The organism is Paenibacillus sp. M-152, from assembly GCF_003856555.1.
GTDB classification, from domain to species: domain Bacteria; phylum Bacillota; class Bacilli; order Paenibacillales; family Paenibacillaceae; genus Paenibacillus; species Paenibacillus polymyxa_C.
In genome coordinates, this window is record NZ_CP034141.1 from 5,145,858 (window position 1) to 5,202,441 (window position 56,584).

Here is a 56,584-nt window from a genome sequence, read left to right on the forward strand (position 1 = left end):
CTCTACCTGACGAATCATCTTTTGGATATACGTGTCTGCCACATAATCAGCAAAATGATGGCGCAAGCTGTTGTCAATAACATTCAGGTCTGCAATAAGTTCTTCCGCGGAGCTGTAGCGCTCCTTGGTACCCTGTTTGCTTTCATCCAAAACGTTATTCACCTTAGCAATCATATATGCCAGTTTGATGCGATAAGGCTCTTTTTCGTTATGCCATACTTCCATTTTTTTAAGTGTAATGTGGGCGCGATCTTCTTCAATAGAAGCCAACAAATCATCAGAAACTCGCACAATGCTGGTACTGAAGCTCAAGTAACCCATGAGTTCTTTCAGCGTGTGCTGATATTCTCTCAAAGCCAACTTGCGCTGCATACGTAATGTTTCCCAAGTCACATGAGATGTAACAGATGGATTCCCGTCTCGATCTCCACCGATCCAAGAACCAAATCTCAAATAAGTTGGAATGTGCCATTTTTGCTCAGGATAATATTTGACCAAACATCGTTCCAGTTCTTGGTATACATCCGGCAATACATGAAACAAGGTCTCATGAAAATAATACATTCCATTTCTTACTTCATCTAATACAGTTGGCTTTCGATCACGTAGCTCATCGGTCTGCCACAATGTAATTACTTCATTAAGCAGATTTTCCCGTACCTGTTCTCGCTCACGCAAGGTAAGCATCGGATTATCCAGCAGCATGACGTCTTCGGAAATACGTTTGTGGATATCCAGGATTACTCGTCGTGTTGCTTCTGTAGGATGTGCAGTCATGACCAGCTCCAAAGAGAGTTCATTCAGCATGTTGCTAACGTCCTCTGCGGAGAAGCCTCCTTGTTTAAGCTCCTGAACGGAACTTTCGATAGAACCGGGTTGAACCTCTTCACCAGCGGAATGCTCATAATCCCGCTTACGACGAATACGATGGTTCTGCTCAGCGATATTCACCAACTGAAAGTAAATCGCAAACGCGCGAATAACCTGGTGACGAATATCCGTATCCAGTCCACTGACCATTTGTTTGAAATTCTCGTATAACTCCGGCTGATACCCGGCACGTAACGATTTACTTGCCTCACGTATTTTCTCCACGATATCCAAAAGTTCGTTGCCACCCTGATGAACCAAAACCTCACCAAGAATATTTCCTAGAAAACGAACGTCCCGCCGTAGCAGATTGTTGGATTGGTTTTTGTTAGCGGTTAACGTAAGCTCAGTCATGCTTTTCCCCCCATCTGATCTGTTCCACACCTATTCAGTTGTAGCAAAGGTACGTATACACACGAAATTTGACACTTTCTTAACATCATACAATAAAAACGTATGAAAAGCTGCAAAATTTACAGGAAAAAATCATGCTTTTGAAATACTTTTTTGGAGAATATATTGGTTATATATACATAATAATGAAATTTAAAAATTAAACCTGATTTTATAACTATTGATGTGCGAAACTTTATGCACAGTCTCTTTTAAAAGGTGCGTTTTCAAAGGTACAAATTCTTGTGTCATGGTGTGTATATGTTTATTATTTGTTGACAAAGTGAAATTTATTGCGCTCTATCCACAAAGATATACACAAAAAAGCCATAATCTCAGTATTCTAAATCTGTTTATTCATTAATTTCTACGTGTTACCCACATAAATAAAGAAGAGTGTGCACAACAAAAGGAGCAGATGTAAAGTTATCACCATGAATTTCGCAACATAATAATTATAGGATTCCTATTTTCAATGGATTTGATCACGAATTTAGCCTTACTACAGGAAAAAGGGGGCCATAAGAGGGGAAATCCGGGTCTAGGTGATAAAAGCCTATATAGGATATGCACAAGTCATCCCCAACCGTGCATGACAAGAGGCATCATTTAATGCTCTATATACATAGAAGTTAATGTATTGTGGACAAAATAAAAAGAAGCCTTTCGGCTTCTAGGTAATCGGTAAGCGGGTGATGGGAATCGAACCCACGCTATCAGCTTGGAAGGCTGAAGTTCTACCATTGAACTACACCCGCAAATCAGTATCGGGATGACACGATTTGAACATGCGACCCCCTGGTCCCAAACCAGGTGCTCTACCAAGCTGAGCTACATCCCGATATTATATTATTTTAGAAAGATGGCGCGCCCTGAGAGATTCGAACTCCCGGCCTTTTGATTCGTAGTCAAACGCTCTATCCAGCTGAGCTAAGGGCGCAAATATGGAGCGGACGACGGGAATCGAACCCGCGACCCTCGCCTTGGCAAGGCGATGCTCTACCGCTGAGCCACGTCCGCAAAAACAGGATGCGCGTGGAGGGACTTGAACCCCCACGTCAAAGACGCTAGATCCTAAGTCTAGTGCGTCTGCCAATTCCGCCACACGCGCATGTAATACAATGGTGAGCCATGAAGGACTCGAACCTTCGACACCCTGATTAAAAGTCAGGTGCTCTACCAACTGAGCTAATGGCTCTTAATGGCTGGGGATATAGGATTTGAACCTATGCATGACGGAGTCAAAGTCCGTTGCCTTACCGCTTGGCTAATCCCCAATATGCATATGATTCACAATTCCCCTATATTTCATCCATGTAAGAGAATAAAATATGGTGGAGGCTGAGGGGATCGAACCCCCGACCCTCTGCTTGTAAGGCAGATGCTCTCCCAGCTGAGCTAAGCCTCCATACTATCCTATGACCCGTAGGGGATTCGAACCCCTGTTACCTCCGTGAAAGGGAGGTGTCTTAACCCCTTGACCAACGGGCCATCCTGTAACAAGCTCTCAACCGGGATCGAACCGGTGACCTCATCCTTACCATGGATGCACTCTACCTACTGAGCTATGAGAGCAAATGGCTCCCCGAACAGGACTCGAACCTGTGACAACTCGATTAACAGTCGAGTGCTCTACCAACTGAGCTATCAGGGAATAATAATTATAAAACTCGCTTGGCGGCGTCCTACTCTCCCAGGACCCTGCGGTCCAAGTACCATCGGCGCTGGAGGGCTTAACGGTCGTGTTCGGGATGGGTACGTGTGGAACCCCTCCGCTATCGCCACCAAACATGAATTTGCCTCGCAAATTCTACATTCAAGGTTACACCCTGAAAACTGAATCCGAAACTTATTGCGCCTTATCTTTAGGATAAGCCCTCGACCGATTAGTATTGGTCAGCTCCATGCATTACTGCACTTCCACCCCCAACCTATCTACCTCGTCGTCTTCAAGGGGTCTTACATACTGGGAAATCTCATCTTGAGGGGGGCTTCACGCTTAGATGCTTTCAGCGCTTATCCCTTCCGTACATAGCTACCCAGCGGTGCTCCTGGCGGAACAACTGGTACACCAGCGGTACGTCCATCCCGGTCCTCTCGTACTAAGGACAGCTCCTCTCAAATTTCCTACGCCCACGACAGATAGGGACCGAACTGTCTCACGACGTTCTGAACCCAGCTCGCGTACCGCTTTAATGGGCGAACAGCCCAACCCTTGGGACCTACTTCAGCCCCAGGATGCGATGAGCCGACATCGAGGTGCCAAACCTCCCCGTCGATGTGGACTCTTGGGGGAGATAAGCCTGTTATCCCCAGGGTAGCTTTTATCCGTTGAGCGATGGCCCTTCCATGCGGTACCACCGGATCACTAAGCCCGACTTTCGTCCCTGCTCGACTTGTAGGTCTCGCAGTCAAGCTCCCTTCTGCCTTTGCACTCTTCGAATGATTTCCAACCATTCTGAGGGAACCTTGGGGCGCCTCCGTTACTCTTTAGGAGGCGACCGCCCCAGTCAAACTGCCCACCTGACACTGTCCTCGCACCGGATCACGGTACCAAGTTAGAACCTAGATACGATCAGGGTGGTATCCCAAGGATGCCTCCCTTCAAGCTGGCGCTCAAAGTTCTACGGCTCCCACCTATCCTGTACAGATCGTACCCAAATTCAATATCAAGCTGCAGTAAAGCTCCATGGGGTCTTTCCGTCTTGTCGCGGGTAACCTGCATCTTCACAGGTATTAAAATTTCACCGGATCTCTCGTTGAGACAGCGCCCAAGTCGTTACGCCATTCGTGCGGGTCAGAATTTACCTGACAAGGAATTTCGCTACCTTAGGACCGTTATAGTTACGGCCGCCGTTTACTGGGGCTTCGGTTCATAGCTTCGCTCTTGCGAGCTTACCACTCCCCTTAACCTTCCAGCACCGGGCAGGCGTCAGCCCGTATACTTCGCCTTGCGGCTTCGCACAGACCTGTGTTTTTGCTAAACAGTCGCTTGGGCCTTTTCACTGCGGCCCCCTCGGGCTATTCACCCTACCGAGGCACCCCTTCTCCCGAAGTTACGGGGTCATTTTGCCGAGTTCCTTAACGAGAGTTCTTCCGCGCGCCTTAGAATTCTCTTCTCGCCTACCTGTGTCGGTTTGCGGTACGGGCACCTTCTCCTGGCTAGAGGCTTTTCTTGGCAGTCTGAGATCATGACCTTCGCTACTATAATTTTCGCTCCCCATCACAGCCCAGCCTTAACGATGTGCGGATTTGCCTACACATCAGCCTCACTGCTTAGACGGACATCCATCAGTCCGCGTCACTACCCTACTGCGTCACCCCATCGCTCATCACGGATTACGGTGGTACAGGAATTTCTACCTGTTGTCCTTCGACTACGCCTATCGGCCTCGCCTTAGGTCCCGACTTACCCTGAGCGGACGAACCTTCCTCAGGAACCCTTAGGCTTTCGGCGGATCTGATTCTCACAGATCTTTTCGTTACTCATACCGGCATTCTCACTTGAATGCAGTCCAGCGCTCCTTCCGGTACACCTTCAACCCGCATTCAACGCTCCCCTACCCCTGATGCAAGCATCAAGCCATAGCTTCGGTGGTGTGTTTAGCCCCGTTACATTTTCGGCGCAGAGTCACTCGACCAGTGAGCTATTACGCACTCTTTCAATGGTGGCTGCTTCTAAGCCAACATCCTGGTTGTCTGTGCAACTCCACATCCTTTCCCACTTAACACACACTTGGGGACCTTAGCTGATGGTCTGGGCTGTTTCCCTTTCGACAATGGATCTTAGCACTCACTGTCTGACTCCCGGAACTAAATCTATGGCATTCGGAGTTTGACTGAGCTTGGTAACCCTTGCGGGCCCCGCACCCAATCAGTGCTCTACCTCCACGATTCTTTTTTCCGAGGCTAGCCCTAAAGCTATTTCGGGGAGAACCAGCTATCTCCGGGTTCGATTGGAATTTCTCCGCTACCCCCACCTCATCCCCGCATTTTTCAACATGCGTGGGTTCGGGCCTCCAGTGCGTGTTACCGCACCTTCACCCTGGACAGGGGTAGATCACCCGGTTTCGGGTCTACGTCCACGTACTCAAGTCGCCCTATTCAGACTCGCTTTCGCTGCGGCTTCAGCTCTTCACCTTAACCTTGCACGGGAACGTAACTCGCCGGTTCATTCTACAAAAGGCACGCCATCACCCATAGATCGGGCTCTGACTTCTTGTAAGCACACGGTTTCAGGATCTATTTCACTCCCCTTCCGGGGTGCTTTTCACCTTTCCCTCACGGTACTGCTTCACTATCGGTCGCCAGGGAGTATTTAGCCTTGGCAGATGGTCCTGCCGGATTCATACGGGGTTTCACGTGCCCCGCACTACTCGGGATCCGTCTCGGAGGGAACAAGTTTTGAACTACAGGGCTTTTACCTTCTCTGGCGGGCCTTTCCAGACCTCTTCATCTAACCGGTTCCTTTGTAACTCCATATGAGACGTCCCACAACCCCAAGGAGCAAGCTCCTTGGTTTGGGCTAATCCGCGTTCGCTCGCCGCTACTGACGGAATCACTATTGTTTTCTCTTCCTCAGGGTACTTAGATGTTTCAGTTCCCCTGGTCTGCCTCTCACTCACCTATGAATTCAGTGAGTAGTGACTGTCGATGAAGACAGCCGGGTTTCCCCATTCGGACATCCCCGGATCAAAGCTTGCTTACAGCTCCCCGAGGCTTTATCGTTGTTCGCCACGTCCTTCGTCGGCTCCTGGCGCCTAGGCATCCTCCGTGTGCTCTTTGTAGCTTAACCTAGTATCTACAATGTAAATACGATTTGCTACCTTTATTTCACTTGTTTACACAAGATCAGCTTAAAGGAATATTCTAAAACGCAATTTCGTTTCGGTATCCAGTTTTCAAGGTGCAATAATAAATCTTTTTGGTGGAGCCAAGCGGGATCGAACCGCTGACCTCCTGCGTGCAAGGCAGGCGCTCTCCCAGCTGAGCTATGGCCCCAAAAGAAAATATAAAGTTTATGGTGGGCCCTAGTGGACTCGAACCACCGACCTCACCCTTATCAGGGGTGCGCTCTAACCAGCTGAGCTAAGGGCCCATAATAAACCACCAAAATTTTTTTTCTTTAGTGGTTGCGCTTGGCGGCGTCCTACTCTCCCAGGACCCTGCGGTCCAAGTACCATCGGCGCTGGAGGGCTTAACGGTCGTGTTCGGGATGGGTACGTGTGGAACCCCTCCGCTATCGCCACCAAACGCTTGAGAGTTTGAGCTCTCAAAACTGAGCAACGAGTGAGTAACAGGCCTAAACCTGAGCTTGAAACTTACGCTTCATATTTGAATGTTTCCATTGCAGGAAACGATTCTCCATAGAAAGGAGGTGATCCAGCCGCACCTTCCGATACGGCTACCTTGTTACGACTTCACCCCAATCATCTACCCCACCTTCGGCGGCTGGCTCCTTGCGGTTACCTCACCGACTTCGGGTGTTGTAAACTCTCGTGGTGTGACGGGCGGTGTGTACAAGACCCGGGAACGTATTCACCGCGGCATGCTGATCCGCGATTACTAGCAATTCCGACTTCATGTAGGCGAGTTGCAGCCTACAATCCGAACTGAGACCGGCTTTTCTAGGATTGGCTCCACCTCGCGGCTTCGCTTCCCGTTGTACCGGCCATTGTAGTACGTGTGTAGCCCAGGTCATAAGGGGCATGATGATTTGACGTCATCCCCACCTTCCTCCGGTTTGTCACCGGCAGTCTGCTTAGAGTGCCCAGCTTGACCTGCTGGCAACTAAGCATAAGGGTTGCGCTCGTTGCGGGACTTAACCCAACATCTCACGACACGAGCTGACGACAACCATGCACCACCTGTCTCCTCTGTCCCGAAGGAAAGGCCTATCTCTAGACCGGTCAGAGGGATGTCAAGACCTGGTAAGGTTCTTCGCGTTGCTTCGAATTAAACCACATACTCCACTGCTTGTGCGGGTCCCCGTCAATTCCTTTGAGTTTCAGTCTTGCGACCGTACTCCCCAGGCGGAATGCTTAATGTGTTAACTTCGGCACCAAGGGTATCGAAACCCCTAACACCTAGCATTCATCGTTTACGGCGTGGACTACCAGGGTATCTAATCCTGTTTGCTCCCCACGCTTTCGCGCCTCAGCGTCAGTTACAGCCCAGAGAGTCGCCTTCGCCACTGGTGTTCCTCCACATCTCTACGCATTTCACCGCTACACGTGGAATTCCACTCTCCTCTTCTGCACTCAAGCTCCCCAGTTTCCAGTGCGACCCGAAGTTGAGCCTCGGGATTAAACACCAGACTTAAAGAGCCGCCTGCGCGCGCTTTACGCCCAATAATTCCGGACAACGCTTGCCCCCTACGTATTACCGCGGCTGCTGGCACGTAGTTAGCCGGGGCTTTCTTCTCAGGTACCGTCACTCTTGTAGCAGTTACTCTACAAGACGTTCTTCCCTGGCAACAGAGCTTTACGATCCGAAAACCTTCATCACTCACGCGGCGTTGCTCCGTCAGGCTTTCGCCCATTGCGGAAGATTCCCTACTGCTGCCTCCCGTAGGAGTCTGGGCCGTGTCTCAGTCCCAGTGTGGCCGATCACCCTCTCAGGTCGGCTACGCATCGTCACCTTGGTAGGCCTTTACCCCACCAACTAGCTAATGCGCCGCAGGCCCATCCACAAGTGACAGATTGCTCCGCCTTTCCTCCTTCTCCCATGCAGGAAAAGGATGTATCGGGTATTAGCTACCGTTTCCGGTAGTTATCCCTGTCTTGTGGGCAGGTTGCCTACGTGTTACTCACCCGTCCGCCGCTAGGTTATGTAGAAGCAAGCTTCTACATAACCCCGCTCGACTTGCATGTATTAGGCACGCCGCCAGCGTTCGTCCTGAGCCAGGATCAAACTCTCCATTAAAGACCAACCGAAGTTAGTTATAGAAAGAGCGATTAGCTCATTTTGAAACTGACGAGATAAAATATCTCTTGTTTGATTTTGCGAACAAAATCAATTTACTCACTCGTTGTTCAGTTTTCAAAGATCAAACCTTCGTTATATCTCACTTTGTTTCACCACCGCATCTCAGCGGCGACTTTTATAATATATCATCTCTTTTTGAATTTTGCAAGAGTTTTTTTAATTCTTTTTTCGAGCAAATCCTTCAAAAAGGAACGAAAATTAATTTAACATGAATATTGAATAGAGTCAATACTTTTTTTGATATCAGAAAGTATATTTACTTCCTGATATCTCGGTCTGATATAGTTCTTCTTTATCTTATCATTGTTTGGTTTGCGGGACACGGCCTCTCCGTGCATATTTGGATAGTTCCTTAGCGGGTGCAAAACGGGCATACATGCGGAAAACTGTTTTATATCGAAGTGCTATAGCATAACGGATATCCTGGTCCAATCGGGTATCGCTCATATCAAGCAGCATTTCATCTAGTTCCTTACGAAGAACATAGTCAAGTTCCTTGCATTCTTTTTCGTTAAACAGCATTCCCAACATATGACCATACTCCCTTATCAGCAGATTATATAGTACTTATATTTGCCCAATTAATCGTTCCAAACTTTACCTGTTTTTAAACTCAACTGCTAAGGTTTCAAACTTACTCCAAGTAATCTTTAATGTTTTTCTTTACGCTCTCCCCTTTGTTATGTTCAATTTTCGGGAAATATATAAATAATTGGCCATATTATTTTAATGCGACAATAAACGATAAGTTATGCCGCTCTCAATCGCAGCTGCTATAAACAGAAAGATGACAGACCATATTGACACGGTCAACGTTTGTTTCAAAAAAACCTCCCACGATGGGCCAGTACCTTTGCGTTTTAGTCCTATGCTTGTACCTAGGGTAGATATTATATTGACTCCAAACTTCAATCCGAAGGCACAGGCGATAATTAAAACAGGCAATTCAATCACACCATGAGGCAATAATCCTTTTACGACAATTTCATACATACTTCTTCCCATATCTGTCTGCAGGTGTACTACGAAACCTAAAACCATTCCGTTCACAATCAAAAATATAAACGGAACGATTCCAAAAAGAGCCCCGGTATATATAACCAGCACGCATTTAATTGCATTATTGAAAAAGATAAACACAAAAAAACTCCATTGTGGATGCTCAGAGTTCTGCAATCGTTGCGCCACTCCCCCCAGTCCCTCCATTTGTTGTGCCAACATAGCCTGAATAACACCTGTACTTAACCATCCCACTACAATACTTGCGCAGAAAAAAAGTGCAGCGATCAAAATTAGCCGTCTTGTCGTGCGTAAATCATAAAAAAATACTTTTAGTCCCATTTGTTGATGCCTCCTATTGGTCCAATGGAATAATTGACAACCCCTGGCATAGCTTTAAGTAAACAAGCACTTCTAGGATGAAAGGGGCATTAACCATGAATTCTTTTTTCTATGTATTGAACGGCAAAAAAATCAAACGATTCTTGATCGTAATGGCAGCGGCCATCTTTACTGCTGGAGTCATTTATGTAGAAACCGATAATGTTACGGTCTTTTCCGAGGAAGCGCCAACTGCCATTTACAGTGTACCAACGGATAAAAAGCTGATCGCTCTCACCTTCGACATTAGCTGGGGGGATAAGCGTACTGCTCCCATTTTAAAAGTTCTCGAAGATAAAAAAGTGACCAAGTCCACCTTTTTTCTTTCTGCCCCTTGGAGCAAAACACATCCAGAACTCGTGAATCAAATTAAAGAAAGCGGATTTGAGATTGGCAGTCATGGCCATAAACACGAAAATTATAGCAGCTTAAGCGATGAAGAGATTCGTAAACAGATTTCAACGGCTCATACCACATTAACCGAGCTGACTGGACAATCCCCGAAGTTAATCCGCATGCCTAATGGTGACTTTGACAAAAGGGTACTTCAAGTTGCCAGCACTTTAGGCTACAAAACCATTCAATGGGATACTGACTCCCTGGACTGGAAAAACCCTGGTACGCAGGTCATCATCGACCGTGTTATAAATAAAGCTCATCCCGGTGATATCGTCCTTCTTCATGCCAGTGATTCTTGCAAACAAACTCATGAAGCGTTGCCCATCATTATCGACAAGTTGCGGGCACAAGGCTATGAATTCGTGACTGTATCCGAACTGCTTCAACAGGGTACAGTAAAAGGTAAAGAGGTTCGCGATCAAGCTCTGGGTCTTTAAGGAGTTATTTTACATCGTTCTCAGCTAAAAACCAAAAACAACTCGACATATTTCTCCCCAATCATCCGCATACTATCCACATTCATGATAAAGGAGGAATACGGCCATGAATTGGACTCGTTTGCGATTTGTTAGCATGGTATGCGTGCTGGGCGTTGCACTGAGCGGCTGCGGCTCGGATCAGGGTTCTGCACCTCCCCAGACCAGTTATAAAGAGATGAAAACGATGGTTGTCGATATCTTGAAAAGTGATGATGGAAAAAAAGCCGTAGAAGAAGCTTTAACCGGGGAAAAAGAGGGGCAATCCGGTCAAAGTGGTGGAGGAGGTGGAGCTGGGGGCAGCATGGGAATGAAAATGCTTATGCCCACGCAATCCGCTGAACAGATGAAAATCGCAGTAAAAGATACTTTAATCTCACCCGAATATAAAAAAGAAATCGAAAAAATTATGACTGATCCGCGTTTTGCCGGAGAATTTGCCAAAGCCATCAACAGTCAAAGCAAACAGCTTCATATGCAGCTTATAAAAGACCCTTCTTACCAAAAATCAATTGAAGCGATGCTAAAATCGCCTGAACTAACCAAGATGTACATGGACTTAACTAAAACTCCCGAATATCGCAAACAATCTATGACAGTCATGCATGATGCTATGCAGAATCCGATTTTTCGGCTTGAGGTCATGAATTTACTCAAAACTGTCGTTCAAGAAGAACTTCAACCTAAGGTTGAGAAAAAAGGCGGAGAGCAAGGTGGATCTGGGGATCAAAAACAAGATGGTGGTGGAGGTGAAGGAGAACAAGGCGGTAGTGAAGGAGGGCAAGGAGGAGGTCAGTAAAAAAAAGGCTGGTTCAACAACCAGCCTTTTTTATTATTTAGATTCCATGTGCAACCTCGTAATTTGGGCGGCTATATCATCATAAATAGCTCCTGTCGCCGACTCCGATTTATATACTGATGGAGAAAAATCAGCTTCTGACGGATGATTATCTGGGATACCCAGCGGAATTTGCGCCAAAAGTTTCGTATGAAGTGTATCTGCCAACATCGCCCCGCCTCCCCGTCCAAAAACATAGTCTTTTTCTCCCGTGGAGGACACATAATAGGACATGTTCTCCACCACGCCTATGACCTTATGATCCGTTTGAAGGGCCATTGCCCCTGCACGTGCAGCTACAAAAGCTGCCGTCGCATGCGGAGTAGTGACAATGATTTCTTCACTCTGCGGGATCATTTGATGTACGTCAAGCGCTACATCACCAGTACCTGGCGGTAAATCAAGTATCATATAATCCAGCTTGCCCCATTCGACATCACTAAAAAACTGTCTAAGCATTCTTCCCAGCATGGGACCTCTCCAAATAACCGGATTGTTTTCTCTAACAAAGAAGCCCATGGACATGATCTTGATACCAAATCGTTCCACTGGCTGAATGATACCATCTTCGACAGAAGGTACATCCTCTACCCCGATCATATCCGGCACACTGAATCCATAGATATCAGCATCAATTAATCCCACTCGCTTACCCTGTCTGGCTAGAGCTGCAGCCAAATTCACAGCTACTGTCGATTTCCCGACACCACCTTTTCCGCTTGCAATGGCAATAAATCGTACACCAGATGCTGGGTTAAGTAGCTCATGTTCTTCCATACCGACAGCATGTCCTTTGGTCAATACCGGATCAGCTACCTCCTCGGTATCCTCTCCATTTTGAATAGCTGACTTTTCAGACTCAGATGCCTCACGAATACGAATATGGACGTGACTTAATCCTGCCTTTTCTAACGTCTGCCGGATTTCCCGATCCAGTTCTGTCCGCGTCTCTTCCTGGCTATCCAGGGCAATAGCAGTCAATGATACCCGATCCTCTTTAACAACCACATCCCGAATAAAATGGAGATCAACCAAACGGCGTCCCGTTTGAGGCTCTCGCACTTGCTGAAGTAGCTCTATAACTTGCTCTCTCGATTGCATGAATAATCAGCACCTCTGCTTTATTGATTTACGTAGTGGTAAACACTTACAGTATACCACTATCTGACTTCAGGTGCTGATGAGGTTCCCTTTTCCCCGGCACTGTAACGCAAAATCCCTTTATATATGGATGCAGCCACTTGTCTTTGATAGTTCTCGTCACTCAGTCGTCTGGCTTCCTCTGGATGGGACAAAAATCCGACTTCTACAAGAGCTGCCGGCATTTTGAGTGCTTTTAATAAATAGACCGTGTTTACGGTCTTAGCCACTCTGTCCGTATTTTCCAAGTTGCGCTTGATTTCTTCCTGAATTAAGGACGCCAAATTCTCGTTATCTGCATGATTAGGTACGAAAAAGGTCTGGGCTCCACTCCAACGGCTCGACGGGATACTGTTCATATGAATACTTAAAAAGAGGTCCGCTTTCTTCTCCTCAATCATACGTACCCGTTGCTTTAAATCCTCCGTTTTTCTTCTGGAGTAGCCTTTTGTTTCTTGCTGCGCCAGATCACGATCATCCTCACGTGTCATGACGACAACAGCTCCTGCTTGCTGCAAATAATCCCGCAAATAAAAAGCGATCGCCAAATTAATATCCTTTTCAATGACCCCCTCTTTGCTAACCGCTCCTCCATCAGGCCCTCCGTGTCCGGCATCTATAGCAATTACCTTACCAGTAAGCGGTAGACTCCAATGAATCCACGCTCTCGAAGCAGGTATCTCATACAATGTCAGCATGATAAATAGAACAGCGAGACAACAGCCTACCAGCACTTTTTGCAGCGTCCGATAGCGAATCCACAGTGTGACCTCTTTTTTACGATTGTTTTTTTGCATAACAAAACGCCTCCGTCCTATACAGATACTAATAATCTATATGGGACGAGGCGTGTAGTTAGTACAACTCAGGCATGAACATATTCTTTCATACCTTCAATCAGCACTTGAGCGACCTCAGGTCGTGTAAATTCAGGTGGCGGACAAACCCCGGAGCGCAACAATTCCCTCACTTTGGTGCCGGAGAGCGTCAAATGGTGCTCCTTAGGATGTGGGCATGTTTTGCTTGAGGCCATATTTCCACATTGGGTGCAGTAAAAGCTGTGTTCAAAAAACAACGGGGTAATCCCCAGCTCTTCAGGTGTAAAGTGCTTGAAAATTTCCTGCGCTTCATAGGTACCGTAATAATCCCCTACACCGGCATGATCTCTTCCGACAATAAAATGGGTGCAACCAAAGTTCTTTCGCACAATAGCATGGAAAATGGCCTCTCTAGGACCAGCGTATCGCATGGCGGCAGGAAAGACCCCCAGTAAGGCTCGATCAGCCGGATAATAGTTGTCCAGCAACACCAGATAGCTCTTCATACGCACATTTGCTGGAACGTCATCTGACTTGGTCTCTCCAACGAGCGGATTTAGAAATAAAGCATCCACAATTTCCATCGCGCTTTTTTGGATGTACTCATGTGCCCGGTGTACCGGATTTCGTGTTTGAAAACCGACCACTGTCTTCCATCCCTTTTCAGCAAAAAGGCTACGTGTCTGTGCTGGCGTGTAATAAAATTCGCTAAATTGTGTAGGTTCTGGTCGATTCAGCACTTGCACCGTTCCACCTACATAGGTAGCAGGTCGATCTAACAATTTGTTTACGCCAGGATGGGCCGGGTCATCCGTCTTGAATACACATCTGGCTTCCTCTGCCTGGTCAACCTGATAAATACTCTCAATATCAAGTACAGCATAGATGATACCATCTGTTTCCCCCACCAAAGCCACCTGTTGACCTAGTTTCAGTTCACTGGTTATGGTTTCTACTACTGCAAGAGTAATGGGAATACTCCAGACTGTACCATCAGCAAGACGCATATCCGTTACCACCGAACGATAATCCGACTCATTCATAAATCCCGTCAATGGAGAGAAGGCACCTATTCCAATCAAATCCAGATCAGAAATCGTCCATGGGTTTACAGGGATAGGAAACAATTCACCTGCAGCCTGCAAGAGTGCTTCTTGCTCCGGTCCTGTAATATTTCTGTCAACGAGCGTTCCGCCATGCGGAAGAATTGCAGTCATAATGCACTTCCTTTCTATATCATAAATAAAGTCTCAGCGCTACCTATATACCATTTTATTGATGGAGCCCACACTCCGTTTTCTCATTCCCTGACCAACGACCAGCACGTGGATCTTCACCTGGCAGGACTTCACGTGTGCATTGCTCACAGCCAATACTGGGGAAATTACGGTCATGCAATGGATTATACAATACTTCATGAGTGCGAATATAGTTCCATACGTCCTCGGAAGTCCAGCTCGCCAAGGGGTTAAATTTAACGAGGCCAAACTTTTCATCATACTCTACCTTTTTTGCATTCGCACGCGTAGGAGCCTGATCGCGACGGATACCGGTAATCCATGCATCGTATTGAGACAGAATGCGTGTCAGCGGCTCAACCTTGCGGATACCACAGCATGCATTAGGATTTGATTTCCACAGCTCCTCTCCATGCTCCGCTGCTTGCTCTTCTGGAGTCATTAAGGGAGAAACTCTAACAAAATCCAAATTGTATCTAGCTTTCATCTGATCTCGCGTATCGTAAGTTTCTTGAAAATGAAAGTCGGTATCTAAATAAAAAATATCGGTAGAAGGGCTAATTCTTTGAAGCATATCTACTAGTACTACATCTTCTGCTCCGAAGCTACAAGCAAAGGTAAGGTTGGGAAATGTATGAACTGCATACTTGATAATTTCTTCCGGCGTAGCCTCTTCCAGTTCACTTGCCTTGACTCTAATCAACGCTTCTTTCTCCAATAAATTCATTATCAATGCGCCTCCATATGAAGATTCATAAATAAGTGATGCTCCAAAGCCGACTAAACTAATAAGATTAAGTACAGTATAAAACTTTCATATCCATTGTCAATCCAAGCAAAATCGTCATACTGTAAACATTTATTCTCTCGCATGATGCAGGAACGTTGTTCTGTCAGCATTCTTTAACGCTCTCCTGCATATCCAATCAAGTTCATTGGCTTTATATAAAATATTCTTATATCATACGTTTGAAAATTGTCCTTAGGTTGCTTCATAACTAAAAGTAACTATTTATAGCAGAGGGTATGCCTGAACGTAAATATTTTAGGTCAATGAAGATGCTTTCTCTACTCCACCAGTGCCAAAGATATATCCGCTACGCGGTTGCCATCGTATTCCTGACTAGATTTGATTATTATGATCAGATGAAAATAGCTGAGGATAAAAGCGTCGTTCCATAGATCCATGATTATCCTTGAATTTGTACAAGGAGATATATTTAGGGATCGAACATCTTATTTTCATTTTCATTCAAAGATGAAGCGTACGTGGCCGGCATCAACTCAAGGTAAACCAGCTCTGACACTAATCGTACTTTTATTAAGGAATATTAAAAAGAAATGGCACCCAAATCGCTAATAAGCCTCTATCCACTCCTATAGCGCTCACAGCAGCCCTTCAAGAGGAATTAATACATTGGGGCACAAATAAGCCCTTAACGTAACTGGAGCCCTATTATAGGCTCGTTCTCAATGGTTATAAAAACTCCTCATCATCGCTGCAATACGGTAGCCGAGGAGATGGGCAGTAGTAGGCTAGAGATTGCTCTACAGCTAGTACGCATAAGCTAAACGATGTATCCCTTGCTGTATCCTGGACGTCACCAAAACAGCTACACAGGATAGAATAGCCATTGCTCAACCAGAAGATATATAAGCTTTTATCAAATTGGGAAAACAAAAAAATTCTCTGATCTTTTTAATTAGTCACAGGTTGTGAACATTACAGGATAAACCGTGTTAAAATAGCAAACTATATTTGTGCATAACTATACCTACTTTAGTAACATCGTGGATAACTTACGTATTCCAGACAGTATATGCGCTTATTTATGTATCGCAGAGCAGATGAAGCAATAAAACTCTAGTGCAGATCCATTTATCCACATGTGGTTAATGAGCAGCAAATAATCTAAATAAAAAAGAACCCTTTCCATAAGGAAAAGGTTCTTCTGTATTCGAAATATTAACGTTTCGAGAACTGTGGTGCACGACGAGCGGCTTTGAGACCGTACTTTTTACGTTCTTTCATACGTGGGTCACGAGTCAAGAATCCTGCTTTTTTCAAAGCTGGACGGAATTCTGGGTCTGCTTTCAACAGAGCACGGGAAATACCGTGACGGATTGCGCCTGCTTGACCAGAGATACCACCACCATGAGCGATAACGAGTACGTCATAGCTGCCAAGTGTTTCTGTCAGATTCAGTGGTTGTTTTACGATCAGTTTGAGAGTTTCCAAACCGAAATATTCATTAATATCACGCTTATTGATGACAATGCGTCCTTCACCCGGTACGAGACGAACACGAGCTACCGAATGTTTACGACGACCTGTCCCATAGTATTGTACTTGTGCCATGAAACTGTCCTCCCTTTTAATTATCCGCGAAGTTCGTAAACTTCAGGTTTTTGTGCTGCATGTGGATGTTCTGTACCTCTGTAAGCTTTAAGTCTCAGCTTCATTTTGTCGCCTTGACGAGTTTTAGGAAGCATACCGTGAACAGCCAATTCCAACATACGTTCAGGTTTGTTCTTAACCATATCTTGTGCAACTGTTACTTTCAGACCACCTGGGTGCAGGGAGTGACGATAGTATTTCTTGTTCTCCATTTTTTTACCGGTCAATACGATTTTCTCCGCATTGATTACAACAACAAAATCACCTGTGTCCACATGTGGTGTAAACTGTGGCTTGTGTTTGCCGCGAATCAACGCAGCCGCTTCGCTTGCCAGACGGCCGAGCGTTTTGCCTTCGGCATCAATGATGTGCCAGTTGCGCTCAACTTCATTTGGCTTCGCCATATACGTAGTACGCATGAAAAGTATCCTCCTTAAGTTCGTTAACAGAAATCATCATTTATCTTCGTTCGTTAAGTTGCTGCATTATTGATGGATTAGATGTTGCTATAAAGTGATTATCTTAATTGGGGCTGTGGGAAAGCCATTAAGAAAACACAACTTTTATATTACAGGATAACCATCAATTCTGCAAGGGAAAAATCAATGTTTTTTGATGTTTTCTTCGTACTCTACATTCCAGAGCGTTAAAGCATGTCCAACGGCAGTAGGTCCGGCCTTTGAACGGTTTTTTGCTTCCAAAATGGAAGGAATATCATCCGGCGATTTTTTGCCTTCTCCCACTTCCAGCAAAGTCCCCATTATAATCCGGACCATGTGCTGCAAAAATCCGCTACCTGTAATATACGTATGAATAATTCCCTGATCATCCGACCCTGGACGCGAAAAGGAATGGTCTACCGTTATATAGGCTTCGTAAATAGTGCGAACATGGTTCGTCTTTTGGGAACGTCGAGATGCGAACGAAGTATAGTCAAAGGTGCCCACTAAATGAGCCAACCCCTTTTCCATCGCTCTTACATCCAGACTCGTTGGATGATGGGCCTGTGTACGACGGTGAAAGATGTCTGGAAACCGGTTCGCATTAATACTGTACCGATACGTCTTCCGCTTCGCCATGCGGCGTGCATGAAAGGACAGTGGCACCTCTCTCGCATCCGTAACGATGATATCACGAGGCAGCCAGGCATTAAGTGCCAGACACCAGCGATGTATCGGAATCGGCGATTCAGTATGAAAATTGAATACCTGCCCGTATGCATGCACACCTGCATCTGTCCGTCCTGAGCCCGTAATTTTCAGACGTTCGCCCGTCAATGAGTATATAGCATTTTCAAGGCAGTCCTGAATAGTGTTGCCACTAGGCTGCGTCTGAAAGCCATCATAGTGGGTTCCATCATAGTTCACCTTCATGCACAAGTTCCGCATGCTTCTCACACCTTTGTAGGGGTATTCTCTGGCCTTACAGGAAATAACCGAACATAACAAAGGAGAAGCCCCTCAAGGACTCCTCCAAGAGAAAAAAAGGGTTGTTCAGAATCAAGCCGATTCTGTCCACCCTTCCCTCATCTTCGCCTGTTTACGCGCGGTCAACCAATTCCAGATATACCATTGGAGCGGCGTCGCCACGACGAGGTCCCAGTTTCAGGATACGAGTGTATCCACCTGGACGCTCATTGTAACGTGTAGCCAATTCGCTAAACAGCTTTTGGATTGCATCCTGCTCACCATCCAAAGTTTCACGGCGAACGAACGCAGCCACTTGACGACGTGCGTGCAGATCTCCTTTTTTCGCTTTGGTGATCAGTTTTTCAGCAATAGAACGAACTTCTTTCGCTTTAGCCTCAGTAGTTTGGATACGCTCATACAAGAACAGATCGGTTACCAAATCACGAAACAAAGCTTTACGGGCACTAGAATTACGGCCCAATTTTTGGTATGCCATGTAGTTTCCCCTCCTTCACAAAAACGTTGCTGTGCTATTCTTCCGTACGAAGTCCTAAACCAAGTTCCTCGAGCTTCTCTTGTACTTCTTCCAAAGATTTGCGACCCAAGTTACGGACCTTCATCATATCTTCTTCAGATTTAGTCGTGAGTTCTTGTACCGTATTGATACCAGCGCGCTTAAGGCAGTTATAGGAACGGACGGAGAGATCCAGCTCTTCGATCGTCATTTCAAGAACTTTTTCTTTTTTGTCTTCTTCTTTTTCGACCATAATTTCTGCATCTTTTGCTTCATCCGTGAGACCCACGAATAGCATCACATGCTCGGTCAAAATTTTGGCTCCAAGGCTCACAGCTTCTTCAGGACGAATAGTTCCGTCAGTCCAAACCTCAAGTGTCAGCTTGTCATAATTCGTAACCTGGCCGACACGCGTATTTTCTACGCCGTAGTTCACGCGTGCAATCGGAGTGTAGATGGAGTCGACGGGAATGACGCCGATCGGCTGGTCATCACGTTTATTCCGATCCTGCTTAACGTAACCGCGACCGCGATTGGCAAAAATACGCATGTGAAGTCTCGAACCCGGTCCGAGCGTTGCAATGTGAAGATCCGGATTAAGAATTTCCACATCACTATCCGCACGGATATCACCTGCCGTTACAACTCCTTCGCCTTCCGCATCGATTTCGAGTACTTTCTCTTCATCTGAGTGGATTTTAAGCGATAAAGCTTTCAAGTTCAGAATGATCTCCGTTACGTCTTCCTTCACACCGGGAACCGTTGCAAACTCGTGCAGAACCCCATCGATCTGAACCGATGTGACTGCTGCCCCCGGTAACGAGGATAACAGAATACGGCGAAGCGAGTTCCCAAGCGTCGTACCGTATCCGCGTTCCAGCGGTTCTACTACGAATTTTCCATAGGTGCCATCATCATTGACGTCAACCGTCTCAATTTTCGGCTTTTCGATTTCTATCACTGCAATATCCCTCCTTCAAAACGTCGCTCCTATATGAAACATTCACCTTATCCATAGTCTATCATGCAGTATACCTAAACATCCATTCTTGGCAGTTTGTGCCGGATCTATACTACACTCAGAGGAGAAATCTCATTAGACGCGACGACGTTTTGGAGGACGGCATCCGTTATGAGGTACCGGAGTTACGTCTTTGATCAGGTTAACTTCCAGACCAGCAGCTTGCAAAGAGCGGATTGCTGCTTCGCGACCTGCACCAGGTCCTTTAACCATGACTTCGACTGTCTTCATGCCGTGTTCCATAGCAGCTTTAGCAGCAGTTTCTGCGGCCATTTGCGCTGCGAATGGAGTAGATTTACGGGAACCACGGAATCCCATGCCGCCTGAGCTGGCCCAAGAGATTGCGTTACCGTGTGGATCTGTGATCGTAACGATCGTGTTGTTGAACGTGGAACGGATGTGTGCCACACCACTCTCGATATTTTTACGGTCACGGCGTTTTGTGCGTACAACTTTTTTCGGTTTAGCCATTGAATGTTATCCTCCCTTCTTATTTCTTCTTGTTCGCTACAGTCCGACGAGGACCTTTACGGGTACGAGCATTAGTTTTAGTACGTTGTCCGCGAACAGGCAATCCACGACGGTGACGAACACCACGGTAGCAGCCAATCTCAGTCAGACGTTTAATATTCAAGGAAATTTCACGACGCAGATCGCCTTCTACTTTAACTTCTTTGTCGATCGTTTCACGTAATTTGCTCACTTCATCTTCAGTCAAATCACGAACACGCGTGTTTGCACTGATGCCTGTTTCCTTCAAAATTTTCTGAGAAGTCGTCTTACCGATTCCGAAAATGTAAGTCAAGGCGATCTCAACGCGTTTGTCACGTGGCAAATCCACACCAGCTATACGAGCCATTTTACGCTACACCCCCTTCTATTAACCTTGTTTTTGTTTGTGTTTCGGATTTTCGCAAATAACCATTACATTCCCTTTGCGGCGAATGACTTTGCATTTCTCGCAAATAGGTTTTACAGAAGGTCTTACCTTCATGTTGATTACCTCCTCCAAGCTTTACCCTGGTAAAACTCGCTTCGTGAACATTCACATCGTTTTGCCGAGCAAAACAAGTTTTTTTAAATGACATACGTTTAATAAAAACCTGCATGAATTACTTGCGGTACGTTATACGGCCTTTGGTTAAATCGTAAGGCGATAACTGTACAACCACCTTGTCGCCTGTCAAAATACGGATAAAGTGCATCCGCAGCTTTCCGGAAACATGAGCAAGAATTTGATGACCGTTCTCCAGCTCTACCTTGAACGTAGCGTTCGGCAGTGGCTCGATTACCGTACCTTCAACCTCAATGACATCTTCTTTGGCCAAAGTCAGTCTCCTTTCTCTTCAGCTTGGTATTCGGACGAGTCCAGGAAAGTTTTCACTGCATGCCGCAGTTTTCCGTTCGTCACCCGACCGCTTTCGTTTAAACTATTTACAATCTCGCTACTAATCTTTGGCTGAGGCACCAAATGAAGAACATTTTTCTTCTTCGCTTGATCAAACTTTCGTTTATCCCCATCCGCAATATACACAAACCTGCTATCTGCTATTGAAACGACAACCGCAATCTGTCCGGCACCTCTGCCTTTCAGAATCTTCACCAGCTGACCGATTTGCAGGTTTCCTTGCTGATTCATTCCAATCACCTACGCACTCAGTTTCGTGAAAATGTCCATGTCGTCCGCTTCGTCCGTCACCAATTGCTCATAAGGAGCACAAGAGATTACGTTCATCGTAACGACCGTCCAGTTGTCTTCTAGCGTCCCTACAAGGTGAGTACCTATTGGAATCATTGATTCAATAGCCAGCACAATGCCGGTTTTCAGTCTCGGTCCCTGCTCGGAAATACCACGGTTTGGATTCTCAATATATTGCCGAATGGCATGCGACATTGTAAACTGGCGAGTTTTTGTAAGGACATCGCCTTTGTTTAACTTGCGTTTGCCGGGAAATCCGTGCACCAGTTGTTCGTTGACTGAAGCGCAAATGCTAGCAGGAAAACCGTTATAACCTTTAAAAGACGGCACAGCTCCCTGACTGCGAATATACCGATCAGCTAAATGATCAAGTTCACCGGTCGTAATACCGGGCTCGATGTGTCCTGCTAAGAAATGACTCGTTGCCGAATTCATTTTCCTAGCTTTCCTCATAAAGCTTGATTCCGTCCCCGACTTGCAAATGATCATTACAGCTAACCCCGCAACAAGGACACGATATTTTGGGAAACCACATCAATATCCTGTTCTCCGTCAATATGACGCAGAAGATTCTGGTTCTCATAAAACGTGAGGAGTGGTGCTGTTTTATTACTATATTCGTCAAGTCGTGTTCTTACGCTATCTTCGTTATCGTCAGGACGCTGATAGAGTTCACCACCGTCTTTATCGCAAATGCCTTCAACCTTAGGAGGATTAAAGACAATATGATAGCTAGCTCCGCAGCTTTTACAAACTCGCCGTCCTGTGATTCGTGCCAACAAGTTGTCACGATCCACTTTCAGGTTGATGACATCATCCAGCTTCGTGTTCAAACGACCCAAAATTTGATCCAAGGCTTCAGCTTGAGCTAAAGTTCTTGGAAAACCGTCTAGCAAGAAACCTTTCTTGCAATCCGGCTGCTGTAGTCGTTCTTCAACGATACCGATTGTTACATCATCCGGAACAAGTTCACCCTTGTCAATATACTCTTTGGCTTTAATGCCAATAGGTGTTCCCTGTTTCATCGCTAGGCGAAACGCATCACCTGTCGAGATATGAGGAATGCCGAACTCCTTCACAATGACATCTGCTTGTGTACCTTTACCAGCCCCCGGAGGGCCCATGATCAAAATATTCACAATCTGTCACTCCTCAAGACGACCCCTACACAAGAAACAGCACAAAAGGTGCCGGTAAGCATGCGAACATCCTATGCCGGTACCTATTGCCTATTTGTTGATGAAGCCTTTGTAATGGCGTTTGATCAGTTGGCTTTCGATTTGCTTCATCGTATCCAATGCTACACCAATAATGATGAGCAATGAAGTACCGCCAATTTGCACGGAACGAGGCAAGCCCGAAAGCGAACCGAAGAATACCGGCAAAACGGATATGACTGCCAGGAACAAAGCTCCTGTCATTGTCAAACGTGACATTACTCGTGTCAAGTATTTCTCAGTAGCTTTACCTGGGCGAATACCCGGGATATAACCGCCGTTTTTCTTCATGTTGTCGGCCATTTGCTGCGGATTCATCTGTACAAAGGTATAGAAGAATGTGAAACCGATAATCATTACGACATACAAAACCATGCCCAGCGGCTTGTCATAATACAAGTAAGTGGTAATCCACTTAGCCCAAGCATGATCTGCCCAGAAACTCGCAATAATTGTCGGGAATTGCAGCAATGATACCGCAAAGATTACCGGAATAACGCCTGCCGCATTTATTTTCATCGGAATATGCGTATTCTGGCCACCGTACATCTTGTTGCCAACTACACGTTTAGCGTATTGTACTGGAATTTTCCGAATACCTTGTTGGATGTAGATAACACCCACAATAATCAGAACAACCACCAAGGCAATGATAATTGCCTTCAGGATATTCATAAACAGCTGATCTGCTTGAATAAACTGAGATTCTACAATCGTCCGAATATGTCTTGGAATACCTGCCGCGATCCCTGCAAAGATTACAATAGAGATACCATTACCGATTCCCTTTTCGGTAATTTGCTCACCGAGCCACATAAGGAACGTAGTCCCTGCTGTAAGCACAATGGCAATAACCAGATAATCGGCAAAAGTAGCACCTGGAATCATTGCTGCACCGTACAGTCGATTGAAACCAATCGACGTTCCGAATGCTTGGATTAAGCCCAGTATTACAGTACCATACCGTGTAATTTGAGCCAATTTCTTTTTACCATGCTCTCCTTGTTTAGCCCATTCCGCAAGTTTCGGAATCACGTCCATTGACAGCAACTGTACAATGATGGACGCTGTAATATATGGCATAATCCCGAGGGCGAAGATCGAAAACTGATACAATGCGCCCCCTGAGAAGGTGTTAAGGAGTCCAAACAACTCGCTTCCTGCCTGATCCTGAGAAGTAAAGACTTGCTTATTCACACCGGGAACCGGCACGAAGGAGCCAATACGATATACAAAGAGTATAAACAGGGTAAACAGGATTCGGGTTCTAAGATCCTCAACCCGCCATATATTTTTCAGGGTCTTGAACATTAGATCACCTCGGTTTTACCGCCGGCAGCTTCAATTTTCTCTACCGCAGATTGAGAGAACTTGTTCGCTTTAACTGTCAATTTCACAGTGATTTCACCGTTACCCAGAATTTTAATTCCGGATTTCGCGTTCTTCACAATACCATTGTTCAGCAAAAACTCAGGGCTTACTTCTGTACCCGCTGCAAAACTGTTCAAATCTTCGATATTCAAAACCGCATACTCTTTACGAGTAGGATTTACGAAACCGCGTTTAGGCAAGCGACGATACAGTGGGTTTTGACCACCCTCGAAGCCCGGACGTACACCACCGCCGGAACGAGCGTTTTGACCCTTATGACCACGACCAGAAGTTTTACCCGTACCGCTACTAGGACCACGACCCAAACGCTTACGTTCTTTGCGGGAGCCTGGAGCTGGGGAAAGCTCATGTAACTTCATCGTTCGTTGCACCTCCTTGATTATTGTTAAAATACTTTATTTCTTAAGCCTCGATTTCTTTAACAGAAACCAAATGGCTAACTTGATTAATCATCCCGCGAATCGCTGCATTGTCGGGTTGAACTACTTTATGGTTGATTTTACGCAAGCCGAGCGTTTTAACAGTCGTTCTCTGAGTACCAGGACGGCCGATCAACGAACGAACGAGGGTAATTTCTAATTTCGCCATGATATTCCCTCCTTAGCCCAGCAGCTCTTCGATGGATTTGCCGCGCAATTTAGCAACATCTTCAGCGCGTTTCAAGCGGGACAAACCTTCCAAAGTCGCATTGACCATATTCATGGAATTCGAAGAACCCAAAGATTTTGTCAAGATATCACCTACACCAGCAAGTTCCAGAACAGCACGAACTGGACCACCAGCGATAACCCCAGTACCTTCCGATGCCGGTTTCAACAGAACCCGGCCAGCACCGAACTTACCTGTAACAAGGTGAGGAATTGTTGTGCCTACGAGTGGAACGTGAACCAGGTTTTTCTTAGCATCTTCAATACCTTTGCGAATCGCATCAGGTACTTCGCCCGCTTTACCGATTCCAGCGCCTACCCAGCCGTTGCCGTCGCCCACTACTACCAGAGCACTGAAGCTAAAACGGCGTCCGCCTTTGACAACTTTAGCTACACGATTAATATTTACTACTCTTTCAGTCAGTTCCAAAGTATTCGGATCTACACGCAAGTCGTTAACCTCCTTTTGAGAAATGTCTTAGAATTCAAGGCCTGCTTCGCGAGCTGCATCAGCCAAAGCTTGAATCCGTCCATGATACAAGTATCCACCACGATCAAATACGATGTTAGCATGGCCTTTTTCTTTCGCACGTTTAGCAACGAGTTCGCCAACCTTACGAGCTGCTTCTACACTACCACCGTTTTTGATTTCGCTGCTCAGCTCTTTATCCATAGTGGATGCAGAAACCAATGTTACACCAGCAACATCATCAATCAGTTGTGCGTAGATATGCTTGGAAGAGCGGAATACGTTCAAACGAGGACGTACAGCCGTACCTTCGATTTTCTTACGTACACGCAGATGTCTTCTGACACGCGCTTTATTTTTATCTTGTTTTGTAATCATCTCAAGTTTTCACTCCCTTCAGTTTGCCTTTTAAAACTTTATACTAAGACGCACTGGGTAAAAAAGAAGTACAAGTCTTTCCAGTAGAAAGACCGCACAAAAGTCGGTAAGAAACTTATTTCTTCTTACCGGCTTTACCTTCTTTACGGATGATGCGCTCGCCTTCGTATTTAATCCCTTTACCTTTGTACGGTTCAGGTTCACGAACGGAACGGATTTTAGCAGCATAGGCACCTACGCGCTCTTTATCAATTCCGCGAACGATGATTTTAGTGTTCGAAGGAACTTCGAATTCGATGCCCGCTTCCGGTGAAATTTCAACCGGATGAGAGTATCCAACGTTCAGAACGATTTTATCTCCGGATTTGCTTGCACGATATCCGACCCCAACCAGCTCCAGAGATTTTGAAAAGCCTTCAGTTACACCACTTACCATGTTATTAACAACGCTGCGGGTTGTTCCATGCAAAGAGCGGTGAAGCTTGTTGTCCGAAGGACGAACTACATTAATTTCATTATTTTCCACAGTAACGGACATGTCTTTATGAAGCTCACGAGTCAATGTTCCTTTAGGACCTTTAACTGTGATCACTGTGTTGTTCAAAGTCACGTCAACACCACTTGGTACTGTGATTGGTTTACGACCAATACGGGACATATCTGTTGCACCTCCTATCTTTTAAACGTTAAATTACCAAACGTAGCAAACCACTTCTCCGCCGGCTTTGGACTGACGTGCTTCTTTGTCGGTCATGATACCTTTGGATGTTGAAATGATTGCGATCCCGAGTCCACCCAGTACGCGTGGAATCTCATTGCTCTTCGTGTAAACGCGAAGACCTGGTTTACTGATTCTTTTCAAACCTGTGATAACACGCTCGTTGTTCGCACCGTATTTCAAGAAAATACGGATGATCCCTTGTTTGCTATCTTCAACAAATTCCGCATCACGAATGAATCCTTCACGTTTCAGGATGTCGGCGATTTGTTTTTTCATTGTAGATGCAGGCATTTCTACTGTTTCGTGGCGAACAGTGTTCGCGTTACGAATACGAGTAAGCATATCTGCAATTGGATCAGACATAGTCATTGTGTATAAACCTCCTTCCCAAACAGGACTTTTTACCAGCTTGCTTTTTTCACGCCAGGAATCTGGCCTTTATAAGCTAATTCACGGAAGCAAATTCTGCAGATCTTAAACTTTTGCAGCACCGAATGTGGACGACCACAACGTTCGCAACGAGTATAAGCACGAACTTTAAACTTTGGTGCGCGTTGTTGTTTGACTTTCATTGAAGTTTTTGCCACTTAGCCTGACACCTCCTAAATAGTTTCGGAGAACAGGGTGTCTTTAAATCAGACGCCCGAAACGTTATGCCAACATTATTTCGCGAAAGGCATGCCCAGCTGAGTCAGAAGCTCACGGGACTCTTCGTCAGTCTTGGCAGTCGTTACGATAACGATATCCATACCACGAACTTTATCAACTTGATCGTACTCGATTTCCGGGAAGATCAACTGTTCTTTCAAACCAAGCGTGTAGTTACCACGTCCGTCGAAAGCTTTTGTTGATACGCCATGGAAGTCACGTACGCGAGGGAGAGTGATGTTGAACAATTTGTCCAAGAAATAATACATACGCTCGCCACGAAGTGTTACCTTTACACCGATCGGCATGTTTTCACGCAATTTAAAACCTGCAATAGATTTTTTTGCGCGAGTGATAACTGGTTTTTGACCAGCGATCAGCTGCATGTCGTTGAGAGCCGAATCAAGTACTTTGGAGTTTTGGACTGCGTCGCCAACACCCATGTTGATTACAACTTTCTCGATTTTAGGCACTTGCATCACTGTTGTATAGTTGAACTTCTGCATCAAAGCAGGAGTGATTTCTTTCAAGAAACGTTCTTTCATTCTTGTTGTTGCCATGAATCATAGTCCTCCTTTCTTCAAAAAATAATTAGTCGATCACTTCGCCTGAACGTTTTGCAATACGCACTTTTTTTCCGTTGTCCAAAACCTTGTAACCCACACGAGTTACTTTTCCGCTCTTCGGATCAATGTGCATAACGTTGGAAACGTGAATCGGAGCTTCTTTCTCGATGATGCCGCCTTGTGGATTCAACTGATTAGGCTTTTGGTGTTTCTTAATCATGTTAACACCTTCCACAAGCACACGGTTTTGACGAGGGTAAGCAGCGATAACGCGACCTTTTTTACCTTTATCTTTACCTGTAATCACCAGAACAGTGTCGTCTTTTTTGACGTGCAGCTTGTTGTTATGGGATTCCAGAACTTTTTTCACTTTTGGCATTTCGTACACCTCCTACGGGCACATTTTAAGGTGAATTTAGATCACTTCCGGAGCCAAGGAAACGATTTTCATGAAGTCTTTATCACGAAGTTCGCGAGCAACTGGTCCGAAAATACGAGTACCGCGTGGGCTCTTGTCTTCTTTAACGACCACTGCTGCGTTCTCATCAAATCCGATGTAGGAACCGTCTTTACGGCGGATAGAACGTTTAGTACGAACGACAACCGCTCTTACTACATCACCCTTTTTGACAACGCCGCCTGGTGTTGCTTGTTTTACGGAACAAACGATCAGGTCACCAATTTGAGCTGTACGACGTCCCGTACCACCGAGCACACGGATACACATCAGTTCCTTCGCGCCGGAATTGTCAGCCACAGTCAAACGTGTAAATGGTTGAATCATTTATTTATCCTCCTTTCGGAAAAACTACACTACATTAGATTATAACAGCTTTTTCAACGATTTCGACCAGTCTCCAGTTTTTGTCTTTGGACAAAGGACGAGTTTCCATGATTTTAACAGTATCACCGATTTGTGCAGTGTTGTTTTCATCATGAGCTTTGAATTTTTTAGTCACTTTAATGCGTTTATGGTAGAGATCATGTTTTTTGTAAGTTTCTACAGCAATCACAATCGTTTTATCCATTTTGTCGCTGACTACTTTACCGACTAATACTTTACGGGCATTACGTTCGCTCATTGTTGGCCTCCTTCCTAATTACAGGCGGAATTTCCACCCGGTCTAATATCTTAGCTAATCCCAAGTTCTCTTTCACGGATCACAGTTTTAGCACGAGCAATTTCCTTACGCACAGCACCGATCCGAGTCGGGTTATCAAGCTGACCGGTAGCGAGTTGAAAACGAAGGTTGAAAAGTTCTTCTTTAAAACCAGAGATCTTTTGTTCGATTTCAGCAGTGGTAAGGTTGCGGAATTCACTAGCCTTCATTTGCTTCACCACCCAATTCTTCACGTTTCACAAACTTAGTTTTGATTGGCAGTTTGTGAGCGGCAAGACGCATTGCTTCACGAGCAATCTCTTCCGGTACACCAGCAAGTTCAAACATGATCTTACCTGGTTTCACTACTGCAACCCATTTTTCTACGTTACCTTTACCACTACCCATACGAACCTCAAGAGGCTTTTGAGTAATTGGTTTGTCAGGGAAAATTTTAATCCAAACCTTACCACCACGTTTGATGTAACGAGTCATCGCAATACGAGCAGCTTCGATTTGACGGTTAGTGATCCATGCTGGTTCAGTAGCTTGCAAACCGTACTCACCAAAGTTCAGTGTAGTACCGCCTTTTGCACGACCCTTCATGTGACCACGTTGTTGTTTACGATGTTTTACGCGTTTAGGTACCAACATGATTAGTTGCCTCCTTCCTGAGGAGCTTGTTTCTTAGCTGGAGGAAGAACCTCTCCACGATAGATCCATACTTTTACGCCAAGACGGCCATAAGTAGTATGAGCTTCTGCTGTACCGTAGTCGATGTCAGCACGAAGTGTATGCAGTGGAACAGTTCCTTCGCTGTATCCTTCGGAACGAGCGATTTCGGCACCGCCAAGACGTCCGCCTACTTGAGTTTTAATTCCTTTTGCACCGGAACGCATAGTTCTTTGAATTGCTTGTTTCAACGCACGACGGAAAGAAACACGACGTTCCAATTGTTGTGCAATGCTTTCAGCAACAAGAATTGCATCCAGTTCAGGATTTTTAATTTCAGAGATATTGATGTGTACCTTTTTACCGCCTGCGATTTTAGTGATTTCATTACGCAGATTTTCAACTTCGGAACCACCCTTACCGATAACCATACCTGGTTTCGCAGTGTGAATCGTTACGTTGACACGGTTAGCTGCTCTCTCGATTTCAACACGGGATACAGCGGAGTCTTTCAATCTTTTCTTCAGATGCTCACGAATCTTAACGTCTTCCAGCAAAAGATCACCGAAATCTTTGCCTGCATACCATTTGGATTCCCAATCACGGATAATACCGATTCGGAGTCCGACGGGATTTACCTTTTGGCCCACACGTTTTCCCTCCTTATTTTTCAGATACCACCAGAGTAATATGACTGGTGCGTTTATTGATGCGGCTTGCACGACCCATTGCACGCGGGCGGAATCGTTTCATTGTAGGACCTTGGTTTACAAAAACCTCAGACACTACCAATTTATTTACGTCCATAGAGTAGTTGTGATCTGCGTTCGCGATAGCAGAATTCAACAATTTCTCAACGACTGGAGAAGCGGATTTCGGAGTGTGACGAAGAATTGCAATCGCCTCACCTACCTGCTTGCCACGAATCAAATCGATAACAAGTTTCACTTTGCGAGCGGAAATCCGCACGGATTTAGCATGTGCTTTTGCTTCCATTGAGTTACCTCCTCTCAAACACTACGCTGTGTTGATTATCTTCTTGTTTTCTTATCGTCATCCGTATGGCCTTTGTACGTACGCGTTGGAGCGAATTCGCCCAATTTGTGTCCAACCATATCTTCCGTTACGTATACAGGCACGTGTTTACGACCATCATATACACCAAACGTGTGTCCGATAAATTGCGGGAAAATCGTAGAGCGACGGGACCAAGTTTTGATCACGACTTTTTTGTCAGACTCGTTCAAAACCTCTACTTTTTTCAACAGGTAACCATCAATAAATGGTCCTTTTTTGAGACTGCGACCCATTTGTGAATCCTCCCTTCGTTAAAACGTAGTCGTTCTTTAATATGTTAACGTGCGACTTAAGCGCACGTTTTATTACTTAGTACGACGACGAACGATGTACTTATCAGATGCTTTGCCTTTTTTACGTGTCTTGTAACCAAGGGTTGGTTTACCCCATGGAGACATTGGAGATTTACGTCCGATTGGAGCGCGACCTTCACCACCACCGTGTGGGTGATCGTTAGGGTTCATAACAACACCGCGAACTTCAGGACGTTGTCCCAACCAACGACTACGACCAGCTTTACCGATTTTAACAAGTTCGTGGTCTTCGTTACCAACAGATCCAATTGTAGCACGGCAAACTTTCAGAATGCGACGCACTTCACCAGAGGTCAAACGAATTGTAACATACTTCTCTTCTTTACCAAGAAGTTGGGCTTCCGTACCAGCAGCACGAACAAGTTGGCCACCTTTACCCGGTTTCAATTCGATATTGTGGATAACCGTACCTACTGGAATATTTTCCAATGGCAAGGAGTTACCGATTTTAATATCGGAGTCCGGACCGGATACCACTATATCTCCTACTTTCAGACCTTTAGGAGCGATGATGTAACGTTTTTCACCATCCACATAGTGGATAAGTGCGATGTTGGACGTACGGTTTGGATCATATTCGATCGTAGCAACGCGGCCCGGTATTCCATCTTTGTTACGTTTGAAGTCAATAATACGGTATTTACGTTTGTGTCCGCCGCCATGATGACGAACTGTAATTTTACCTTGGTTATTACGTCCAGCTTGCTTGCTCAGAGGTGCCAGCAACGATTTCTCGGGCTGATTTGTTGTGATCTCCTCGAAAGTAGATACAGACATTGCACGTCTGGCCGGGGACGTCGGTTTATACTTTTTAATTGGCACTGAGTTTCCCTCCTTACTTTACAGATTCAATTATACTGTTTCAAAAAACTCAAGCGGCTTACTGTCTTTGCTCAGCGTTACGAACGCTTTCTTCCACTCGCTCGTATAGCCGGAATGACGACCGTAGCGTTTTGGTTTCGCAGGCACACGAAGTGTATTAACGTTACTTACTTTCACGTTAAAAATCGCTTCGATTGCTTTTTTAACTTCGACTTTATTGGAACGAATGTCAACTTCGAAAACATATTTCAAGTCATTCATCATACCAGCCGTACGTTCGGTGATAATCGGACGTTTGATAATATCACGAGGATCCTTCATTACGCGAGCACCTCCTCTACCTTCTGAACTGCTTCCTTCGTAATGATCAGTTTGTCGTGTCCGAGCACATCAAGAACATTAATGCCGTCTGCGGCTACAAACTTCACACCAGGAATATTACGAGCGGACAGTGCTACATTGTCATCATAGCTAGGAGCTACAATCAATGCTTTACGATCAGCTTTAAGGTTATTCAAAATGGCTGCGAATTCTTTCGTTTTAGGTCCGTTCAGTGTAAGAGCGTCCAATACGATGATTTCATTCTCAATCACTTTGGATGACAGTGCCGATTTGATCGCCAGACGACGAACTTTTTTAGGCAATTTGTAAGCATAGCTGCGTGGAGTCGGACCGAATACAGTACCGCCACCAACCCATTGTGGTGCACGAATTGAACCTTGACGAGCGCGACCAGTACCTTTTTGTTTCCAAGGTTTACGTCCGCCGCCACGTACTTCAGAACGTCCTTTTACTTTGTGAGTACCTTGACGCAGGGAAGCCAATTGCATAACAACAGCGTCATGAAGAACGTGTTTATTCGGTTCGATACCGAACACTGCATCGTTCAATTCAATTTCGCCAACTTGGCTGCCACTAATATTAAATAGTGCTACTTTTGGCATTTTGTGTTCCTCCTTTCCTCAGTTGATTATTTTTTCACCGTTTCTAATACTTTAACGAAGCTGTTTTTAGGTCCTGGAATGGAACCTTTCACGAGCAATACATTACGTTCTGTATCGATCTTAACAACTTCAAGGCGTTGAATCGTTACCGTTTCATGCCCCATGTGTCCTGGCAAGTGTTTACCTTTAGGAACGCGGTTAGCTTGAATGGAACCCATAGAACCTGGACCTCTGTGGTAACGCGAGCCGTGTGCCATTGGTCCGCGGCTTTGTCCCCAACGTTTGATAACGCCGGCAAAACCTTTACCTTTAGAAATACCTGTTACGTCAACGAATTCGCCTTCTGTGAAGACATCAGCCTTCAGTTCTTGGCCAACCTCGTACGCAGCAAGGTCGATGCCACGAAGTTCACGAACGTAGCGCTTAGGTGCAGTATTTGCTTTTTTAGCATGCCCTGCTTCAGGTTTGTTGGATCTTTTTTCTTTTTTATCAGAGAATCCGAGTTGGATAGCTTCGTATCCATCGTTTTCCAGATCTTTCTTTTGCAGAACAACACAAGGACCAGCTTCGATAACCGTAACAGCAAGTACGTTACCTTCAGGGGTAAACACTTGAGTCATTCCGAGTTTTTTTCCTAAGATACCTTTCATGTTGACACCTCTTTTCTTTTCCTGATTACATATTACAATTTAATTTCGATATCTACACCGGACGGCAGGTCCAAGCGCATCAAGGCATCCACAGTTTGTGGAGTCGGATTAACAATGTCGATCAAACGCTTGTGTGTGCGCATTTCGAATTGTTCCCGAGAATCCTTGTACTTGTGTACCGCACGGAGAATAGTAATGATTTGTTTTTCAGTTGGCAGCGGGATTGGTCCGGAAACACCTGCACCCGAACGTTTAGCTGTTTCAACAATTTTCTCAGCGGATTGATCAAGAATTCTGTGATCGTAAGCTTTCAAACGAATACGAATTTTTTGCTTTGCCATTTTAGTCCCTCCTTCTATCGCCCAATTTGGTATCGGACATACTCCGTGAAAATTTTCCGACAGCCCTCCCATGGCAAAGGGGCCGGGTGTGTCAGTAACCTCTCACATCATCGCACAGTCACAAACAACATTAGTTATTATATCGAATACTTCTGCCTATTGCAAGCAAAAACGTAAAAAAACAATGCATCTTATTTTCAAAGATAACAATTGTGCTCGTAGCTTGCAATTTTCCTCAAGAGAAAAGCCCCCGCACCATGGCAGGGGCTCGTTTTACTTCGTTCCAATACGATGTTACTCGTTCCAGTACAATGTTGCTATATTCAAGGCCCGTAGCCTTATTATTTGGAGATTGTTGCTACAGCGCCTGCACCAACTGTACGTCCACCTTCACGAATGGAGAACTTAGTTCCTTCTTCAATCGCGATTGGGCTGATCAGTTGAACAGTAACCGTAATGTTATCACCAGGCATTACCATTTCGGAACCTTCTGGCAGAGTAATGATACCAGTTACGTCAGTTGTACGGAAGTAGAACTGTGGACGGTAACCAGTGAAGAAAGGTTTGTGACGTCCGCCTTCTTCTTTAGTCAAAACGTAGATTTGAGCAGAGAATTCTGTATGTGGGTTAACAGAACCTGGTTTAGCCAATACTTGGCCACGCTCGATTTGTGCACGATCTACACCGCGAAGCAGTGCGCCGATGTTGTCACCAGCTTGAGCGGAGTCAAGCAATTTACGGAACATTTCTACGCCTGTTACTACGGATTTACGGGATTCTTCTTGAATACCGATGATTTCGATTTCGTCGCCCACTTTAACAGTACCACGCTCTACACGGCCTGTAGCAACTGTACCACGACCAGTGATGGAGAATACGTCCTCGACAGGCATAAGGAAAGGCTTGTCAGTGTCGCGTTCTGGAGTTGGGATGTAAGTGTCGATTGTTTCGAACATTTCAACGATTTTCTTAGCCCAGTCGCCATCTGGGTTTTGCAGTGCTTCACGAGCGGAACCACGAGTGATTGGAGTGTCGTCGCCTGGGAAGTCATACTCGCTCAGCAAGTCGCGAACTTCCATTTCAACCAATTCCAGCAACTCTTCGTCTTCAACCATGTCGCATTTGTTCAGGAATACAACGATGTATGGAACACCTACTTGACGGGACAAGAGGATGTGTTCGCGAGTTTGCGGCATAGGACCGTCAGCTGCGGATACAACCAGAATCGCTCCGTCCATTTGTGCAGCGCCAGTGATCATGTTTTTAACATAGTCGGCGTGACCTGGGCAGTCAACGTGTGCATAGTGACGGTTAGGTGTTTCGTATTCCACGTGTGCAGTGGAGATTGTGATACCGCGTTCGCGCTCTTCTGGAGCTTTATCGATTTGATCGAATGCTACAGCAGCACCACCGTAAGTTTTGGAAAGTACAGTTGTGATTGCAGCAGTCAAAGTTGTTTTACCATGATCGACGTGACCAATTGTACCGATATTAACGTGCGGTTTGTTACGTTCAAACTTAGCCTTTGCCATTTGAACAATTCCTCCTCAATAACATGTTTTATTTTTAGGCTGTCGGAAACCTTTTGGAATAACCTAGAGTATCCGATCAGCTAATACACTGTATTACTCGCCGCCTTTGGTTTTGGCAACGATCTCTTCAGCAATGCTCTTCGGAACTTCTTCATAGTGATGAAGCTCCATGGAGAACACACCGCGTCCTTGTGTACCGGAGCGAAGTGTAGTGGAATATCCAAACATTTCGGACAATGGAACCATTGCACGAATAATTTGGGCACCACCACGGGAATCCATACCTTCAATCCGACCACGACGGGAGTTCAGCATACCCATTACGTCACCCATGTATTCCTCTGGAACCGTTACTTCAACTTTCATAATCGGCTCAAGCAATACAGGTTTACATTTGTCTTTCGCTGCTTTCAGCGCCATTGAACCGGCAATTTTAAATGCCATTTCATTGGAATCGACATCATGGTATGATCCATCCACAATTGTAGCTTTAACGTCCACAAGCGGGAAGCCTGCAAGGACACCGTTTTTCATTTGCTCTTCAATACCAGCAAGTGCAGGTCCGATGTATTCTCTTGGAACAGAGCCACCGACAACCTTGCTTTCAAACTGGCTACCAGTACCTGCTTCGAGTGGTTCGAACTCAACCCATACGTGACCATATTGACCACGACCACCGGATTGACGAACAAACTTACCTTCAACACGTGCTGGAGCACGGAATGTTTCACGGTATGCTACCTGTGGTTTACCAACATTGGTTTCCACTTTGAACTCACGACGCATACGGTCAATGATAATGTCCAAGTGAAGCTCACCCATACCTGCCAAGATAGTTTGGCCAGTTTCTTCGTTAGTAGAAGCACGAAGAGTTGGATCTTCTTCGGTCAACTTACCGAGTGCAACTGCCATCTTGTCTTGGTCAGCTTTGGTTTTAGGCTCAACCGCGATTTCGATAACCGGATCAGGAAAGTTCATAGATTCGAGAATAACAGGATTCTTCTCATCACACAGTGTATCACCTGTACCTGTATCTTTCAAACCTACGGCTGCCGCAATGTCACCGGAGTAAACTTCAGTGATTTCTTGACGGCTATTCGCGTGCATTTGAAGAATACGCCCGATACGTTCACGTTTGCCTTTTGTTGCATTCAATACGTAAGAACCGGATTGAAGAACACCGGAATATACGCGGAAGAATGTCAATTTACCAACGTAAGGGTCCGTCATAATTTTGAAGGCCAATGCGGAGAAAGGCTCTTCATCAGAAGAATGACGTTCAACTTCCGTTCCATCTTCCAGATGACCTTGAATACTTGGTACATCAATAGGAGCTGGCAGGTAATCAACAACAGCGTCCAGCATCAACTGAACACCTTTGTTACGGTAAGAAGATCCACAGATAACTGGGAAGATCTTAACTTCTACAACACCTTTGCGGAGAGCGGCTTTAATTTCTTCAACCGTGATCTCTTCGCCTTCAAGGTATTTCATAGTCAAATCTTCATCCAGTTCAGCAACCTTCTCAATCAATTCGTTGCGGAGTTCTTCGACTTTGTCTTTGTATTCCGCAGGAATTTCGGTTTCTTCGATATTTTGGCCAAGGTCATCTTTGTACATATAAGCCTTTTGTCCAACGATATCGATGATACCTAAAAAGTCATTTTCTGCACCGATTGGAAGTTGAATAGCAACTGCGTTCGCTTGAAGGCGATCACGCATATCTGCTACAACGTTCAAGAAGTCGGCACCAATAATGTCCATCTTGTTTACATATGCGATCCGTGGAACGCCATAGCGATCAGCCTGTCTCCATACAGTTTCAGACTGAGGCTCAACGCCTTCTTTCGCACTGAAAACACCAACTGCTCCGTCCAATACACGAAGGGAACGTTCAACTTCAACAGTGAAGTCAACGTGCCCCGGGGTGTCGATGATATTGACGCGGTGACCTTTCCAGGCAGCGGTCGTCGCAGCGGAAGTAATCGTGATTCCGCGCTCTTGTTCTTGTTCCATCCAGTCCATTGTCGCAGCACCTTCGTGAACTTCACCGATTTTGTGCGTACGGCCTGTGTAGAACAAGATCCGCTCTGTTGTTGTGGTTTTACCCGCGTCAATATGAGCCATGATCCCGATATTACGTGTATTTTTCAAGGAGAACTCTCTTGCCATGAAATGGGTCTCCCTTCAAAATTGAAGTTATTTTTTTGAGCTGAATCCTACCAACGATAGTGAGCAAACGCTTTGTTTGCTTCAGCCATTTTGTGCGTATCTTCACGTTTCTTCACGGAAGCGCCTGTGTTGTTGGAAGCATCGATAATCTCAGCCGCCAAACGCTCTTCCATAGTTTTCTCGCCGCGGTTGCGGGAGTAGTTTACGAGCCAACGTAATCCCAGGGACGTACGTCTTTCTGGTTTTACCTCGATTGGTACTTGGTAGTTGGCACCGCCGACACGGCGTGCTTTAACTTCCAGGACTGGCATGATATTCTTGATAGCTGCTTCAAATACTTCCATCGGGTCATTACCCGTACGTTCTTGGATAAGCTTGAACGCATTATACAGAATGCTTTGAGCAACGCCTCGTTTTCCGTCGAGCATGATGCGGTTGATCAAGCGAGTAACCAACTTGCTGTTGTATACCGGATCTGGCAACACGTCTCTTTTGGTAACTGGACCTTTGCGTGGCATGGATATCCCCCTTTCTTACATGTTAAACCTGCATATGCGGTTTATATTCATTAGGATTTTTTAGCTTTAGGGCGTTTTGCGCCGTATTTGGAACGAGCTTGCATGCGGTTGTTTACGCCTGCAGTATCCAAGGCACCGCGAACGATGTGGTAACGTACACCCGGAAGGTCTTTTACACGACCACCGCGAATCAGCACTACGCTGTGTTCTTGAAGGTTATGTCCAATACCTGGAATGTAAGCAGTCACCTCTACACGGTTCGTCAAGCGAACACGGGCATATTTACGAAGTGCGGAGTTCGGTTTTTTCGGAGTCATAGTACCTACACGAGTGCACACTCCGCGTTTTTGCGGGGCACTGATGTCGGTAGCTTCACGTTTCAAGGCATTAAAACCTTTTTGCAAAGCCGGTGATTTCGATTTCTCGATTTTGGCTTGACGTCCTTTACGAACCAGTTGGTTAATAGTTGGCATGTTGGTTGCCACCCCCTTCCTCAATTTTTGCTGTTACTTTATAAACCTTATCTAAGCCCACAGACCCAGGCGGTTCATAAAAGAACAAATGAAAAGTCTTTGCCGCCAAGAATAACGATTCCCTAGACAAAAACGTTCCTTACCCTATTGTTTTACGATAGCAGCCATCGCGGCTCCCACTTCAATCCCGCATGCAGCTCCGAGATTTTTCATTGTATCTACGAGAGTCACTTTGACCCCGTGCTTATTGCACAAATCAATGATGTTGGAAGTGAAACGCTGATCTGCATCTTCTGCCACATATACTTCCGAGGCGAAGCCCAATTCTACCATACGAATGGTTTGTTTGGTACCGATTTTGACATGAGCATCTTGCAGTCCCTGTTCTTTAGACATATCTCATTCCTCCGAAAAGACCCAATAGCATATAGGCTGCTCACGCACCTTTGCTATATTAGCATTGACTATGAACAATGTCAAGACAATTATCAACTATAATCTATTTAAACAAAGTAATACGTTACATTTTTATAAGAAGCACCGGAGCACCGTTGCTACAACCTTTACCAAAGCTTATATCTACGGTGTTCCGGGCTTATCATACTTTTTTTATATTACTACTCAGCTGAAATGGGTTCGAGCTCCTCAGATGAGGATTGCCCCTCTTCAGGCTGGGCAAATTTCACGCTACGGTAACGGTTCATACCTGTTCCCGCAGGGATCAATTTACCGATAATTACATTCTCTTTCAATCCAAGCAACTGATCGACTTTTCCTTTGATAGCTGCATCTGTCAGGACACGAGTAGTTTCCTGGAAGGAAGCTGCTGACAAGAAGGAGTCAGTTTCCAAAGACGCCTTGGTGATACCAAGAAGAACTGGTTTGGCCACCGCTGGTTCTTGACCGCTGAGAATCGCTATCTTGTTTGCATTTTCATACTCATGCACATCAACAAATGAACCAGGAAGCAGTGTCGTGTCGCCCGCATCAATGATACGAATTTTACGCAACATTTGACGAATCATAACTTCTACGTGCTTGTCGTTGATTTCTACACCCTGGTTCCGGTATACACGTTGAACTTCCTGAAGGATATAGTTCTGCACCCCGCGAATACCTTTTATACGCAGCATTTCTTTAGGGTCAATCGAACCATCCGTCAGTTCGTCCCCGGCTTCCACAGTCATGCCTTCGCTTACGCGTAGACGTGAACCATAAGTGACCGAATAGGTTTTTGTTTCAGCTTCACCCTGAATGTCGATTTCGCGACGGTCTTTCCCTTCACGAACCTCTTTAACTACACCATCAATTTCACTGATGGTTGCCTGACCTTTAGGATTACGCGCTTCAAAAAGCTCCTGGATACGAGGCAAACCTTGGGTGATATCGTCGCCCGCTACACCACCTGTGTGGAACGTACGCATAGTGAGCTGTGTCCCTGGTTCACCGATGGATTGAGCCGCGATAATACCAACCGCTTCACCAATCTCAACGTGCTTGCCAGTAGCCAGATTACGGCCGTAACATTTTTTGCAGACGCCATGTTTAGCACGGCAGCTTAGTACGGAACGAATTTGAACTTTATCCACACCAGCTTTAACGATCGCTTCAGCTTTGTTGGAGTCAATCAGTTCGTTGCGTCTAGCCAAGATTTCACCCGTTTCAGGATGACGTACGGTTTCGAAGCAATAGCGACCTTCCAGACGATCGTACAGGTCCTCAATGACTTCTTTACCGTCCTGGATGCGACTTACTGTAAAGCCTTTATCCGTTCCGCAGTCATCTTCGCGCACGATAACATCCTGCGCCACATCAACGAGACGACGAGTTAGGTAACCAGAGTCAGCCGTACGTAAGGCTGTATCCGCCAAACCTTTACGCGCTCCGTGAGTGGAGATAAAGTACTCAAGTACTGTCAGACCTTCACGGAAGTTCGATTTGATTGGGAGCTCGATAATACGACCAGATGGATTCGCCATCAGTCCACGCATACCGCCAAGCTGGGTAATCTGTGATTTGTTACCACGCGCTTTAGAGTCAACCATCATCATGATAGAGTTGTAGCGATCCATGGATTTCATCAAAATGTCTGTAATATCGTCTTTAGCCTTAGACCAAATATCAATAATCCGGTCATAGCGTTCCTCGTTCGTAATCAGACCACGACGGTACTGATTGGTCACGACTTGTGCTTTATCATCAGATGCCTTAAGAATATCCTGTTTCTCTTGAGGTACAACTACGTCTGCCACAGCAACCGTCACACCTGCACGAGTAGAATACGTAAAGCCAAGCTGTTTGATCTTATCCAAAATCACGGCGGTTTCTGTCGTATGGTAAATCTCAAAGCAACGGGCGATGATATTACCAAGGTAATCCTTGCCCACTCCACCAGCTTGCGGAGCGTTCTGGATGGCTTCAGTAAGATTTACACCTTTCTCGTAAACAAAGAACTCTTCAGCAGTACCATAGAGCAGGTTGGCACGAGTAGCGTCATTGATATACGGGAAGCTTGCTGGGAAAATCTCATTAAAGATAATTTTACCCACGGTTGTAATCAACATCGCATCCTGCTGCTTCTCTGTAAAGCTCGTTTTATTCAAAGCTTTAACCGGAATAGCTACACGAGCATGAAGACCCGCTGTTCCGCGTTGGTAAGCTGAGATAGCCTCATTCGGGTTGCGAAGGATCATGTTACTTCCTTCTTCTTCCTTGTTGTCCATTGTCAAATAGAATGAGCCAAGGACCATATCCTGGGAAGGAGTAACAACAGGCTTGCCGTCTTTCGGATTCAAAATGTTGCCGGATGCCAGCATGAGCAAACGAGCTTCCGCTTGAGCCTCTGCAGACAGCGGAACGTGAACCGCCATTTGGTCACCGTCAAAGTCAGCATTGTATGCCGTACATACGAGCGGATGCAAACGAATCGCACGACCTTCAACCAAGATCGGTTCAAACGCTTGAATACCTAGTCTATGCAGCGTAGGGGCACGGTTTAGAAGAACCGGATGCTCCTTGATTACTTCTTCGAGTACATCCCACACTTCAGCACTCACACGCTCTACTTTACGCTTCGCGCTCTTAATGTTGTGTGCCAAACCTTTGTTAACAAGCTCTTTCATAACAAAAGGCTTGAACAGCTCCAGCGCCATTTCTTTCGGCAGACCACATTGGTACATCTTCAAGTACGGGCCTACTACGATAACGGAACGACCGGAATAGTCAACACGTTTCCCGAGCAAGTTTTGACGGAAACGTCCTTGTTTACCTTTCAGCATATGGCTGAGGGATTTCAAAGGACGATTACCCGGACCTGTAACAGGACGACCACGACGACCATTATCAATCAGAGCATCAACAGCTTCCTGCAGCATCCGTTTTTCATTTTGCACGATAATATCTGGCGCACCCAAATCTAACAAGCGTTTCAGACGGTTATTACGGTTAATAACACGACGATACAGATCATTAAGGTCAGAAGTAGCAAAACGTCCACCGTCCAGCTGTACCATTGGACGAAGCTCAGGAGGAATAACAGGCAGTACGTCCATGATCATCCAATCCGGTTGGTTACCAGAGTTACGGAATGCCTCAATAACTTCAAGGCGTTTGATCGCACGGTTTCGACGTTGCCCTTGAGCTGTACGTAGCTCTTCTTTCAAGAATTCTAATTCTTTGTCTATATCTAAATCTTGAAGAAGCTTTTTAACCGCTTCAGCACCCATTCCCGCCTGGAATCCGTAGCCATATTTCTCACGATAGCTGCGGTATTCTTTCTCGGACAGGAGTTGCTTTTTCTCCAAAGGCGTATCTCCTGGATCGGTTACAACATAAGATGCGAAGTAAATGATCTCTTCCAAAGATCTTGGAGACATATCAAGAGCAAGACCCATACGACTCGGAATGCCTTTGAAGTACCAAATGTGCGATACAGGAGCAGCCAACTCAATGTGGCCCATACGCTCACGGCGAACCTTAGCGCGAGTAACTTCTACTCCACAGCGGTCACAGACAACACCTTTATAGCGTACACGTTTGTACTTACCACAGTGACATTCCCAATCTTTCGTAGGTCCGAAAATTTTCTCGCAAAATAGTCCTTCTTTTTCCGGTTTAAGCGTACGATAGTTAATCGTCTCCGGTTTTTTGACTTCTCCGCGGGACCAAGAACGAATCTTTTCGGGGGAAGCAAGCCCGATTTTCATATATTCGAAATTGTTAACGTCCAACAAGGAGCAACCCTCCTTAACCAAATCCTGAGTTTTTAGGTTTGATACCGCCCGGCAGCACCGGGCGGTATCAAGAAGCCTGATCCATCCAAAAATGGATCAAAGCATATAACAAAGCTGATATGAGTCAGTCAGCAGTCAATCTACTCTACGCCAACCTCAGAGCCTTCCAGATTCAAACTCAGCTTATCGCCAGTTGTGTCATCTTCATCATCAAGCTCTCTCATTTCGATCTCTTGTTCGTCTTCAGACAGAATCTTCACGTCCATACCCAAGCTTTGCAGCTCTTTGATCAAGACCTTGAATGATTCAGGAACACCTGGTTCAGGGACATTTTCACCTTTGACGATGGATTCGTAAGTTTTAACACGTCCAACCACATCATCGGATTTCACAGTCAAAATTTCCTGAAGCGTGTACGCTGCACCGTAAGCTTCCAGTGCCCATACTTCCATCTCCCCGAAGCGCTGACCACCGAATTGGGCTTTACCACCCAATGGCTGTTGCGTAACGAGAGAGTAAGGACCTGTAGAACGGGCATGGATCTTATCGTCTACCATGTGCGCCAGTTTGATCATGTGCATGACACCGACAGTAACTTCACGTTCAAAACGATCACCTGTACGTCCATCATACAACACCGTTTTACCATTGCGTTGCATACCCGCTTCTTCCATCGTATCAAATACGTCATATTCCTTGGCACCATCGAATACTGGAGTTGCCACATGGATACCAAGACGCATTGCAGCCATACCCAGATGCACTTCAAGCACCTGTCCGATGTTCATCCGGGAAGGTACGCCCAGCGGGTTCAGTACGACTTGTACTGGGGTGCCATCCGGCAAGAATGGCATATCTTCTTCAGGCAGAATACGGGCAACGACACCCTTGTTACCGTGACGTCCAGCCATTTTATCGCCTTCGGAAATTTTACGTTTTTGAGCAATGTATACGCGCACCAGCTGGTTTACACCCGGTGGCAGCTCATCGCCATTTTCACGTGTAAATACTTTAACATCTACAACGATCCCGTCAGTTCCGTGAGGAACTCTCAAGGAAGTATCACGAACCTCGCGCGCCTTCTCACCGAAGATCGCATGCAATAGACGTTCTTCAGCTGTCAACTCAGTCACACCCTTAGGTGTTACTTTACCAACAAGAATGTCACCTGCGGCGATTTCCGCACCGATGCGAATGATGCCGCGTTCATCTAAATTGCGAAGCGCTTCTTCACCAACATTCGGAATATCACGAGTGATTTCTTCTGGTCCAAGCTTCGTATCACGAGCTTCAGATTCGTATTCCTCGATATGGATCGAGGTATATACATCCTCTTTAACCAGCTTCTCGCTCAGCAAGATCGCATCCTCGTAGTTATAACCTTCCCAAGTCATGAACGCTACGACAACGTTACGTCCCAGTGCCAACTCACCCATCTCGGTGGAAGGACCATCGGCAAGAATATCGCCAACCTTGACAATATCGCCTCTGTTCACAATCGGACGCTGATTAATGCATGTTCCTTGGTTAGAACGCATAAATTTGTGTAATTTATACTTAACAATATCGCCTTTTACTTCAGTACCGTCTACCTTTTCAATACGACGCAGCCAAATTTCGTTAGCCGAAGAACGTTCAATTACCCCGTTGTACTTGGAGACAACGCAAACACCAGAATCTTTTGCAGACTTATGTTCCATCCCTGTTCCTACCAAAGGCGCTTTCGGAATCAGCAGTGGCACAGCCTGCCGCTGCATGTTGGAACCCATCAGTGCGCGGTTCGAGTCATCATTCTCCAGGAACGGAATCAGTGCAGTTGCGACCGATACGACCTGTTTAGGCGATACGTCCATGTAATCAACACGGCTACTTGCCATTGGAATAATGTTATCAGACTGCTTGTTATAGCGGACAATAACGATTTCATCCTTAAAGGTGTTTTCTTCTGTTAGTTCCGCATTTGCCTGAGCAACGATGTAGTTATCTTCCTCATCAGCAGTCAGGTAATCAATCTGGTCTGTAACTTTTCCGGTTTTCGGATCTACCCAACGATAAGGAGCTTCGATAAATCCATACTCATTAATACGTGCGAAAGTGGACAAAGAGTTGATCAAACCAATGTTCGGTCCCTCTGGTGTCTCAATAGGACACATACGGCCGTAGTGACTTGGATGGACGTCACGTACTTCCATGCCCGCGCGTTCGCGCGTCAAACCGCCGGGTCCGAGTGCAGACAGACGACGTTTGTGCGTTAATTCAGCAAGCGGGTTTGTCTGATCCATAAACTGAGACAGCTGGGAGCTACCAAAGAACTCTTTAATCGACGCAATGACCGGACGTATGTTAATCAGCGCCTGTGGCGTGATTACATTAGCATCCTGAATCGACATTCTTTCGCGCACCACGCGTTCCATACGGGACAAACCGATCCGGAACTGATTTTGAAGCAACTCACCTACAGAACGCAAACGACGGTTACCCAAATGGTCAATGTCGTCCGTACTTCCGATTCCGTGAAGCAAGTTAATAAAATAACTGATGGAGGAAATAATATCGGCAGGCGTAATGTTCTTAACCGATTTATCGATATTCCCATTGGCAATCAGTTTTACCACTTTACCGTCTTCAATTGGCGAGAATACATCAATCGTTTGAAGCGGAATATCGTTGCTTTCTAAAACACCACTAGCAACATGATACGTACGGTGTCCAACCGACTCTTCCAGTTGAGCCAAAATCTCGTCCAACAGGCGGCGGTCTACCATTTGCCCTGCTTCAGCAATGATTTCACCAGTTGTCGTATCAATCAGGGTCTCAGCAAGCCGTTGGTTGAACAGACGGTTTTTGATGTGAAGCTTTTTATTGATTTTGTAACGGCCTACGTTGGCCAGATCATAACGTTTTGGATCAAAGAAACGTGCAACAAGCAAGCTCTTTGCGTTATCCAATGTAGGCGGCTCACCCGGACGAAGACGCTCATAAATTTCGATCAGCGCTTTCTCCGTGGAATCCGTGTTGTCTTTATCAAGTGTGTTGCGGATATATTCGTCATTGCCGAGCAAATCCAGAATCTCAGCATCAGTGCCAAAGCCAAGCGCACGCAGCAACACCGTAACCGGAATTTTACGGGTACGGTCAATCCGGACATAGATAATATCCTTCGCATCCATCTCCAGTTCGAGCCAAGCCCCCCGGTTAGGAATTACCGTTGCGGTGTATGTTGTTTTCGCATTCTTGTCGACTTTTGTGCTGAAATAGACGCTGGGAGAGCGAACCAACTGGCTGACAATAACCCGTTCCGCACCGTTAATAATAAACGTACCCGTTTCAGTCATCAGCGGGAAGTCTCCCATGAATACTTCCTGCTCTTTCACTTCCCCGGTTTCTTTATTAATAAGCCGGACTTTTACCCGAAGCGGTGCTGCATACGTAACGTCGCGTTCCTTTGCGTCGTCAACGGTATATTTGGGTTCTCCGAGAGAGTAATCGATAAACTCCAGAATCAGATTTCCTGTGAAATCTTGAATTGGAGAAATATCCCGAAACATTTCCCGTAATCCTTCCTCCAAAAACCAATCATAGGATTTTTGTTGGATCTCAATCAGGTTGGGAACCTCGAGTACCTCATTAATACGTGCATAACTGCGCCGAGTGCGTCGACCATATTGAACAAGATGTCCTGCCAACTTAAACTCACCCCTCATGTCTACTCACTTTAAAAATACATTGCGAACCTCTGTTTGTGACCTTATAATAAGACACATACAGAAGATTCGATCTTACAAATACAGAAAAGCCCTTACTCGAATGCATTCGAAAAAAGAGCGACGTATCTGCGGAATCCTCTTGCCGGAAGATCTTCATCACTTGTAGATTTGCCCAAAATGGTTATATTATACGTAATAGGTATAAATACTATACCCTGCTACGCATAAATCTATTGACATTTCAACAAACTAAAGCCATGGAGGGCATCCTAATACTGACATTTTATAATGATATCACAGACCAGGATTCAAGTCAATGGTCCTATTGCATTTTTCTAAAAGTTTTTTCTGCCTTCAGAATCCGATAACCTTTATCCTTCGTAACTTCCTCCACATAACCGAAAAGGCTCTCTATTTTAGCGCTCGCCGAAGGAGCACCCTGTTTTTTCTGGATGACGACCCACAAAGCTCCACCCTCGTTTAAATGCTCATATGCAAGTTCAAAAATGGTGTGCACCGTTTCCTTCCCTGCACGTATAGGAGGATTCGTCAAGATCACGTCAAAACGTTCGTGTTGCACTTCTGCAAACAAATCACTTTGCTTAATGGTGACATTTTTAATCCCATTACGCTCCGCATTCTCTACCGCTAATTGAACGGCTCGCTCGTTAATATCAACCATTGTAACGTGTCCGTCTGGGACAAGCGTTGCCGCCGTCAAACCAATCGGTCCGTAACCACATCCTACATCCAATACCGAGGCATTTGTAGGAAGTTGCATAGCTTCGATCAGCACTCGACTCCCATAATCAATTCCCTGCTTTGAAAAAACGCCTGAATCGCTGGCAAATCGATAGGAACGTCCACGTAGCACTGTTTCTAAACTTCGTCGTTCATGCGCCGTCTCTGGCCGTTTGGAGTAATAATGATCAGCCATTCACGCCCACCTCTTTCGGTTATACGGTCGTACTAACATCATAGCCTTTAGAATAATATCTCAGACCTGTTCATAATACCGTTTTACAGCAACAAACCCCTTGAAGATCACCTCAAGGGGTTTGTTTTAATTCATTGTCTGCTAGAGAGCAGTCAATTATTTTACTTCTACAGAAGCGCCTGCTTCTTCCAATTTTGCTTTAACGGATTCAGCTTCTTCTTTTGCAACTTTTTCTTTCAGTGGTTTTGGAGCGTTGTCAACCAGTTCTTTTGCTTCTTTCAGGCCAAGACCTGTGATTTCGCGAACTGCTTTGATAACGTTGATTTTGGAAGCGCCAGCGCTTGTCAAGATTACGTCGAACTCGGATTGCTCAGCTTCTGCTGCGCCACCTGCTGCGCCACCTGCTACAGCTACTGGAGCTGCTGCAGTTACGCCGAATTCTTCTTCGATTGCTTTCACGAGATCGTTCAGTTCCAATACGGACATACCTTTAATCGCTTCCAAGATTTGCTCTTTACTCATGGTTGAACCTCCATTTAAATTCGTATTTTTTTTGTTCTTAACTGCTATACAGCAGGTTTAAATCCCAACTTATGCACTTTGCTCTTCTTTTTCTGCAACAGCTTTAACTGCAAGCGCGAAGTTGCGCATAGGAGCTTGAAGCACGCTGAGGAGCATGGAAAGGAGACCTTCGCGAGATGGCAGTTCTGCCAGCGCTTTGATTTCCTCAACACCGATCACACGACCTTCTACAACTGCACCTTTCAGTTCCAATGCATTGTTTTTCTTAGCGAAATCGTTCAAGATTTTAGCTGCAGACACTGCATCATCTTTACCGAACGCGATTGCAGTAGGACCTGTCAATACTGCGTCCAGTTCAGTCAATCCTGCTTCCGCAGTTGCACGGCGGAGCAGTGTGTTTTTCAGCACTTGAAATTCGATTCCGGCTTCGCGAAGCTGCTTACGCAGCTCAGTTACTTGGGCAACATTCAGACCGCGATAGTCTGCAACTACAGTTGTTACGCTCTCGCGCAATTTTGCAGCTACAACTTCAACAGCTTCTTGTTTTGCTTGAATCACCTTTGCATTTGCCAAACTGTACACCTCCTGATCAATTTATCTACTTTGTTCGAAACACCCATTCTGGTGATCTACCAAAGTCGTTTTCATGAGCATGAAAAAAGCCTCCGTAGAGTACGAAGGCTTGATAAATCTACATGGACGGGACAAGCCCGTCACATGAAACGTTCTATCATAACACCTCGGTAGGAAATTAAGCCCGAAGGCACCTACTGTCTACGGTAAGCATATTCAACTTTAACGGTCAGTCACAATGACTCACAACTTTTACAGAATAACAAATTCAATTGAACCTGTCAATAAAAATATTATCTGTAAACAGATGCGTTCACACGTGCACTTGGTCCCATAGTCGAAGAAATAGCGATGTTTTTCAGGTATACACCTTTAGCAGCCGCTGGCTTCGCACGGTTCAAGGCTTCAATCAAGGCTTTAAGGTTTTCGTTCAGTTGTTCAGCACTGAAAGAAGCTTTGCCGATTGGTGCGTGAATTTGACCTGCTTTGTCGAGACGGTATTCGATTTTACCGGCTTTAATTTCTTGAACAGCCTTGGCAACATCGAAAGTAACTGTGCCTGCTTTAGGGTTAGGCATCAAACCTTTACCACCGAGCAAACGACCCAGTTTACCAACCTCACTCATCATATCAGGTGTCGCAACGCAGACGTCGAATTCGAACCAGCCTTGTTGGATTTTGTTGATCATATCTTGATCGCCAACAAAATCAGCGCCAGCCGCTTCCGCTTCTTTCACTTTGTCACCTTTTGCAAATACCAGAACACGTTGTGTTTTACCCGTACCATGTGGCAGGACAACAACACCACGAACAGCCTGGTCTTGTTTACGGGAATCTACGCCCAGACGAACTGCAGCTTCAACGGTTTCGTCGAATTTAGCAGTTGCAGCCTTTTTCACCAATTCAACGGCTTCCAAAGGCTCATAAGTTGCTTCGCTGTCAATCAGCTTAGCAGCTTCCAGGTACTTCTTACCATGTTTAGCCATTATCTTTTCCTCCTTATGTGGTATTAGCGGATATTCCTCCCACACTTACCGGACAGTCAAACTGCCGGCACACGTAGATTAATAAAATTAATCTACGATGGTGATACCCATGCTGCGAGCAGTACCTTCAACCATACGCATTGCCGATTCTACGGAAGCTGCGTTAAGGTCAGGCATTTTTTGCTCTGCAATTTGACGAACAGCAGCGCGATTTACAGTTGCAACTTTCGCTTTATTCGGTTCACCGGAACCTTTTTCGATTTTAGCAGCAACTTTCAACAGAACAGCAGCCGGTGGAGTTTTGGTGATGAACGTAAAAGAACGATCCTCAAATACCGAAATTTCAACCGGAATAATCAGGCCTGCTTGATCAGCAGTACGAGCATTGAATTCTTTACAGAATGCCATAATGTTGACACCTGCTTGACCCAAAGCTGGACCTACTGGAGGCGCTGGATTAGCTTTCCCTGCAGGAATCTGCAGTTTTACCATTTTAATTACCTTTTTTGCCATGGATGACACCTCCTTGACTCAATAGTGGTAGACGGACCTATTGATCCTCCCACAAGAAACCTGTAAGAAAAATCTATATTTTCTCCACTTGAGTATAATCCAACTCAAGCGGGGTTTCCCGTCCAAACATGTTGACGTGAACCTTAAGCTTGCTCTTCTCAACCAAAATTTCTTCCACGGAGCCCACAAAATTCGCAAAAGGACCAACTTTAATTCGCACGGATTCCTTAACATCGAATTCAATCTTCGGTTTCGGCTCTACCATGCCCATATGCTTCAGAATCTGTTCAACTTCTTCCGGAAGCAATGGCGTCGGTTTGGAACCCGAGCCTGTCGACCCTACAAATCCCGTAACACCTGGTGTGTTGCGTACAACATACCAAGAATCATCGGTTTGGACCATTTCGACCAAGACATAACCAGGGTAGACTTTACGCATAACGGTTTTTTTCTTACCGTCCTTGGTTACCAGTTCTTCTTCCATAGGAACAAGAACACGGAATATCTTGTCTTCCATGCCCATGGACTCAACGCGTTTTTCCAAATTGGCTTTGACTTTGTTCTCATACCCTGAATAGGTATGAACGACGTACCATCTTTTTTCCATATCAAGCCACCTGGAACCCTTCCTAGATAATCGCTTCGATCACAGCGGAAATGCCGATATCGAGAACCCAAAAATAAATCGTGACGAACGCAATCGTCCCTATGACAATCAGCGTATAGTTGGTCAGTTCTTTACGATTGGGCCAGCGAACTTTCTTGAGTTCAGCCCAGCTTTCAGAGAAAAAGGAAAACAGAGACTTGAAACTGCGTTTCACGCCGACTACACCTCCAAAAACTATCTGGTTTCCCGATGAGAAGTCTGTTCGTTACAGGACTTACAGAATTTCTTCATCTCCATGCGGTCGGGGTGATTACGCTTGTTTTTCGTCGTTGTGTAATTTCTTTGTTTGCAATTTGTACAAGCCAAAGTAATAATTACCCGCATGATGTGCACCTCCCGAAGACATCCAACACCGGAAGTCTCATAATTGATCCTAAAAAAAACCGCGAATTTAGGCCTACCTAAAACACTTTATCACACGGGGTTTTCCATGTCAACGAATGTTTGCATACATTTCGCAGTCTCGGTTGTGGTGCATTTTTACATCTGCCCATCCTTTAAAGCTGTTCTCTGAAATACTGCTTCAAAATCAAAGCGATATCTATTATTCATCTTTTTTAGTATAAATCATTTACAACACTTATAAACCTGCACACCTTACCCAAAACGAATAAAAAAAGACTCAAACTCGAGCCTTTTCCATGTCAGCCTCTACTTTCAACTATCCCTTACTTCCAGATACTTTTCAAGTTTACGCTTGACCCGTTGCAGCGCGTTATCAATGGATTTAACATGGCGGTCAAGATCCTCTGCAATCTCCTGATACGAACGTCCGTCCAGATACAACATAAGTACCTTGCGTTCTAGCTCGCTCAGAATCTCGGACATTTTGTCCTCAAGACCCACAAACTCTTCCTGATTGATAATCAGCTCTTCAGGGTCACTTACTTGTGTTCCACAAATCACATCGAGCAACGTCCGGTCTGACTCTTCATCATAGATGGGCTTGTCCAGAGATACGTAAGAGTTCAGAGGAATGTGCTTTTGTCGTGTAGCCGTCTTAATTGCCGTAATAATCTGTCGTGTAATGCACAACTCGGCGAAAGCCTTAAACGAAGCAAGCTTGTCTCCCTTAAAATCACGAATGGACTTGTAGAGACCAATCATGCCCTCCTGAATAATATCCTCGCGATCAGCACCAATCAGGAAGTAGGATCTGGCCTTGGCCCGCACAAAGTTCCGGTACTTGTTAATCAGAAACTCCAGCGCTTCCCCATCACCTTCATGGACTGCTCCGACAATGTCTTCATCATTTTTGTAATCAAACTTTGACAACATGATATCTTTGAGGTCCACACTCACTAACAATCCCTCCGGCTGCAACGCAAGGTACCCGTTACTCTCTCAAATATACGACAAGTATACGCGATGTAACCTGATACCGTCAACCACAACAACCTAAAAAAGAAGAGCGCTAACAAAATTGTCAATGGTTTCAAAATGGAGGGTGTACCAATTATTGGATCATTCTCTTCTCCATCGTTCGAACAGCTTTCGAAGCTCCGGACTCAGCTTGGCATCCAACGAGTTGCGGGACAATTTGGCGTTATCCTGCTGAATTCGCTTCTGGACTTCCCTTTCAGATTCCTCAATCTCGATCAGCAATTCTCGTGCCGATACTCTGAGTGCTCCTTGGCCAAAAGCAACATGCTGCTCTACCTGATCACTTGTCGCTACGTAAATGCTTCTTCTCTTGCTGCTCAGCTCCCGAACCAATCGTTCGATGCATTCGTCGGCTGTCTCTTTTTCTCTCGTAAAATAAATCTGGACTTTGCTCTGGGCAAAGGTTTTACCTAATCCTGGCACCCTGTAAGCATCAAACACGACGATGACTCTTCTGCCCGAATACGCCTGATGATCCGCCAGTCGTTCAAGAAGTCTGTCCCTCGCTTCCTGCATACCAGATTGTACCAGTGCGGAAAGTTCGGGCCAGGCTCCAATCATGTTGTAACCGTCCACAAGCAGAACATCCCGCGTGTCAGCCATATCGTTAGCTCCGTGCCTGTCGTCCGCGCAAGACTTCGTACATGACGACACCTGCAGCTACAGAAGCATTGAGAGAATTGATTTGTCCCGCCATCGGCAGCTTGACAAGTACATCACATTTCTCACGGATCAAACGGCCCATTCCTTTATTTTCGTTACCAATGACAATCGCTACAGGACCGGTGAATACCCCATTCCCAAAGACGGGATCGGTTGCTGTAACATCCGTGCCAACTACCCATACACCTTCTTCTTTAAGACGGTCAATGGTTTGCCCCAGATTGCTCACCCGTGCCACTGGAACGTACTCCACAGCACCCGCCGATGTTTTAGACACCGTTACAGTTACAGCTGCTGAACGCCTTTTTGGCACTATAATACCGTGTGCTCCAGTGCAATCCGCCGTACGAAGGATGGAGCCCAAGTTATGAGGATCTTCAATTTCATCCAGCAAAATCAAAAACGGCTCTTCTCCTTTAGCACGAGCACTAGCAAGCAAGTCTTCCACTTCAGCGTAGGCAAAAGGTGCTGCTTGCGCAACCACTCCCTGATGCTGAATGCCTGGAACCATTTGATCGAGCTTACGCTTGTCTACCTGCAAAACAATGATTCCTGCTTTTTTCGCCTCAGCTGTAATCGGCAATGTCAAATGCTTTTGTGCATTATCCGCAATCCAAATTTTATTTATCGTCCTGCCTGAACGCAGCGCCTCTGTTACCGAATGCTTACCGGCAATCCATTCTTCTTCCATCTCTAGCTTCCTCCCGGAAAACGGTTGATATTCAATTCATCCAATCCGTCTCCAATTTATGATTTTTCGGTATTTTCCATTTGTGCAATTCCGTACGTAATCAACTCTGTCAATCTGTCCAAATGTCCATCACAATACAGATAACCAATCAATCCTTCCAGTGCTGTGGCGTGTCGATACTCAAGCACATCAGCATTTTTGGGCAGGCTCCCTGACTTGGCATTTCTTCCTTGTCGGACAATGTCACGCTCGTCATCCGTCAGCACTGTTTCTAGCAACCCCAACATACGACTCTGTGCCTTGGCAGAGACTAGCTTTGTAGCTCGTCGATGTAAATGATTGGGACGCAAGTTGGGGTGTGTCAACAGATATTGCCGGACAGCCACCTCATACACTGCATCACCAATGTAAGCTAACGCAATAGGGGGCATCAAGCGAGCCGGCTTGGACGCAGGATACGGAAACCAGTTTCCTGCGCCTTTCACAGCTACTGAATTCAGTGGCTTATCACTCATTTCCGCCGCCACCGCATCCCCTGTGCCGTATCTTCAAGCACAATGCCTTTAGTAGCTAACAAATCGCGAATTTCGTCAGCTCTACCCCAGTTTTTAGTTTTACGAGCTTCGACACGTTCTGCAATTAACTGCTCAACTTCGCCATCCAGCAGTTCTTCACTCGGTTCTGAATAAATGCGAAGCACCGTATTCATCGAATGGAAGGTATGCAGCACCGCTTGCAATTCCGCCTGATTGACAACATCACGCTGCAACAAAAGATTGGCTTCGCTGACCCATTCGAACACCGCAGTAATCGCATCAGGCGTATTGAAATCATCATCCATTTTTTCACCAAATTGCTGCAATATCCCGTCAAGCTTCATTTGCAGCTCAGCCGATACTTCTTCATTACCTTTCAATGCAATGGCTAAACGATGCTTTACATTGGCGACTGCATTGGCAATCCGTTCGACACTATTCTCCGCCTGACTCATCGTCTCTTGGTTGTAGTTCAAAGGATTGCGGTAATGTGTCGACAGCATAAAATAACGTAAAGCCTCGGGCTTGTGACGAGCACGCAGATCTTTAACCAAAATACCGTTACCGAGTGATTTCGACATTTTTTCATTATCTATGCGAATATATCCGTTATGCATCCAGTAGCGAGATAATGGTTTACCCGTAATCACTTCAGATTGTGCACATTCACATTCATGATGCGGAAATTGCAGATCCTGTCCGCCTCCATGAATATCCAGCGTATCCCCCAAATAGTGACGAGCCATAGCAGAGCATTCGATATGCCAGCCTGGGCGTCCATCTCCCCAAGGACTTGACCAGTAAATTTCTCCCGGTTTCGCTGCTTTCCAGAGTACAAAATCCTCGGCATTCTCCTTGCGTTCATCCACATTGATGCGAATCCCAAACTGGAGCTCCTCCAAATTTTGACCTGACAGCTGTCCGTAGTCTTTAAACTTTTTGGTTCGGTAGAAGACATCACCATCATTCTCATAGGCATAGCCTTTGTCTACCAGATCCTTGATAAAATCAATAATCAGATCCATGCTCTCAGTTACACGAGGATTTATGCTGGCAGCAGGAACATTCAATCCTGCCAAATCCTCATGATAGGCAGCAATAAACTTCTCAGCAACTGCCGGAACCTCCATATTAAGTTCCCGAGCTTTGCGGATCAACTTGTCATCGACATCCGTAAAATTCACCACATAGTTTACATCATAGCCCACATACTCCAAGTAGCTGCGTACCACATCAAACACAATTACAGGCCGTGCATTACCAATATGAATGTAATCATACACTGTAGGACCACATACATACATTTTAACCTTTCCAGGCTCCAGTGGCACAAAAGGCTCCCGGCTCCTCGTCATTGTATTATAAATTTGAAGCGACATCGTTATGTTCCTCCCTCATGAAAATTATCCTTGTAATTTATTCTCTTGGGTCACCTGATGTTTCTGAGCAGATTGCTCCTCCTTCAAATCAGACAATTCTGCTCGCAATCGTTCTATTTCCATTTGAAGAGACCGTATAGAATCGACGACCGGATCAGGCAACTGGTGACTAAGTCGATCTGGACGTCTGCCATCCTGTCTGACCACTCGCCCTGGGATGCCCACTACCGTACTGTTTGGCGGAACTTCTTTTAGCACAACCGAGTTGGAGCCAATGTTGGATTGCGCCCCAATCGTAAATGAACCCAATATTTTCGCACCCGAGCCTATAACGACATTATTCCCAATGGTGGGGTGGCGCTTCCCTTTCTCTTTTCCAGTCCCTCCAAGAGTAACCCCCTGATATAACACGACATCGTCGCCAATTTCACAGGTTTCGCCAATGACAACACCCATGCCGTGATCAATGAACAGCCGATCTCCGATACGAGCGCCAGGATGAATTTCAATTCCTGTCATAAACCTCGATACCTGGGATATAACACGGGCTAGAGTACACCACTTTCGCAAATAAAACCAATGTGCGATTCGGTGTGCCCAAAGGGCATGAACGCCAGAATACGTAAAAATGACTTCCAGCTTACTCCGGGCGGCCGGATCATTATCCAAAACAGTTTGAATATCGGATTTGAAATGCCTGAACATGTCGCCCTCCTCTTCCCTCCATATCCTCGCCGCATCACACTTCAGATTTCGCCAATTTTCGTAGTCACTAGCACGCTTCGACAATTTTCAATCTACAGCGAGTCTGAATCTGATAAAAATGAAAAAGCGTCTCCGCAGCCTAGGCTGCAGAGACGCATATACGTGGTCCCACTCTGCTTCGAACATATCTGCTACAAAAAAAGCAGAAAAGTCCGTCTTTGGCGTCCTGTAACGGGAACGAATCGGCAAGCCCTTGCCGCATTAGCATTGTAGGCTAACGAGGGTTCGGGCGCACGGCTCCCAGGCGCATTTCCTCCGCAGGTCATCTAGACGGTTCTCAGCCTGGGGTTTCCCCTCGACCGTCCTCTCTGGTAGATGCCCTTATGCAGTGTACTTCTCCTGTTCGCAGCCTTTACACGTAAGTATCAATCCATATCAATGGAGTCATTATAGCGAAAAGACAACAAATTGACAAGAAATATCAGCCTTTAATTTGTGCCTTAAGACGATCCAACACCTTGTCACGTCCAAGTAAATAGATGGTCTCGTTCAGATCCCGTCCATGAGTTTGACCTGTAAGGGCCACACGAATCGGCATGAACAGCTGTTTCCCCTTAAAACCAGTTTCCTTTTGGACTTCCTTGATCAGCTTGGCCATTTGTGGAGCTGTAAATTCCTCGCTCGTTTCAACCTTACCTGCAAAGGCTCTAAGTACATCAGGAACCTGCTCTTCGGCCAGAACAGCCGCCGCATCAGCATCCAACTCCAGATGCGAACGGAAAAACAACTCAGACAACGTCACAATATCAGACGCTGAAGTCATTTGTTCTTGGTATAAGCGGACAAGAGCTTTAGCC

At 45.6% G+C, this 56,584-nt stretch carries 65 protein-coding genes, 13 tRNA genes, 4 rRNA genes and 1 other annotated feature (2 of these 83 only partly in view); of the genes, 2 read left to right on the top strand and 80 right to left on the bottom strand.

Translation table 11 applies throughout. The annotated features are described in order from the left end of the window. From ppc to EGM68_RS22565, 20 genes are all read right to left on the bottom strand, one after another. A protein-coding gene (ppc, locus tag EGM68_RS22470) for a phosphoenolpyruvate carboxylase (RefSeq protein ID WP_025675905.1) crosses the window boundary here: on the bottom strand, positions 1-1,224 show its start. The gene continues 1,569 nt to the left of window position 1, outside the view; the window shows 1,224 of its 2,793 coding nt (coding positions 1-1,224); its start codon is at positions 1,222-1,224; its stop codon lies beyond the left edge, outside the window. Positions 1,225-1,950: 726 nt separating this feature from the next. Further along, positions 1,951-2,021 (bottom strand) — tRNA-Gly (locus tag EGM68_RS22475). 9 nt (positions 2,022-2,030) lie between these two features. After that, positions 2,031-2,104 (bottom strand) — tRNA-Pro (locus tag EGM68_RS22480). Between the two features lie 22 nt (positions 2,105-2,126). After that, a tRNA-Arg gene (locus EGM68_RS22485) sits at positions 2,127-2,203 on the bottom strand. A 5-nt stretch (positions 2,204-2,208) separates the two neighbouring features. Next, positions 2,209-2,283: transfer RNA gene (locus EGM68_RS22490), tRNA-Gly, on the bottom strand. Positions 2,284-2,293: 10 nt separating this feature from the next. Then, positions 2,294-2,374, bottom strand: a tRNA-Leu gene (locus EGM68_RS22495). Between the two features lie 11 nt (positions 2,375-2,385). Beyond that, positions 2,386-2,461, bottom strand: a tRNA-Lys gene (locus EGM68_RS22500). 4 nt (positions 2,462-2,465) lie between these two features. Further along, positions 2,466-2,540, bottom strand: a tRNA-Gln gene (locus tag EGM68_RS22505). A gap of 55 nt (positions 2,541-2,595) precedes the next feature. Beyond that, positions 2,596-2,671 (bottom strand) — tRNA-Val (locus tag EGM68_RS22510). Between the two features lie 11 nt (positions 2,672-2,682). Further along, positions 2,683-2,754, bottom strand: a tRNA-Glu gene (locus EGM68_RS22515). A gap of 11 nt (positions 2,755-2,765) precedes the next feature. Further along, a tRNA-Thr gene (locus tag EGM68_RS22520) sits at positions 2,766-2,838 on the bottom strand. Between the two features lie 3 nt (positions 2,839-2,841). After that, positions 2,842-2,917, bottom strand: a tRNA-Asn gene (locus EGM68_RS22525). 18 nt (positions 2,918-2,935) lie between these two features. Next, positions 2,936-3,052: ribosomal RNA gene (gene rrf, locus EGM68_RS22530) — 5S ribosomal RNA — on the bottom strand. A 77-nt stretch (positions 3,053-3,129) separates the two neighbouring features. Continuing rightward, a 23S ribosomal RNA gene (locus tag EGM68_RS22535) occupies positions 3,130-6,058 on the bottom strand. 130 nt (positions 6,059-6,188) lie between these two features. After that, a tRNA-Ala gene (locus EGM68_RS22540) sits at positions 6,189-6,264 on the bottom strand. 20 nt (positions 6,265-6,284) lie between these two features. Beyond that, positions 6,285-6,361, bottom strand: a tRNA-Ile gene (locus EGM68_RS22545). A gap of 38 nt (positions 6,362-6,399) precedes the next feature. Next, positions 6,400-6,516 (bottom strand): 5S ribosomal RNA (gene rrf / locus EGM68_RS22550). Positions 6,517-6,633: 117 nt separating this feature from the next. Next, positions 6,634-8,187 (bottom strand): 16S ribosomal RNA (locus tag EGM68_RS22555). The 16S, 23S and 5S rRNA genes sit together here with 13 tRNA genes alongside, the layout of an rRNA operon. Positions 8,188-8,550: 363 nt before the next feature. Next, a complete protein-coding gene (locus EGM68_RS22560) occupies positions 8,551-8,781 on the bottom strand; it encodes a hypothetical protein (RefSeq protein WP_013312131.1) in 231 nt (76 codons plus the stop codon). A gap of 195 nt (positions 8,782-8,976) precedes the next feature. Beyond that, positions 8,977-9,591 carry a stage II sporulation protein M gene (locus tag EGM68_RS22565; RefSeq protein WP_129550057.1) on the bottom strand — a complete coding sequence of 205 codons (615 nt, stop codon included), beginning with the start codon at positions 9,589-9,591 and terminating at the stop codon, positions 8,977-8,979. Between the two features lie 95 nt (positions 9,592-9,686). Between EGM68_RS22565 and pdaB the strand changes: the two genes are divergently transcribed. Together pdaB and gerD are read left to right on the top strand one after the other, a co-directional pair. Then, positions 9,687-10,466, top strand: a complete 780-nt coding sequence (pdaB, locus tag EGM68_RS22570; RefSeq protein WP_058712130.1) for a polysaccharide deacetylase family sporulation protein PdaB — start codon at positions 9,687-9,689, stop codon at positions 10,464-10,466. Between the two features lie 106 nt (positions 10,467-10,572). Further along, the gene (gerD, locus tag EGM68_RS22575; RefSeq protein WP_013373244.1) at positions 10,573-11,304 is read left to right on the top strand and encodes a spore germination lipoprotein GerD; all 732 of its coding nucleotides are present in this window, start codon (positions 10,573-10,575) and stop codon (positions 11,302-11,304) included. A gap of 33 nt (positions 11,305-11,337) precedes the next feature. On the opposite strand, the gene EGM68_RS22580 is transcribed toward gerD, so the two are convergent. From EGM68_RS22580 to gltX, 60 genes are all read right to left on the bottom strand, one after another. Beyond that, positions 11,338-12,444 (bottom strand): Mrp/NBP35 family ATP-binding protein, encoded by a 1,107-nt coding sequence (locus tag EGM68_RS22580; RefSeq protein ID WP_013373245.1) that lies wholly within the window; start codon positions 12,442-12,444, stop codon positions 11,338-11,340. A gap of 59 nt (positions 12,445-12,503) precedes the next feature. Then, positions 12,504-13,280, bottom strand: coding sequence for an N-acetylmuramoyl-L-alanine amidase CwlD (gene cwlD, locus EGM68_RS22585; protein WP_129550058.1), 777 nt, complete (start codon positions 13,278-13,280; stop codon positions 12,504-12,506). A 68-nt stretch (positions 13,281-13,348) separates the two neighbouring features. Next, positions 13,349-14,518: a sulfate adenylyltransferase gene (gene sat, locus EGM68_RS22590; RefSeq protein WP_129550059.1), complete on the bottom strand. Its 1,170-nt coding sequence runs from the start codon at positions 14,516-14,518 to the stop codon at positions 13,349-13,351. 55 nt (positions 14,519-14,573) lie between these two features. Next, a complete protein-coding gene (locus EGM68_RS22595) occupies positions 14,574-15,266 on the bottom strand; it encodes a phosphoadenylyl-sulfate reductase (RefSeq protein WP_040102793.1) in 693 nt (230 codons plus the stop codon). 1,239 nt (positions 15,267-16,505) lie between these two features. Beyond that, positions 16,506-16,898, bottom strand: a complete 393-nt coding sequence (gene rpsI, locus EGM68_RS22600; RefSeq protein WP_013373250.1) for a 30S ribosomal protein S9 — start codon at positions 16,896-16,898, stop codon at positions 16,506-16,508. 20 nt (positions 16,899-16,918) lie between these two features. Next, the gene (gene rplM / locus EGM68_RS22605; RefSeq protein ID WP_013373251.1) at positions 16,919-17,356 is read right to left on the bottom strand and encodes a 50S ribosomal protein L13; all 438 of its coding nucleotides are present in this window, start codon (positions 17,354-17,356) and stop codon (positions 16,919-16,921) included. Between the two features lie 183 nt (positions 17,357-17,539). Beyond that, the gene (truA, locus tag EGM68_RS22610; protein ID WP_025365929.1) at positions 17,540-18,325 is read right to left on the bottom strand and encodes a tRNA pseudouridine(38-40) synthase TruA; all 786 of its coding nucleotides are present in this window, start codon (positions 18,323-18,325) and stop codon (positions 17,540-17,542) included. 151 nt (positions 18,326-18,476) lie between these two features. Continuing rightward, positions 18,477-18,842, bottom strand: a complete 366-nt coding sequence (gene rplQ / locus EGM68_RS22615; protein WP_013373253.1) for a 50S ribosomal protein L17 — start codon at positions 18,840-18,842, stop codon at positions 18,477-18,479. A 34-nt stretch (positions 18,843-18,876) separates the two neighbouring features. Next, positions 18,877-19,821: a DNA-directed RNA polymerase subunit alpha gene (locus EGM68_RS22620; protein WP_013373254.1), complete on the bottom strand. Its 945-nt coding sequence runs from the start codon at positions 19,819-19,821 to the stop codon at positions 18,877-18,879. 135 nt (positions 19,822-19,956) lie between these two features. Further along, on the bottom strand, positions 19,957-20,352 hold the full coding sequence (gene rpsK / locus EGM68_RS22625) for a 30S ribosomal protein S11 (RefSeq protein WP_007432559.1): 396 nt from the start codon (positions 20,350-20,352) through the stop codon (positions 19,957-19,959). 19 nt (positions 20,353-20,371) lie between these two features. Then, on the bottom strand, positions 20,372-20,740 hold the full coding sequence (rpsM, locus tag EGM68_RS22630; RefSeq protein ID WP_007432560.1) for a 30S ribosomal protein S13: 369 nt from the start codon (positions 20,738-20,740) through the stop codon (positions 20,372-20,374). Positions 20,741-20,761: 21 nt separating this feature from the next. Beyond that, complete coding sequence (rpmJ, locus tag EGM68_RS22635) at positions 20,762-20,875, bottom strand: 50S ribosomal protein L36 (protein WP_003333770.1); 114 nt, start codon at positions 20,873-20,875, stop codon at positions 20,762-20,764. Positions 20,876-20,993: 118 nt separating this feature from the next. Further along, positions 20,994-21,209 carry a translation initiation factor IF-1 gene (infA, locus tag EGM68_RS22640; RefSeq protein WP_006212898.1) on the bottom strand — a complete coding sequence of 72 codons (216 nt, stop codon included), beginning with the start codon at positions 21,207-21,209 and terminating at the stop codon, positions 20,994-20,996. Between the two features lie 2 nt (positions 21,210-21,211). Beyond that, complete coding sequence (locus EGM68_RS22645) at positions 21,212-21,520, bottom strand: KOW domain-containing RNA-binding protein (protein ID WP_013373256.1); 309 nt, start codon at positions 21,518-21,520, stop codon at positions 21,212-21,214. A 9-nt stretch (positions 21,521-21,529) separates the two neighbouring features. Then, entirely contained in the window at positions 21,530-22,069 is a 540-nt protein-coding gene (locus EGM68_RS22650; RefSeq protein ID WP_040102792.1) for a M24 family metallopeptidase, read from the bottom strand. Between the two features lie 5 nt (positions 22,070-22,074). Then, a complete protein-coding gene (locus EGM68_RS22655) occupies positions 22,075-22,719 on the bottom strand; it encodes an adenylate kinase (RefSeq protein ID WP_013373258.1) in 645 nt (214 codons plus the stop codon). A gap of 90 nt (positions 22,720-22,809) precedes the next feature. Further along, positions 22,810-24,108, bottom strand: coding sequence for a preprotein translocase subunit SecY (gene secY, locus EGM68_RS22660; RefSeq protein WP_013373259.1), 1,299 nt, complete (start codon positions 24,106-24,108; stop codon positions 22,810-22,812). Further along, complete coding sequence (gene rplO / locus EGM68_RS22665; protein WP_013312149.1) at positions 24,108-24,548, bottom strand: 50S ribosomal protein L15; 441 nt, start codon at positions 24,546-24,548, stop codon at positions 24,108-24,110. Before rplO ends, secY begins: the two co-directional genes overlap by 1 nt. Before the next feature lie 43 nt (positions 24,549-24,591). Continuing rightward, the gene (rpmD, locus tag EGM68_RS22670; RefSeq protein WP_013373260.1) at positions 24,592-24,777 is read right to left on the bottom strand and encodes a 50S ribosomal protein L30; all 186 of its coding nucleotides are present in this window, start codon (positions 24,775-24,777) and stop codon (positions 24,592-24,594) included. A 12-nt stretch (positions 24,778-24,789) separates the two neighbouring features. Next, a complete protein-coding gene (rpsE, locus tag EGM68_RS22675) occupies positions 24,790-25,287 on the bottom strand; it encodes a 30S ribosomal protein S5 (RefSeq protein ID WP_013373261.1) in 498 nt (165 codons plus the stop codon). 27 nt (positions 25,288-25,314) lie between these two features. Further along, positions 25,315-25,683 carry a 50S ribosomal protein L18 gene (gene rplR / locus EGM68_RS22680; protein WP_007432568.1) on the bottom strand — a complete coding sequence of 123 codons (369 nt, stop codon included), beginning with the start codon at positions 25,681-25,683 and terminating at the stop codon, positions 25,315-25,317. Between the two features lie 115 nt (positions 25,684-25,798). Further along, complete coding sequence (gene rplF, locus EGM68_RS22685; RefSeq protein WP_013373263.1) at positions 25,799-26,341, bottom strand: 50S ribosomal protein L6; 543 nt, start codon at positions 26,339-26,341, stop codon at positions 25,799-25,801. Between the two features lie 33 nt (positions 26,342-26,374). After that, positions 26,375-26,773, bottom strand: coding sequence for a 30S ribosomal protein S8 (gene rpsH, locus EGM68_RS22690; protein WP_007432570.1), 399 nt, complete (start codon positions 26,771-26,773; stop codon positions 26,375-26,377). 32 nt (positions 26,774-26,805) lie between these two features. Further along, positions 26,806-26,991 (bottom strand): type Z 30S ribosomal protein S14, encoded by a 186-nt coding sequence (locus EGM68_RS22695; RefSeq protein WP_010348808.1) that lies wholly within the window; start codon positions 26,989-26,991, stop codon positions 26,806-26,808. 75 nt (positions 26,992-27,066) lie between these two features. After that, complete coding sequence (gene rplE / locus EGM68_RS22700) at positions 27,067-27,612, bottom strand: 50S ribosomal protein L5 (protein WP_007432571.1); 546 nt, start codon at positions 27,610-27,612, stop codon at positions 27,067-27,069. A 31-nt stretch (positions 27,613-27,643) separates the two neighbouring features. After that, on the bottom strand, positions 27,644-27,997 hold the full coding sequence (rplX, locus tag EGM68_RS22705) for a 50S ribosomal protein L24 (RefSeq protein ID WP_013312155.1): 354 nt from the start codon (positions 27,995-27,997) through the stop codon (positions 27,644-27,646). A 36-nt stretch (positions 27,998-28,033) separates the two neighbouring features. Continuing rightward, complete coding sequence (gene rplN, locus EGM68_RS22710; RefSeq protein WP_007432573.1) at positions 28,034-28,402, bottom strand: 50S ribosomal protein L14; 369 nt, start codon at positions 28,400-28,402, stop codon at positions 28,034-28,036. A 34-nt stretch (positions 28,403-28,436) separates the two neighbouring features. Further along, entirely contained in the window at positions 28,437-28,700 is a 264-nt protein-coding gene (gene rpsQ, locus EGM68_RS22715) for a 30S ribosomal protein S17 (protein ID WP_007432574.1), read from the bottom strand. A gap of 50 nt (positions 28,701-28,750) precedes the next feature. Beyond that, complete coding sequence (gene rpmC, locus EGM68_RS22720) at positions 28,751-28,948, bottom strand: 50S ribosomal protein L29 (RefSeq protein ID WP_007432575.1); 198 nt, start codon at positions 28,946-28,948, stop codon at positions 28,751-28,753. After that, entirely contained in the window at positions 28,938-29,372 is a 435-nt protein-coding gene (gene rplP, locus EGM68_RS22725; RefSeq protein WP_007432576.1) for a 50S ribosomal protein L16, read from the bottom strand. The genes rpmC and rplP overlap by 11 nt, the downstream gene beginning before the upstream one ends. A gap of 2 nt (positions 29,373-29,374) precedes the next feature. Continuing rightward, entirely contained in the window at positions 29,375-30,040 is a 666-nt protein-coding gene (rpsC, locus tag EGM68_RS22730; RefSeq protein WP_007432577.1) for a 30S ribosomal protein S3, read from the bottom strand. A 13-nt stretch (positions 30,041-30,053) separates the two neighbouring features. Then, a complete protein-coding gene (rplV, locus tag EGM68_RS22735) occupies positions 30,054-30,386 on the bottom strand; it encodes a 50S ribosomal protein L22 (RefSeq protein WP_007432578.1) in 333 nt (110 codons plus the stop codon). A gap of 35 nt (positions 30,387-30,421) precedes the next feature. Beyond that, a complete protein-coding gene (rpsS, locus tag EGM68_RS22740) occupies positions 30,422-30,700 on the bottom strand; it encodes a 30S ribosomal protein S19 (RefSeq protein WP_007432579.1) in 279 nt (92 codons plus the stop codon). A gap of 72 nt (positions 30,701-30,772) precedes the next feature. Beyond that, complete coding sequence (rplB, locus tag EGM68_RS22745) at positions 30,773-31,603, bottom strand: 50S ribosomal protein L2 (protein WP_013373265.1); 831 nt, start codon at positions 31,601-31,603, stop codon at positions 30,773-30,775. A gap of 30 nt (positions 31,604-31,633) precedes the next feature. Next, positions 31,634-31,924: a 50S ribosomal protein L23 gene (gene rplW / locus EGM68_RS22750; RefSeq protein ID WP_013373266.1), complete on the bottom strand. Its 291-nt coding sequence runs from the start codon at positions 31,922-31,924 to the stop codon at positions 31,634-31,636. After that, the gene (gene rplD, locus EGM68_RS22755) at positions 31,924-32,547 is read right to left on the bottom strand and encodes a 50S ribosomal protein L4 (RefSeq protein ID WP_013312160.1); all 624 of its coding nucleotides are present in this window, start codon (positions 32,545-32,547) and stop codon (positions 31,924-31,926) included. Before rplD ends, rplW begins: the two co-directional genes overlap by 1 nt. A 26-nt stretch (positions 32,548-32,573) precedes the next feature. Beyond that, the gene (rplC, locus tag EGM68_RS22760; protein WP_013312161.1) at positions 32,574-33,197 is read right to left on the bottom strand and encodes a 50S ribosomal protein L3; all 624 of its coding nucleotides are present in this window, start codon (positions 33,195-33,197) and stop codon (positions 32,574-32,576) included. Positions 33,198-33,229: 32 nt separating this feature from the next. Beyond that, positions 33,230-33,538 carry a 30S ribosomal protein S10 gene (gene rpsJ / locus EGM68_RS22765; RefSeq protein WP_005544556.1) on the bottom strand — a complete coding sequence of 103 codons (309 nt, stop codon included), beginning with the start codon at positions 33,536-33,538 and terminating at the stop codon, positions 33,230-33,232. 341 nt (positions 33,539-33,879) lie between these two features. Further along, positions 33,880-35,070 carry an elongation factor Tu gene (gene tuf, locus EGM68_RS22770; RefSeq protein ID WP_013373267.1) on the bottom strand — a complete coding sequence of 397 codons (1,191 nt, stop codon included), beginning with the start codon at positions 35,068-35,070 and terminating at the stop codon, positions 33,880-33,882. A 93-nt stretch (positions 35,071-35,163) separates the two neighbouring features. Then, positions 35,164-37,242: an elongation factor G gene (gene fusA, locus EGM68_RS22775; protein WP_016324746.1), complete on the bottom strand. Its 2,079-nt coding sequence runs from the start codon at positions 37,240-37,242 to the stop codon at positions 35,164-35,166. A 47-nt stretch (positions 37,243-37,289) separates the two neighbouring features. Next, positions 37,290-37,760: a 30S ribosomal protein S7 gene (rpsG, locus tag EGM68_RS22780; protein WP_007432586.1), complete on the bottom strand. Its 471-nt coding sequence runs from the start codon at positions 37,758-37,760 to the stop codon at positions 37,290-37,292. A 50-nt stretch (positions 37,761-37,810) separates the two neighbouring features. Next, a complete protein-coding gene (gene rpsL, locus EGM68_RS22785) occupies positions 37,811-38,233 on the bottom strand; it encodes a 30S ribosomal protein S12 (RefSeq protein WP_007432587.1) in 423 nt (140 codons plus the stop codon). Positions 38,234-38,377: 144 nt separating this feature from the next. Next, positions 38,378-38,629: a ribosomal L7Ae/L30e/S12e/Gadd45 family protein gene (locus EGM68_RS22790; RefSeq protein ID WP_013373271.1), complete on the bottom strand. Its 252-nt coding sequence runs from the start codon at positions 38,627-38,629 to the stop codon at positions 38,378-38,380. 221 nt (positions 38,630-38,850) lie between these two features. Beyond that, positions 38,851-42,465 (bottom strand): DNA-directed RNA polymerase subunit beta', encoded by a 3,615-nt coding sequence (gene rpoC, locus EGM68_RS22795; protein ID WP_013373272.1) that lies wholly within the window; start codon positions 42,463-42,465, stop codon positions 38,851-38,853. 140 nt (positions 42,466-42,605) lie between these two features. Beyond that, positions 42,606-46,151, bottom strand: a complete 3,546-nt coding sequence (gene rpoB, locus EGM68_RS22800) for a DNA-directed RNA polymerase subunit beta (RefSeq protein ID WP_129550060.1) — start codon at positions 46,149-46,151, stop codon at positions 42,606-42,608. A 343-nt stretch (positions 46,152-46,494) separates the two neighbouring features. After that, positions 46,495-47,109 (bottom strand): class I SAM-dependent methyltransferase, encoded by a 615-nt coding sequence (locus tag EGM68_RS22805; protein ID WP_040102791.1) that lies wholly within the window; start codon positions 47,107-47,109, stop codon positions 46,495-46,497. Between the two features lie 156 nt (positions 47,110-47,265). After that, positions 47,266-47,631 carry a 50S ribosomal protein L7/L12 gene (gene rplL, locus EGM68_RS22810; RefSeq protein ID WP_013373275.1) on the bottom strand — a complete coding sequence of 122 codons (366 nt, stop codon included), beginning with the start codon at positions 47,629-47,631 and terminating at the stop codon, positions 47,266-47,268. Positions 47,632-47,700: 69 nt separating this feature from the next. Beyond that, positions 47,701-48,204, bottom strand: a complete 504-nt coding sequence (rplJ, locus tag EGM68_RS22815) for a 50S ribosomal protein L10 (RefSeq protein WP_058831478.1) — start codon at positions 48,202-48,204, stop codon at positions 47,701-47,703. Between the two features lie 73 nt (positions 48,205-48,277). Continuing rightward, positions 48,278-48,429 (bottom strand) — a sequence feature (ribosomal protein L10 leader region). A gap of 68 nt (positions 48,430-48,497) precedes the next feature. Further along, positions 48,498-49,190: a 50S ribosomal protein L1 gene (gene rplA, locus EGM68_RS22820; protein WP_007432594.1), complete on the bottom strand. Its 693-nt coding sequence runs from the start codon at positions 49,188-49,190 to the stop codon at positions 48,498-48,500. Positions 49,191-49,277: 87 nt separating this feature from the next. Then, entirely contained in the window at positions 49,278-49,703 is a 426-nt protein-coding gene (gene rplK / locus EGM68_RS22825) for a 50S ribosomal protein L11 (RefSeq protein WP_040102789.1), read from the bottom strand. 73 nt (positions 49,704-49,776) lie between these two features. After that, positions 49,777-50,310 carry a transcription termination/antitermination protein NusG gene (nusG, locus tag EGM68_RS22830; protein WP_007432596.1) on the bottom strand — a complete coding sequence of 178 codons (534 nt, stop codon included), beginning with the start codon at positions 50,308-50,310 and terminating at the stop codon, positions 49,777-49,779. A 22-nt stretch (positions 50,311-50,332) separates the two neighbouring features. Beyond that, positions 50,333-50,524, bottom strand: coding sequence for a preprotein translocase subunit SecE (gene secE, locus EGM68_RS22835; RefSeq protein WP_013312170.1), 192 nt, complete (start codon positions 50,522-50,524; stop codon positions 50,333-50,335). A gap of 20 nt (positions 50,525-50,544) precedes the next feature. Continuing rightward, on the bottom strand, positions 50,545-50,694 hold the full coding sequence (gene rpmG / locus EGM68_RS22840; RefSeq protein ID WP_013373278.1) for a 50S ribosomal protein L33: 150 nt from the start codon (positions 50,692-50,694) through the stop codon (positions 50,545-50,547). 333 nt (positions 50,695-51,027) lie between these two features. Further along, positions 51,028-51,672: an RNA polymerase sporulation sigma factor SigH gene (gene sigH, locus EGM68_RS22845; RefSeq protein WP_016324748.1), complete on the bottom strand. Its 645-nt coding sequence runs from the start codon at positions 51,670-51,672 to the stop codon at positions 51,028-51,030. 162 nt (positions 51,673-51,834) lie between these two features. Further along, positions 51,835-52,356: an NYN domain-containing protein gene (locus EGM68_RS22850; RefSeq protein WP_013373280.1), complete on the bottom strand. Its 522-nt coding sequence runs from the start codon at positions 52,354-52,356 to the stop codon at positions 51,835-51,837. Positions 52,357-52,360: 4 nt separating this feature from the next. Next, positions 52,361-53,107 carry a 23S rRNA (guanosine(2251)-2'-O)-methyltransferase RlmB gene (rlmB, locus tag EGM68_RS22855; RefSeq protein WP_013373281.1) on the bottom strand — a complete coding sequence of 249 codons (747 nt, stop codon included), beginning with the start codon at positions 53,105-53,107 and terminating at the stop codon, positions 52,361-52,363. Between the two features lie 56 nt (positions 53,108-53,163). Continuing rightward, a complete protein-coding gene (locus tag EGM68_RS22860; RefSeq protein WP_040102788.1) occupies positions 53,164-53,622 on the bottom strand; it encodes a Mini-ribonuclease 3 in 459 nt (152 codons plus the stop codon). Beyond that, positions 53,619-55,022: a cysteine--tRNA ligase gene (cysS, locus tag EGM68_RS22865; protein WP_040102787.1), complete on the bottom strand. Its 1,404-nt coding sequence runs from the start codon at positions 55,020-55,022 to the stop codon at positions 53,619-53,621. Before cysS ends, EGM68_RS22860 begins: the two co-directional genes overlap by 4 nt. Before the next feature lie 24 nt (positions 55,023-55,046). Continuing rightward, positions 55,047-55,727 (bottom strand): serine O-acetyltransferase, encoded by a 681-nt coding sequence (gene cysE / locus EGM68_RS22870; RefSeq protein WP_013373284.1) that lies wholly within the window; start codon positions 55,725-55,727, stop codon positions 55,047-55,049. Positions 55,728-56,208: 481 nt separating this feature from the next. Next, positions 56,209-56,584: the 3' portion of a glutamate--tRNA ligase gene (gltX, locus tag EGM68_RS22875; protein ID WP_129550061.1), read on the bottom strand. The gene runs 1,085 nt beyond the window's last position; the window shows 376 of its 1,461 coding nt (coding positions 1,086-1,461); its start codon lies off the right edge, out of view; the stop codon is at positions 56,209-56,211.

Coding starts and splice junctions, on each gene's coding strand:
- EGM68_RS22560 (WP_013312131.1), bottom strand. CDS start 8,781: ATGTTGGGAATGCTGTTTAACGAAAAAGAATGCAAGGAACTTGACTAT.
- EGM68_RS22565 (WP_129550057.1), bottom strand. CDS start 9,591: ATGGGACTAAAAGTATTTTTTTATGATTTACGCACGACAAGACGGCTA.
- pdaB (WP_058712130.1), top strand. CDS start 9,687: ATGAATTCTTTTTTCTATGTATTGAACGGCAAAAAAATCAAACGATTC.
- gerD (WP_013373244.1), top strand. CDS start 10,573: ATGAATTGGACTCGTTTGCGATTTGTTAGCATGGTATGCGTGCTGGGC.
- EGM68_RS22580 (WP_013373245.1), bottom strand. CDS start 12,444: ATGCAATCGAGAGAGCAAGTTATAGAGCTACTTCAGCAAGTGCGAGAG.
- cwlD (WP_129550058.1), bottom strand. CDS start 13,280: ATGCAAAAAAACAATCGTAAAAAAGAGGTCACACTGTGGATTCGCTAT.
- sat (WP_129550059.1), bottom strand. CDS start 14,518: ATGACTGCAATTCTTCCGCATGGCGGAACGCTCGTTGACAGAAATATT.
- EGM68_RS22595 (WP_040102793.1), bottom strand. CDS start 15,266: ATGAATTTATTGGAGAAAGAAGCGTTGATTAGAGTCAAGGCAAGTGAA.
- rpsI (WP_013373250.1), bottom strand. CDS start 16,898: ATGGCACAAGTACAATACTATGGGACAGGTCGTCGTAAACATTCGGTA.
- rplM (WP_013373251.1), bottom strand. CDS start 17,356: ATGCGTACTACGTATATGGCGAAGCCAAATGAAGTTGAGCGCAACTGG.
- truA (WP_025365929.1), bottom strand. CDS start 18,325: ATGCGGAACTTGTGCATGAAGGTGAACTATGATGGAACCCACTATGAT.
- rplQ (WP_013373253.1), bottom strand. CDS start 18,842: ATGGCATACCAAAAATTGGGCCGTAATTCTAGTGCCCGTAAAGCTTTG.
- rpsK (WP_007432559.1), bottom strand. CDS start 20,352: ATGGCTAAACCGAAAAAAGTTGTACGCACAAAACGCCGTGACCGTAAA.
- rpsM (WP_007432560.1), bottom strand. CDS start 20,740: ATGGCTCGTATAGCTGGTGTGGATTTGCCACGTGACAAACGCGTTGAG.
- rpmJ (WP_003333770.1), bottom strand. CDS start 20,875: ATGAAGGTAAGACCTTCTGTAAAACCTATTTGCGAGAAATGCAAAGTC.
- EGM68_RS22645 (WP_013373256.1), bottom strand. CDS start 21,520: ATGAATCAGCAAGGAAACCTGCAAATCGGTCAGCTGGTGAAGATTCTG.
- EGM68_RS22650 (WP_040102792.1), bottom strand. CDS start 22,069: ATGATCATTTGCAAGTCGGGGACGGAATCAAGCTTTATGAGGAAAGCT.
- secY (WP_013373259.1), bottom strand. CDS start 24,108: ATGTTCAAGACCCTGAAAAATATATGGCGGGTTGAGGATCTTAGAACC.
- rplO (WP_013312149.1), bottom strand. CDS start 24,548: ATGAAGTTACATGAGCTTTCCCCAGCTCCAGGCTCCCGCAAAGAACGT.
- rpmD (WP_013373260.1), bottom strand. CDS start 24,777: ATGGCGAAATTAGAAATTACCCTCGTTCGTTCGTTGATCGGCCGTCCT.
- rplR (WP_007432568.1), bottom strand. CDS start 25,683: ATGATTACAAAACAAGATAAAAATAAAGCGCGTGTCAGAAGACATCTG.
- rplF (WP_013373263.1), bottom strand. CDS start 26,341: ATGTCCCGTATTGGTCGTAAACCAATCACAGTACCAAGTGGTGTTGAC.
- rpsH (WP_007432570.1), bottom strand. CDS start 26,773: ATGACTATGTCTGATCCAATTGCAGATATGCTTACTCGTATTCGTAAC.
- rplE (WP_007432571.1), bottom strand. CDS start 27,612: ATGGCAACAACAAGAATGAAAGAACGTTTCTTGAAAGAAATCACTCCT.
- rplX (WP_013312155.1), bottom strand. CDS start 27,997: ATGCCAAAAGTGAAAAAAGTTCTGGAATCCCATAACAACAAGCTGCAC.
- rplN (WP_007432573.1), bottom strand. CDS start 28,402: ATGATTCAACCATTTACACGTTTGACTGTGGCTGACAATTCCGGCGCG.
- rpsQ (WP_007432574.1), bottom strand. CDS start 28,700: ATGAGCGAACGTAATGCCCGTAAAGTATTAGTCGGTAAAGTAGTCAGC.
- rpmC (WP_007432575.1), bottom strand. CDS start 28,948: ATGAAGGCTAGTGAATTCCGCAACCTTACCACTGCTGAAATCGAACAA.
- rplP (WP_007432576.1), bottom strand. CDS start 29,372: ATGTTGGTACCTAAACGCGTAAAACATCGTAAACAACAACGTGGTCAC.
- rplV (WP_007432578.1), bottom strand. CDS start 30,386: ATGGAAGCAAAAGCACATGCTAAATCCGTGCGGATTTCCGCTCGCAAA.
- rpsS (WP_007432579.1), bottom strand. CDS start 30,700: ATGGGTCGCAGTCTCAAAAAAGGACCATTTATTGATGGTTACCTGTTG.
- rplW (WP_013373266.1), bottom strand. CDS start 31,924: ATGAAGGATCCTCGTGATATTATCAAACGTCCGATTATCACCGAACGT.
- rplD (WP_013312160.1), bottom strand. CDS start 32,547: ATGCCAAAAGTAGCACTATTTAATATTAGTGGCAGCCAAGTTGGCGAA.
- rplC (WP_013312161.1), bottom strand. CDS start 33,197: ATGAAAGGTATCTTAGGAAAAAAACTCGGAATGACTCAAGTGTTTACC.
- rpsJ (WP_005544556.1), bottom strand. CDS start 33,538: ATGGCAAAGCAAAAAATTCGTATTCGTTTGAAAGCTTACGATCACAGA.
- tuf (WP_013373267.1), bottom strand. CDS start 35,070: ATGGCAAAGGCTAAGTTTGAACGTAACAAACCGCACGTTAATATCGGT.
- fusA (WP_016324746.1), bottom strand. CDS start 37,242: ATGGCAAGAGAGTTCTCCTTGAAAAATACACGTAATATCGGGATCATG.
- rpsG (WP_007432586.1), bottom strand. CDS start 37,760: ATGCCACGCAAAGGTCCAGTTACCAAAAGAGACGTGTTGCCAGATCCG.
- rpsL (WP_007432587.1), bottom strand. CDS start 38,233: ATGCCAACTATTAACCAACTGGTTCGTAAAGGACGTCAAGCCAAAATC.
- EGM68_RS22790 (WP_013373271.1), bottom strand. CDS start 38,629: ATGTCTAAAGAACAGGGACTGCAAGATGCTCATGTCAAAATCGGTACC.
- EGM68_RS22805 (WP_040102791.1), bottom strand. CDS start 47,109: ATGGCTGATCATTATTACTCCAAACGGCCAGAGACGGCGCATGAACGA.
- rplL (WP_013373275.1), bottom strand. CDS start 47,631: ATGAGTAAAGAGCAAATCTTGGAAGCGATTAAAGGTATGTCCGTATTG.
- rplA (WP_007432594.1), bottom strand. CDS start 49,190: ATGGCTAAACATGGTAAGAAGTACCTGGAAGCTGCTAAGCTGATTGAC.
- rplK (WP_040102789.1), bottom strand. CDS start 49,703: ATGGCAAAAAAGGTAATTAAAATGGTAAAACTGCAGATTCCTGCAGGG.
- nusG (WP_007432596.1), bottom strand. CDS start 50,310: ATGGAAAAAAGATGGTACGTCGTTCATACCTATTCAGGGTATGAGAAC.
- rpmG (WP_013373278.1), bottom strand. CDS start 50,694: ATGCGGGTAATTATTACTTTGGCTTGTACAAATTGCAAACAAAGAAAT.
- EGM68_RS22850 (WP_013373280.1), bottom strand. CDS start 52,356: ATGGCTGACACGCGGGATGTTCTGCTTGTGGACGGTTACAACATGATT.
- rlmB (WP_013373281.1), bottom strand. CDS start 53,107: ATGGAAGAAGAATGGATTGCCGGTAAGCATTCGGTAACAGAGGCGCTG.
- EGM68_RS22860 (WP_040102788.1), bottom strand. CDS start 53,622: ATGAGTGATAAGCCACTGAATTCAGTAGCTGTGAAAGGCGCAGGAAAC.
- cysS (WP_040102787.1), bottom strand. CDS start 55,022: ATGTCGCTTCAAATTTATAATACAATGACGAGGAGCCGGGAGCCTTTT.
- cysE (WP_013373284.1), bottom strand. CDS start 55,727: ATGTTCAGGCATTTCAAATCCGATATTCAAACTGTTTTGGATAATGAT.